The organism is Fusobacterium sp. DD2, from assembly GCF_018205345.1.
Taxonomy (GTDB): Bacteria; Fusobacteriota; Fusobacteriia; order Fusobacteriales; family Fusobacteriaceae; genus Fusobacterium_A.
Genome location: NZ_JADRHM010000012.1, coordinates 1 through 44,430 on the forward strand (window position 1 = coordinate 1; position 44,430 = coordinate 44,430).

At 35.3% G+C, this 44,430-nt stretch carries 59 protein-coding genes; 3 read left to right on the top strand and 56 right to left on the bottom strand.

Annotated elements, in window-relative coordinates; translation table 11 throughout:
• The 54 genes from IX290_RS03020 to IX290_RS03280 form a co-directional block, all read right to left on the bottom strand.
• Window positions 1-686: phage tail protein (locus IX290_RS03020; RefSeq protein ID WP_211491730.1), on the bottom strand; the 686-nt coding region annotated here is incomplete at its 3' end.
• Window positions 683-1,324 (bottom strand): phage tail protein, encoded by a 642-nt coding sequence (locus IX290_RS03025; RefSeq protein WP_211491731.1) that lies wholly within the window; start codon window positions 1,322-1,324, stop codon window positions 683-685. The genes IX290_RS03025 and IX290_RS03020, both read right to left, overlap by 4 nt.
• Window positions 1,321-2,433 carry a baseplate J/gp47 family protein gene (locus IX290_RS03030; protein WP_211491782.1) on the bottom strand — a complete coding sequence of 371 codons (1,113 nt, stop codon included), beginning with the start codon at window positions 2,431-2,433 and terminating at the stop codon, window positions 1,321-1,323. Before IX290_RS03030 ends, IX290_RS03025 begins: the two co-directional genes overlap by 4 nt.
• A gap of 302 nt (window positions 2,434-2,735) precedes the next feature.
• The gene (locus tag IX290_RS03035) at window positions 2,736-3,284 is read right to left on the bottom strand and encodes a phage tail protein (RefSeq protein WP_211491732.1); all 549 of its coding nucleotides are present in this window, start codon (window positions 3,282-3,284) and stop codon (window positions 2,736-2,738) included.
• Entirely contained in the window at window positions 3,281-3,667 is a 387-nt protein-coding gene (locus tag IX290_RS03040; protein WP_249168957.1) for a phage baseplate protein, read from the bottom strand. The genes IX290_RS03035 and IX290_RS03040 overlap by 4 nt, the downstream gene beginning before the upstream one ends.
• A gap of 25 nt (window positions 3,668-3,692) precedes the next feature.
• On the bottom strand, window positions 3,693-4,202 hold the full coding sequence (locus IX290_RS03045; protein WP_211491734.1) for a hypothetical protein: 510 nt from the start codon (window positions 4,200-4,202) through the stop codon (window positions 3,693-3,695).
• Window positions 4,199-4,921: a contractile injection system protein, VgrG/Pvc8 family gene (locus IX290_RS11610; protein WP_349290737.1), complete on the bottom strand. Its 723-nt coding sequence runs from the start codon at window positions 4,919-4,921 to the stop codon at window positions 4,199-4,201. The genes IX290_RS03045 and IX290_RS11610 overlap by 4 nt, the downstream gene beginning before the upstream one ends.
• A gap of 48 nt (window positions 4,922-4,969) precedes the next feature.
• Window positions 4,970-5,182: a tail protein X gene (locus IX290_RS03055; RefSeq protein ID WP_349290736.1), complete on the bottom strand. Its 213-nt coding sequence runs from the start codon at window positions 5,180-5,182 to the stop codon at window positions 4,970-4,972.
• A complete protein-coding gene (locus IX290_RS03060) occupies window positions 5,182-7,932 on the bottom strand; it encodes a phage tail tape measure protein (protein ID WP_211491736.1) in 2,751 nt (916 codons plus the stop codon). Before IX290_RS03060 ends, IX290_RS03055 begins: the two co-directional genes overlap by 1 nt.
• Before the next feature lie 176 nt (window positions 7,933-8,108).
• Complete coding sequence (locus IX290_RS03065; RefSeq protein ID WP_211491737.1) at window positions 8,109-8,441, bottom strand: hypothetical protein; 333 nt, start codon at window positions 8,439-8,441, stop codon at window positions 8,109-8,111.
• Between the two features lie 23 nt (window positions 8,442-8,464).
• Window positions 8,465-8,989 (bottom strand): phage major tail tube protein, encoded by a 525-nt coding sequence (locus IX290_RS03070; RefSeq protein WP_211491738.1) that lies wholly within the window; start codon window positions 8,987-8,989, stop codon window positions 8,465-8,467.
• A gap of 16 nt (window positions 8,990-9,005) precedes the next feature.
• On the bottom strand, window positions 9,006-10,445 hold the full coding sequence (locus tag IX290_RS03075; protein ID WP_211491739.1) for a phage tail sheath protein: 1,440 nt from the start codon (window positions 10,443-10,445) through the stop codon (window positions 9,006-9,008).
• On the bottom strand, window positions 10,438-10,614 hold the full coding sequence (locus tag IX290_RS03080; RefSeq protein WP_211491740.1) for a hypothetical protein: 177 nt from the start codon (window positions 10,612-10,614) through the stop codon (window positions 10,438-10,440). The genes IX290_RS03075 and IX290_RS03080 overlap by 8 nt, the downstream gene beginning before the upstream one ends.
• A 55-nt stretch (window positions 10,615-10,669) precedes the next feature.
• A complete protein-coding gene (locus tag IX290_RS03085) occupies window positions 10,670-11,143 on the bottom strand; it encodes a hypothetical protein (protein WP_211491741.1) in 474 nt (157 codons plus the stop codon).
• Window positions 11,140-11,706, bottom strand: coding sequence for a hypothetical protein (locus IX290_RS03090; RefSeq protein WP_211491742.1), 567 nt, complete (start codon window positions 11,704-11,706; stop codon window positions 11,140-11,142). Before IX290_RS03090 ends, IX290_RS03085 begins: the two co-directional genes overlap by 4 nt.
• Window positions 11,707-11,726: 20 nt before the next feature.
• Window positions 11,727-12,059, bottom strand: a complete 333-nt coding sequence (locus tag IX290_RS03095) for a hypothetical protein (RefSeq protein WP_211491743.1) — start codon at window positions 12,057-12,059, stop codon at window positions 11,727-11,729.
• Window positions 12,060-12,073: 14 nt separating this feature from the next.
• Entirely contained in the window at window positions 12,074-12,325 is a 252-nt protein-coding gene (locus tag IX290_RS03100; RefSeq protein ID WP_211491744.1) for a hypothetical protein, read from the bottom strand.
• Between the two features lie 11 nt (window positions 12,326-12,336).
• Window positions 12,337-13,350, bottom strand: coding sequence for a major capsid protein (locus IX290_RS03105; RefSeq protein WP_211491745.1), 1,014 nt, complete (start codon window positions 13,348-13,350; stop codon window positions 12,337-12,339).
• Window positions 13,350-13,685, bottom strand: coding sequence for a hypothetical protein (locus tag IX290_RS03110; protein WP_211491746.1), 336 nt, complete (start codon window positions 13,683-13,685; stop codon window positions 13,350-13,352). Before IX290_RS03110 ends, IX290_RS03105 begins: the two co-directional genes overlap by 1 nt.
• 1 nt (window position 13,686) lies before the next feature.
• Window positions 13,687-14,712 (bottom strand): head maturation protease, ClpP-related, encoded by a 1,026-nt coding sequence (locus IX290_RS03115; RefSeq protein ID WP_211491747.1) that lies wholly within the window; start codon window positions 14,710-14,712, stop codon window positions 13,687-13,689.
• Window positions 14,660-16,231, bottom strand: a complete 1,572-nt coding sequence (locus tag IX290_RS03120; protein WP_349290735.1) for a phage portal protein — start codon at window positions 16,229-16,231, stop codon at window positions 14,660-14,662. The genes IX290_RS03115 and IX290_RS03120 overlap by 53 nt, the downstream gene beginning before the upstream one ends.
• Window positions 16,232-16,276: 45 nt before the next feature.
• The gene (locus tag IX290_RS03125; RefSeq protein ID WP_211491749.1) at window positions 16,277-16,729 is read right to left on the bottom strand and encodes a hypothetical protein; all 453 of its coding nucleotides are present in this window, start codon (window positions 16,727-16,729) and stop codon (window positions 16,277-16,279) included.
• Entirely contained in the window at window positions 16,683-17,957 is a 1,275-nt protein-coding gene (locus IX290_RS03130) for an N-6 DNA methylase (protein ID WP_211491750.1), read from the bottom strand. The genes IX290_RS03125 and IX290_RS03130 overlap by 47 nt, the downstream gene beginning before the upstream one ends.
• A gap of 33 nt (window positions 17,958-17,990) precedes the next feature.
• Window positions 17,991-18,266: a DUF6275 family protein gene (locus tag IX290_RS03135; protein WP_249168825.1), complete on the bottom strand. Its 276-nt coding sequence runs from the start codon at window positions 18,264-18,266 to the stop codon at window positions 17,991-17,993.
• A 5-nt stretch (window positions 18,267-18,271) separates the two neighbouring features.
• Entirely contained in the window at window positions 18,272-18,496 is a 225-nt protein-coding gene (locus IX290_RS03140) for a DUF6148 family protein (protein ID WP_249168826.1), read from the bottom strand.
• A complete protein-coding gene (locus tag IX290_RS03145; RefSeq protein ID WP_211491751.1) occupies window positions 18,496-20,340 on the bottom strand; it encodes a phage terminase large subunit family protein in 1,845 nt (614 codons plus the stop codon). The genes IX290_RS03140 and IX290_RS03145 overlap by 1 nt, the downstream gene beginning before the upstream one ends.
• Window positions 20,273-20,848 carry a MerR family transcriptional regulator gene (locus tag IX290_RS03150; protein ID WP_211491752.1) on the bottom strand — a complete coding sequence of 192 codons (576 nt, stop codon included), beginning with the start codon at window positions 20,846-20,848 and terminating at the stop codon, window positions 20,273-20,275. Before IX290_RS03150 ends, IX290_RS03145 begins: the two co-directional genes overlap by 68 nt.
• A gap of 300 nt (window positions 20,849-21,148) precedes the next feature.
• A complete protein-coding gene (locus IX290_RS03155) occupies window positions 21,149-21,541 on the bottom strand; it encodes a sigma factor-like helix-turn-helix DNA-binding protein (RefSeq protein WP_211491753.1) in 393 nt (130 codons plus the stop codon).
• Window positions 21,541-22,923 carry a DEAD/DEAH box helicase gene (locus IX290_RS03160; RefSeq protein ID WP_211491754.1) on the bottom strand — a complete coding sequence of 461 codons (1,383 nt, stop codon included), beginning with the start codon at window positions 22,921-22,923 and terminating at the stop codon, window positions 21,541-21,543. The genes IX290_RS03155 and IX290_RS03160 overlap by 1 nt, the downstream gene beginning before the upstream one ends.
• Window positions 22,913-23,215 (bottom strand): VRR-NUC domain-containing protein, encoded by a 303-nt coding sequence (locus tag IX290_RS03165; RefSeq protein ID WP_211491755.1) that lies wholly within the window; start codon window positions 23,213-23,215, stop codon window positions 22,913-22,915. Before IX290_RS03165 ends, IX290_RS03160 begins: the two co-directional genes overlap by 11 nt.
• A gap of 246 nt (window positions 23,216-23,461) precedes the next feature.
• Window positions 23,462-25,915, bottom strand: a complete 2,454-nt coding sequence (locus tag IX290_RS03170) for a virulence-associated E family protein (protein WP_211491756.1) — start codon at window positions 25,913-25,915, stop codon at window positions 23,462-23,464.
• A 16-nt stretch (window positions 25,916-25,931) separates the two neighbouring features.
• Window positions 25,932-26,276, bottom strand: a complete 345-nt coding sequence (locus IX290_RS03175; protein ID WP_211491757.1) for a hypothetical protein — start codon at window positions 26,274-26,276, stop codon at window positions 25,932-25,934.
• Window positions 26,277-26,309: 33 nt separating this feature from the next.
• On the bottom strand, window positions 26,310-26,657 hold the full coding sequence (locus IX290_RS03180) for a hypothetical protein (protein WP_211491758.1): 348 nt from the start codon (window positions 26,655-26,657) through the stop codon (window positions 26,310-26,312).
• Complete coding sequence (locus IX290_RS03185) at window positions 26,635-27,228, bottom strand: dUTP diphosphatase (protein ID WP_211491759.1); 594 nt, start codon at window positions 27,226-27,228, stop codon at window positions 26,635-26,637. The genes IX290_RS03180 and IX290_RS03185 overlap by 23 nt, the downstream gene beginning before the upstream one ends.
• A gap of 16 nt (window positions 27,229-27,244) precedes the next feature.
• The gene (locus IX290_RS03190) at window positions 27,245-27,607 is read right to left on the bottom strand and encodes a single-stranded DNA-binding protein (protein ID WP_211491760.1); all 363 of its coding nucleotides are present in this window, start codon (window positions 27,605-27,607) and stop codon (window positions 27,245-27,247) included.
• The gene (locus tag IX290_RS03195; RefSeq protein ID WP_211491761.1) at window positions 27,600-28,136 is read right to left on the bottom strand and encodes a hypothetical protein; all 537 of its coding nucleotides are present in this window, start codon (window positions 28,134-28,136) and stop codon (window positions 27,600-27,602) included. Before IX290_RS03195 ends, IX290_RS03190 begins: the two co-directional genes overlap by 8 nt.
• A 117-nt stretch (window positions 28,137-28,253) precedes the next feature.
• Window positions 28,254-28,430, bottom strand: a complete 177-nt coding sequence (locus IX290_RS03200) for a hypothetical protein (protein ID WP_211491762.1) — start codon at window positions 28,428-28,430, stop codon at window positions 28,254-28,256.
• 1 nt (window position 28,431) lies between these two features.
• Window positions 28,432-28,755, bottom strand: coding sequence for a hypothetical protein (locus IX290_RS03205; RefSeq protein WP_211491763.1), 324 nt, complete (start codon window positions 28,753-28,755; stop codon window positions 28,432-28,434).
• A gap of 77 nt (window positions 28,756-28,832) precedes the next feature.
• Complete coding sequence (locus IX290_RS03210; RefSeq protein ID WP_211491764.1) at window positions 28,833-29,078, bottom strand: hypothetical protein; 246 nt, start codon at window positions 29,076-29,078, stop codon at window positions 28,833-28,835.
• Window positions 29,079-29,080: 2 nt separating this feature from the next.
• On the bottom strand, window positions 29,081-29,287 hold the full coding sequence (locus IX290_RS03215; RefSeq protein WP_211491765.1) for a hypothetical protein: 207 nt from the start codon (window positions 29,285-29,287) through the stop codon (window positions 29,081-29,083).
• Window positions 29,288-29,474: 187 nt separating this feature from the next.
• On the bottom strand, window positions 29,475-30,773 hold the full coding sequence (locus IX290_RS03220; protein WP_211491766.1) for a DUF3310 domain-containing protein: 1,299 nt from the start codon (window positions 30,771-30,773) through the stop codon (window positions 29,475-29,477).
• 9 nt (window positions 30,774-30,782) lie between these two features.
• A complete protein-coding gene (locus IX290_RS03225; protein WP_211491767.1) occupies window positions 30,783-32,753 on the bottom strand; it encodes a DNA polymerase in 1,971 nt (656 codons plus the stop codon).
• 52 nt (window positions 32,754-32,805) lie between these two features.
• On the bottom strand, window positions 32,806-33,384 hold the full coding sequence (locus tag IX290_RS03230; protein WP_211491768.1) for a DUF2815 family protein: 579 nt from the start codon (window positions 33,382-33,384) through the stop codon (window positions 32,806-32,808).
• Window positions 33,385-33,396: 12 nt separating this feature from the next.
• Entirely contained in the window at window positions 33,397-34,545 is a 1,149-nt protein-coding gene (locus IX290_RS03235; RefSeq protein WP_211491769.1) for a DUF2800 domain-containing protein, read from the bottom strand.
• Entirely contained in the window at window positions 34,545-34,961 is a 417-nt protein-coding gene (locus tag IX290_RS03240) for a hypothetical protein (protein ID WP_211491770.1), read from the bottom strand. The genes IX290_RS03235 and IX290_RS03240 overlap by 1 nt, the downstream gene beginning before the upstream one ends.
• Before the next feature lie 271 nt (window positions 34,962-35,232).
• Window positions 35,233-35,493: a hypothetical protein gene (locus IX290_RS03245; protein ID WP_211491771.1), complete on the bottom strand. Its 261-nt coding sequence runs from the start codon at window positions 35,491-35,493 to the stop codon at window positions 35,233-35,235.
• 72 nt (window positions 35,494-35,565) lie between these two features.
• Window positions 35,566-35,823 carry a hypothetical protein gene (locus IX290_RS03250; protein WP_211491772.1) on the bottom strand — a complete coding sequence of 86 codons (258 nt, stop codon included), beginning with the start codon at window positions 35,821-35,823 and terminating at the stop codon, window positions 35,566-35,568.
• The gene (locus IX290_RS03255) at window positions 35,816-36,058 is read right to left on the bottom strand and encodes a hypothetical protein (protein ID WP_211491773.1); all 243 of its coding nucleotides are present in this window, start codon (window positions 36,056-36,058) and stop codon (window positions 35,816-35,818) included. Before IX290_RS03255 ends, IX290_RS03250 begins: the two co-directional genes overlap by 8 nt.
• A gap of 2 nt (window positions 36,059-36,060) precedes the next feature.
• Window positions 36,061-36,648 carry a hypothetical protein gene (locus IX290_RS03260; protein WP_211491774.1) on the bottom strand — a complete coding sequence of 196 codons (588 nt, stop codon included), beginning with the start codon at window positions 36,646-36,648 and terminating at the stop codon, window positions 36,061-36,063.
• Window positions 36,649-36,667: 19 nt separating this feature from the next.
• Complete coding sequence (locus IX290_RS11740; protein WP_256436430.1) at window positions 36,668-36,790, bottom strand: hypothetical protein; 123 nt, start codon at window positions 36,788-36,790, stop codon at window positions 36,668-36,670.
• Between the two features lie 33 nt (window positions 36,791-36,823).
• Window positions 36,824-37,027 (bottom strand): hypothetical protein, encoded by a 204-nt coding sequence (locus IX290_RS03265; protein ID WP_211491775.1) that lies wholly within the window; start codon window positions 37,025-37,027, stop codon window positions 36,824-36,826.
• Between the two features lie 2 nt (window positions 37,028-37,029).
• Window positions 37,030-37,245 (bottom strand): hypothetical protein, encoded by a 216-nt coding sequence (locus tag IX290_RS03270; protein WP_211491776.1) that lies wholly within the window; start codon window positions 37,243-37,245, stop codon window positions 37,030-37,032.
• A 12-nt stretch (window positions 37,246-37,257) separates the two neighbouring features.
• Window positions 37,258-38,013: a phage antirepressor KilAC domain-containing protein gene (locus IX290_RS03275; RefSeq protein WP_211491777.1), complete on the bottom strand. Its 756-nt coding sequence runs from the start codon at window positions 38,011-38,013 to the stop codon at window positions 37,258-37,260.
• A 36-nt stretch (window positions 38,014-38,049) separates the two neighbouring features.
• Window positions 38,050-38,268, bottom strand: a complete 219-nt coding sequence (locus IX290_RS03280) for a helix-turn-helix transcriptional regulator (protein ID WP_211491778.1) — start codon at window positions 38,266-38,268, stop codon at window positions 38,050-38,052.
• A 189-nt stretch (window positions 38,269-38,457) separates the two neighbouring features.
• Here IX290_RS03280 and IX290_RS03285 point away from each other — a divergent pair, with 189 nt between their 5' ends.
• The 3 genes from IX290_RS03285 to IX290_RS03295 all read left to right on the top strand — a co-directional run bounded on the left by IX290_RS03285 (window position 38,458) and on the right by IX290_RS03295 (window position 40,827).
• Entirely contained in the window at window positions 38,458-38,988 is a 531-nt protein-coding gene (locus tag IX290_RS03285) for a helix-turn-helix transcriptional regulator (RefSeq protein ID WP_211491779.1), read from the top strand.
• Window positions 38,989-39,042: 54 nt separating this feature from the next.
• The gene (locus IX290_RS03290; protein WP_211491780.1) at window positions 39,043-39,675 is read left to right on the top strand and encodes an ImmA/IrrE family metallo-endopeptidase; all 633 of its coding nucleotides are present in this window, start codon (window positions 39,043-39,045) and stop codon (window positions 39,673-39,675) included.
• A 144-nt stretch (window positions 39,676-39,819) separates the two neighbouring features.
• A complete protein-coding gene (locus IX290_RS03295) occupies window positions 39,820-40,827 on the top strand; it encodes a tyrosine-type recombinase/integrase (RefSeq protein ID WP_211491781.1) in 1,008 nt (335 codons plus the stop codon).
• 292 nt (window positions 40,828-41,119) lie between these two features.
• On the opposite strand, the gene hslU is transcribed toward IX290_RS03295, so the two are convergent.
• Together hslU and brnQ are read right to left on the bottom strand one after the other, a co-directional pair.
• Window positions 41,120-42,439, bottom strand: a complete 1,320-nt coding sequence (gene hslU, locus IX290_RS03300; RefSeq protein WP_249168827.1) for an ATP-dependent protease ATPase subunit HslU — start codon at window positions 42,437-42,439, stop codon at window positions 41,120-41,122.
• Between the two features lie 196 nt (window positions 42,440-42,635).
• Complete coding sequence (gene brnQ / locus IX290_RS03305) at window positions 42,636-43,979, bottom strand: branched-chain amino acid transport system II carrier protein (RefSeq protein ID WP_211491787.1); 1,344 nt, start codon at window positions 43,977-43,979, stop codon at window positions 42,636-42,638.
• Between the last annotated feature and the right edge of the window lie 451 nt (window positions 43,980-44,430).

The following is a 44,430-nucleotide window of genomic DNA, read 5'->3' on the forward strand; positions in this document are numbered from 1 at the left end:
CGGTTGTCAAAAACATTTATTTCCGTAAAATTTGCATTTGGACTGGTCAATTGTGACCCACTGTATGCTTTTACGCATTTATAAAATTTCTCATTAGGTTGGCAATAATAAACTTTACCCTCTGCCGCTGATGAAAGAGGGAATGCCCCGTCAAATTTTCCTAATATGGCCTTATCAAAGTCTTTCATTTTCTTTTCAATGCTTGCAGTTGTTTCTTTAACCTGCAGATCCATATCGTTCTTTGTCAGATATAAGTCTTTACCGTCATTATGCACTATCACTGATTCTGAATTTGATACTATAAGATTGATTTTAACTTCAATCTTAAACGGTCCGTCTTTCTCAGGTGGAACCCATGAAGTTTCATCCCCATCATTTATATAGTAGTATAGTTTTTCTTGGCCACTGTCGTTTATATACACTCCTATTTCTCTAGGATAATACCCGGTCTCCAATTTTACGTTATCCAAATAAGTTGTCAGAGTGGCAGTCTCTCCCTTCTGTTCTTTTCTCAGAATTGTCTTTTCGACCTTTAAGTTTTGTAACTTAGTTAATTCAGCAGGGTTATCATAATCATCCAGCTTTCCATCTCCAAATTTAATCTTTGTAAATTCTACTGGTTTATTAGCTGCCAATTGCTTAGCTAGATATTCTTGTCCTACTTTAGTTATTCCATTAAATTTCATTTGCTAACCTCCTGTATAATTTGCTTATATGCTTTAATATTAATAGGTGCTTTAGTATCAATATCTCCGACCCTTTTTTCCTTAGTAGTCACTACATTAAATACTTTATAACCTCCAACGTATAATTTACTTCCACCATACTGGTGTAACTCCACCACATCCAGATGGCTTCGCACATTTTTATTTTTATTAATAATCTGAATAAGTCTTTTATACTCCTCTGGATCCACAACCCTCTTATCGGTTGTTATTCTGAAAGTTCCTCTTTTCTCTTTTCCTTCTGGATCATACTCAGGCCATTCTGACACTTTAAATCCCTTGTACAACATTGAGCACATATCTTCCAGCACTCCAATAGTTCCTTTAGTTGCTCTAAAAAGAACAGCTTTTCGAACTATTTCCCTCTTTTCTGCTGTGGATACTCCAAACCTGAAATCAGAAAATCCCCACAACATCAAGTTTAATTCTTCATCTGTCATGTTGTCTATTCTATCCCACACGCCTAGACGCTTACGCACTTTAGTATCTGAGTACTTAAGCATTTCGTCAATAGCCATGAACATCAATCTAGTTCTTTCATCAGAAAGAGTTGATTCTGCTGCGATATCAGTAAGCTTTAAATCCTTATTTTTTATCATAAGTCTTCAACTCCTGCATAATTCAGATTAATTGACTTTGCAACAGTATACTGGTTCTTAGCTATTTTTTTAAATGCTGGTTCTGATATTACAACTCTTTTAACTCCTACTGACTTTAATGCGTGAATTATGTCGTCCGGAACTATATCCAGGCCTAGCTTCTTACGTTGCTCAAGAACATACTTATCAATTATATCTTGTGCCTTCTTTTTTATTTGCCCAGCATTGAATCCACTCTCTGAAGCTATATAGTAATCTAGTTTTATATTGTACTGAACTTCCTCAGGATCCAACACGTTAACTTTATCAGTCAATGGCCTTATGTATCTTCCATTTACAACTTTTTCTATTTCTTTTTTTAACTCCTGGCTCGGTTTTCCCTTGGCTGTTAATGGATATATATCCACTTCACAAGGTTTATTACTTCCTACTTCTACGTCAGTAATTTCAGGAGATACTGTAAATGTCCAAAACTTATATGCGCCATCTGGTCCTGCAACTGAAAAACTATCAGGAACCATTCTGATACGTTCCCTATATGAGTCATCGGACTCCATATCAGTACCACCATTAGTGGCAGTTGTGTTTTTTACATCTTTATAATAAAGGTATAAATCCACCATAGTAGTTATTGCTCCTGGTTCTATTCCATTCGCGTCAGCTCCTGGAGTTGTACACTTTGCTATTCCTTCAACACTGGTAGCTCCTATTGGGACTCTATACTCTTCTATAGTACTGAAATATAAATTGTTATACTTTATAAGGCTGCCCTTTGGTATAATAATCTCCTTTTGTTTTTCTGATAATATACTGAACTCAAACGTTGCACTGGCATGATGTGGCATTACTCTATCTCCACGTTCTCCATAAACTTCCGCTTGCAGATCTAATCTTTCATCACGCGCAAACCTTAAATAATTCTGTTTTATTTTGTCATTATATTCCTCTTCTCTAAGTGCTAACGCATATGCCACACTTGAAAAAATAAGGAATTCAGGACTTGCTTCTGTCAGTTTTAGCCCGGTCTTTTTCTCATAGTAATCAATTGCTATTTGCCTATTCTTAATCGCATCGACTTCTATAGCTTGATAATCATCTCCTATTTTCATCACTGCATCACCTCCAGGTCTAGTATTATGTTAAAATTATTATCTTGCTCCAGCTCCACGTCTACATTCTTTAAAATAACTCTTGGTTCGTACTTCCGTACTGATGATAATAAGTCATTAAAAATTTTGTGCCTCACGACGTTGATATTTTTATCGATTACATCACTGTCAATTGAGAAGTTACGCATTAGAGGCTGCTCATATTTGTAAACTCTTAAAATCATGTGAACTTTCCTCAATATATCATCTATCTGATTCTTAGGATTGTAATTTATACAGTCATTCGATTTAATTCTATACACTTACTTCACCTTCTTTTGCTGTGCTATGATTTTATCCTTGTCTTCTTCTTTCAGTAAATTCTCGGCATACTCATTCTGACCTACTCTACTTAGTCTTTCTGCCTTATTTTTAAAGTACTCATCATACGACTGATAGTACTCAGGAATATCCACATACTCCTTCAAATTTACTTCCAGTTTTATATTATCAAAATCGCCAATAAGAGGATTATAATGTCTTGCTATTTTAGTAACCTCAGTAATTACAAATGGATACTGTCCCATTACCTGCATCCCTATAACTAACGGAGCATATTTCCCTGAATACATAAAATCTTCTAACTGTTTCAACTGGATGGAAGGAGTCAAAAGACTAAGGCTTGAAATTAATTCAATTTCAAATTTAATTTCTACTGGATCTCTTCCCTGGTGTCTGAGCTGGGTAATACCATATACTGGAGTATGCTCAGTTATCCGTGCTCTTACTGTTTTTTCTATTTCATTAGATATAGAAAAAACATCCATGGAACTGACTCTAAATATTATATTTCCTAGGCTTCCAATCATCATTGTAAACCACCGGTTCTGTCAGAACCTTTAGCAACTCCACCATGTGTATGACTGTCAATTAATTGTGATCCACTTGTAGTAGTTGTTCCCATGGTAAGTGTATTACCTCCAACTTTTAAATTTTTAGTTATTTCAACGTCTGCTGTTATAACTACCTTAGCTATTGGAGAAAGTGTAAGAGTACCATTGTCGTATTTGTATAGTCCTCCATCAGAAAATGTTCTTCTTACCTCACTATCTGATATATCAGACGCTCGCATTGGACAGCCTAAAATGTATCCTTCTTCCAACATATCTGGAAGCTGTAAAACCACTACTGTCTGTCCCACTTTCAATGCATAATTATCCTTGTGTGACTCTGAAAAAGGGACTAATATATTCAACCATCCTGATATTTTATAGTCCCTATCAGGAAATATCACTCTCGCCTTCCCCGCTTTCACGTCCACCGAGTTTATTTCGCCTTGCTTCAAGATATCCACCATTTCCTTTTACACCTCCAGTTTTTTCAGACTCTAATTTTTTATCAGTTTCTTTATTCTTAAGTTTTTCCTTTTCATCATTAATAACCCTTTGTTTTGCTCTTTCTAGGGCATTTAATCTGTAAGCCTCTATATCGCATACATAATCACCATCCACAGTGTGTACGACCCTGTTAATCTCGTATTTACCTGCAAATTTACCCCATGTGCTATCTAATTCTATTATGCAGCCAGCACAATATTTAGTATCTCCATCAACTGTTAGATTAATTGTATATTCCTGTTTTAAACTTTCTCTTAATGCTTTTGTAGCTACTTTTCTTGCGCTACTTTTTCCTTTTGTCTTTATTTTTTTAGTTCTATCTTTCTTAGTTCTGTCTTTCTTAGATTTTTCAGCATACTTTTTCTTATAATCTAGATATCCTCCATCACTCATTGTACAGTCACCTCATTCCGCTCCTGTAATTCTTCTTTGGTTATTACCTCAACAATATGCTGCTTTTTATCTGCATCATAATAGCTTACTTCAACACGATCATATATATCTCTATTCTTTTTTCTAAGTGTATAGTCCCTAATTCTGTAATCATTCATCGTAAATACAGCTGTAACTTCTTTTTCAGCGCCATTATTATATTGTTTCTCATCGTCAAATATTATCAATGAATCATTAGCTATTTTTAAATTAAGCCCATTTTCATCTAATATACGTTTTAAAAATCCTATATCTGTTTCTCTATCCTGGTCTAGTCGTTCAAAATATATATCATCAGCATAAAACTCCACATTCAATTGATGTTTTATCGCCAGTTGAGCAACTAATTCATTCAATGTTATTTTCTCCCAGGAAGAACTGTTTTCCTGTTGCCTGATGTTCTGGTCTAACGGTAGCGCTAAGCATTTTAAACTTAATTGATTAGGAGAAAATGTAGGTTCATCAACATAAAAAGTGCCTAAATCTAAAAACTTAGGCACTCCATTATCAATTTGTAATAATCCTACTAACAGCCTTGCATTTTCATCAGGATACCAAGGCCCCAACCATCTTCCGTCAAAATTCTCAAGCTCGAGAGTTAAATCATCAATTGCATTTCTGGAATTATCCGTATAGGAAAGAGATGATATTGAATTTTGAATTTCAGTAGTTATATCCACTCCAGCATAATAAACTATAATTCTTATATTCCTAGCTAGCCCATCAAATCACCTCTTCCATGGTGGCAATGTATCTGACTGATATGTTTCTAACGGGATATCTGGAACTATTATCGAAATTCCCGAGTCAAATATTGCTATTCCTATCAGTGCAGGATTAGCACGGATAAGATTAGTGAAATATTTTTCTGAGCCATACACCTTGTAACTGATTAAATCCCAGGTATCGCCGCTTATAGTTGTGTATACTTTAACTTTCATCAAATAATCGCCGTCCTTTTCTTTTTATTCTCCATTTCAGCTATTGCTTTTTTAACAGCATTAGCTATATCATTAGGATCTCCTCCGTTAGCAGTTATATTTATAGTGAACTGATTGTTATCCTTGGATACTATATTTGTTGGAGAAGATGCAACTTGAGTATTTAATTTAGCAGCTGTAACAGCCAGTTTTGTTCCTTTCATAGTGTCAGCTGGTCCCGGTAAAATATTTCTATTACTTCCAGCAATACTGATACTTCTTGAAGTAGCTAAATTTTTAAATTCTTCCGCTGGGACTGTAGTTTTTACATTCTCTGCGGCATTCTTTAACTGCTCCGTCTTTTCGTCAGTATCATCAAATAGTCCAGTTATTTTATTCCATACCCCTGTAACTATGTCTACTAAGCCGTCAAACATCTTCTTTATGCCACCTATTAAGTCCTCAAACCCTTTCTTTACAAGTTCAAAGTTTCCAGTAAATATTCCTATTACTATTTCCCAAAATCCTCTGAAGTAATCAAATAGGCCGCCAAAAATCTTCTTAATACTCTCCAGTAAAGACTGAATTCTTTCGGTTATACCTGGAAACATTGATTCTAAAAACCCAAGTATTCTATCCCAAACATTTGAGATTATATCAAATAGGCCACCAAATATATCACCATATCCATCCACCATATCTCCGAAGCCTTCTTTTATAAGTCCAAAATTTAAAGTAAATACTCCTTTGATTACTTTCCAGATTCCAGTGAAATACTGTTTAAGGCCATTAAATATCCGTATTACTCCAGCTCTAAACCAGTCTACTTTTTTATACAACACTACAAAAATAGCAATAGCAGCAACTACTGCTAGAATGATTAGTCCCACAGGATTACTTATAAATGCAGCTTTAAGGGCTAACCCAACTATTTTTATAATCTTTACAAACTTCATTAGTCCCACAGGATTACTTATAAATGCAGCTTTAAGGGCTAACCCAACTATTTTTATAATCTTTACAAACTTCATTAGTCCACCAAATAAGAACGAAAACGTTTTAGATAATAATGGAAACATAGTACGCAGGGCATTACTAATACCACCAAGTTTAAATGCTGCAATTCCTTTATTCAACCAACTGAACATTGGTATCACATTACCAATCATTTTATTGGTAGCTCCTACCGTAATACTAAATAGTGCAAATGCTCCAACTGCTTTCATTATGCCCATTGTTAATTTAGGGTTTTCCTTTACAAAATTTGCAATCTTAGAAAGTGTAACTGTAAAACTTTTCAAGCTTTCCTTTATCTCAGGAGCTAAGCTCTTACCCATATCTGCTAATATATTAGAGATTGAGTTAAATGCTTGCTTGAAAGTGTTTGTAAGGGTGTTCATTCTATTAGCATACTCAGTATCTACTGAGCCTTCTGTCATCTCTGATTTTGCAAGTTTAAGATTTTCCTTTACCTTGTCAACGTTTGTAGCTAATGTTGCTACAGAGTTGATTGCTTGCTCGCCAAATATATCATTAATCACTGCTGCTTTATCTTCCGCCTTTAGTTGATTAATTTTTTCAAGCACTCTTATTATTGTTCCTTCTGCGTCTTTTGCCATATCCTTATGTACCTGATCTGGATTTAATCCTAAGTACTCGAAAGCGATTGCTTTTTTCTGTGAATCGGCTCCCTTTCCAAGCTGTAAATACAATTGTTTTAATCCAGTACTTGCTACTTCTGCACTTGTACCCATTGACAGTAATGTAGCACCAAATGCCACGTTTGCTTCTTTAGATACATTTTGTGTCCTTGCTAGACCTCCTACCCGGTTAGATATTTCTACCAGCTGGTCAGCATGTGCAGCTGTATTATCTGCCATATAGTTAATTACATCAGCAAAAGCAAATGTTTGTTTTTGTGTAAGACCTAATTGATTTTTACTCTTCGCTATAAATTCTCCAGCAGCTTCAGTACTCATATCAAAAGCCACTTTTAATTTCATAGCTCTTTCAGTAAAGGCCACTATATCCTCCTTAGCCACACCGGATTGTGCTGCAGCTCCGGCTATCTCATAAACTTCTGTTTGCTTAAGAGGCGAATTCTCTGATAGCTTTCTGATTTGAGCAAAATAGGCTTCCTCTTCGGCCTTATCTTTAAAATCAATCATTTTTTTCAAGTCTGCTTGGGACTCTTCCAGATCCGCATAAAGTTTGACAGGTATAAGGAGAGTTGCTCCAATTTTAAGACCTCGGGCTATTTGCTTACCACCTTTATCTGAAAATTGTTTAGCCAAATCATTGTTTTTCTTTATTCTCGTCAATGTTTTTTCATATTCCTGTTGTTTTGCCAGTTGCTTATTTACATCAGCTAGTTTACTCTTGTAATTTTCAAGAGTATATCCTTCTTTCTCTAATGCTGAACGTGCAGCTTCAAACACGTGTCTTTGACGTTCTTTCTGTTTATTTAATCTATCAACATACTTTTCTGCGTCCTTTACATGCTTAGCAAATTGGGCGTTCTGTCCGCCTGTTCTTTCGTACTCAGTCTTTAACTTTTTCAGATTGCTACAAGCATTAAGATACTCCTTATTTAGCCCTTCATAATTCTTCTTTACTTTGTCTAAATTCTCAAGTTTTTTCTGCGTCTTTGATAAAACCTTATTTTGCTCAGCCATATCTTTAGTTGTACTACTTACTTTTTTAAAGCTATCTACTACCTCAGCAACTCCAGCAACTCCCATAATCCATTGCAAATCCATCTGTTTAGCCATCAACTCACCTCCCTATTTATTTTTTATTCGCTCCTGCTCTTCCTGAACTAAGGTTTGAGCTCTATCTACCCAATAATCAAGCTCGTACAGGCTGCATTCCTGTAAATCATTGCAGCCTATATTCAGCTTGAAGTGATTTAATACTTGTGTTAAATCAACTATCAAATCCTGGTATACTATGCTCCAGTAACTTCTGTTCCAGAATTTGTTTTCGGTTTCTGGTCTGCCCAACCTTTGCTCAAAAAAAGACGTGTTTTACCAACCACTTGTAAATAGTCTTCTGCTTTTAAAGTTAGTAAATCTCCATACTTTACACCTAATGCAAAGGCTGCAACTGTAACTGCCCAAGTATCTTCCAACTCTTTCACAGCAGCAGTTTCCCTGTTTCTAAGTTTAAACTCTTTTTCACACTGAACTAAATCCTTACCTGTAAGCTGATCCAGATCCAAATTAAATTCCTCGAATTCTTTTCCACCTAAATTATACTTTTGAGTCAATTTTATTATCATATTTTACTCCTCCTCTATAAATGCTATAATCCCATTAATCTTCTAAGTTCATCATTCTTTGTACCTAATGCCGTAGATTTATTATTTAGTACATCTATTTCAATTATTGTCTTATTTCCAATTGTTAATTTGTAGTAACTTACAGCCATTTCAATTGTTGTTTCTAGTTTTCCAGTAGGCTTTAGCTTTGGCCCTTCCATCTTTTTTATCAGTCCTTTAATAGTTGCGTCAATTCCGTATAATTTAGGACCTTGCGAAGCTTTATCCATTGCCTGAGCTCCACCCTTGCATTCTACTAGAATTGCTTTAGTAGTATCAATTGACTCCATTGAATCATCTATACTGTCCATTTTTATCTTAGCATCCAACTTTTTATAATGCCCCATGAGTGGCGCTTCTAATTCAGCAGTCATTCCCATCTGCTCAATATTTACAGTTACCATTTCCACAACGGGTAATTCCACTTCTGCTACTCCTGCTAGAGAATTTGACCCATTCAAATATACTTCAGCGTCAACTAATGCCGCTGGTATTTTATCTTTTGCCATTTACTATCCCTCCTTATTAAGCTGCTAAGCTGTTTGCAAAGGCCATAAGTGCTTCCACATCGTAAACCTTTTTAAATGTGATTGATTTAGCTCCTGGAATAATTCCTAATTGAATTGTCCAAGTTATATCGCCATTTATAATATCAATTAAACTATTATCATCTGCATAGAATGCAACTTTTCCTGATAATAAGTTATCAGATGCCACTAAGGCATTAAGTCTTAAGTTCATAGACTTCTCCATTGTTTCAGCTAATTTTAAAGTGAATTTTTTATCTACATTATTGAAGTAAGAAAGAACTAATTCATTTCCTATGTATTTAAACATTCTTCTTCCATAGATATACTTATCTTTTGGATCCGTAGCTAATGGATTTTTAGCTGTCTCTGAACCCCAGCATCTCCATCCCTTGAAATTAATCGCAGTTACGACTCCATTTTTATTTAAAAAGTTCGCCTGCTGCTCTTTATCAAGTCTAACTTCTTCATACTCTTTTCCTTTTTTCCATACAAATGCGTCCATTTTGTATGAATAATTTGAAGGCCCTTGACTAGGTACTCCATTATTTTCCCCGTCTACCTTCAATGATAAAGCCGCATAATGAATTGACTGGTGATATACTTCCCCAGCTAATTTAATTCCCCCGTATAGAATTATCTGGTCATTCCCTATGATATTATTAGTATCTTTCCACTCCGATAACTCATCGTATTTTTTAGTTATATCGGCATTAATAAGTGCCATTGATTCAAACATTCCACCATTAAGTGTTTTAGCTTTGGTTTCCATGATTGCTGCTACATCGCTTTCACCTGAGAAGTCAGGAATATCAATAAATGCTGGAAGCTCTGAATATTTTAAAAATACTTCATTAACTAGCTCAAGCCCTGTTCTCTTCATACTGTCGGCATCATATCCACCTATTGCGTCTGATTTCTTAACTTTTGATAAATCTACTTCGTAATATTCTATATCTACTGTCCCTTGTTCATCCAGTTTGACACTTAATTCAAGCCCTTCCGACGTGAATTGCATTTGAACATCTGACACTGTTTGTTTTCCTGATGTCTTTTGTACAACTACTGTTTCTGGAATAACTTTCTGAGATGGAATAACTATCTTACCTCTTACGAGATTCTGCGCTGATAATGTTTTCTTTTCTCCTTTATGTTTTTCTGGATCCAAAATATTTACAATATAAAGTGGAGCCACTGCATACAATTCAAAGAAACATTTTATCGCTTGAGATATCGAGAAATCCATATCATGTGTATTTCCAAAATACTCTAATGCTTCTTTATATGTCCCTACTCTAACTACATCATTAATCTTTCTATTTTCCTTTTTTACTTGATTAATTGGTGCCATCCCTACTATAAAGTGTCCGTAATCAAGTACAACAGGTAGCTGTAACGGAGTAGCGCCTTCAACTTGATATGTACCATGTTTATACATTTTTTATACCTCCTATTTCATTTACTATCTCATCATAAAATGCCTTATTTTCTGCTATGTCTGAGAATTTATACTCTTCTACTGGAATCAATATCCTTGTTAGTAACGGATACTTACTAATAAGATTATCTATTTTTATTCCTTTGTACACTACTCCTCTGACTAACATAAATTCGGGCAATATTAAATTCTTACCAACATAAATATATGCTTTCATTCATCTCTCACCGTCCTATTAATCTATTCAATTCTTTATTTATTATTTCTGACTGAGTAGCTGGGCACGATACTCTAAATCTAGCAGTCGAGAAATAAAAAGGCTCTTTATCATCTGCATAGAAGTCAACAGAAAAAGGTATCTCTTGCTTAACAGCATACTTTCCATCAATAGTACTTGTCTCCAGGAACTTACCCCTTAAGTAATCTCCCAGCTCTAAATGCTCTAAATAGTCTTGTTCTTTTGTACCAATCCAAAGTTCTATATCTGCAAAAGCATCGTATACGTCTATACCACTCCTAGACTGTTCAAAGTGTGATATTCTAATCAGGACAAAAGGAAAATACTCATTTGTTTTCTTTCCATTTTCTCTATCCAGATGATTATTATCTGGCAGTACTCCTCTATACACATTCACACCTTTATCAGTCAATATACCTTTTAAAAATTGAAATAGACTCTTTTCAACATCCGATATCATTTAATCACCCTATCCAATTCATGCTCCAGTCTCTCAGTGAATTTTTCATCTGCATACCCTTGTAAATAATTAATTATATTAGTATTTCCTAACATCTGAGGCTCTGAAGCTGAATATAATCTTCTAATTATCTCCCGTTGTATACTTCCTTTTTTTCCTGGAATTGTTTTAAACCTTCCAGTTCTTGAAAATGCACCCAGTTTGCCGTCTTTATAAGCTATAAAGCTATGGGGAAGTGATTTCAACTCCCCCTTTTTTACTTCAATCATTAGTGTTCTAGGCCTTTTAAGTCTTTTTTTTGGAGATAATTTGAAATGATCAAGACCTATCGGCCTCCCGGAACTGATTAACTTAGCTTTTAAATTATTGCTATTGGATGTAAATAGATTTATAGAATTCCGAAGCTTAGTGGCGCTAATGGTATAATTTTCTCTAGTTTGTCTAATCTGCTCCGCTCTGGTTGATGTTAATGTCCTATTTAACGCCCTTGAAATACACTTCCTAACTTCTTTAGTTGTTAAATCCATTGCTTCTGCGGTTTTTTCAAGTGTTGTAACATCCATCTCCAGCTTAACCATTACACTTACACCTCCGAATAATTAACTAAATCTATTTCAGCTATGCCCATATCTGATTTACAAGAAATTACAGTATATTTTTTATTATCCAGTAAAATAATTTCACCAGCATGCGGAAGACAATTAAAAAAGGAACTTGCTATAAACATAGTAAGTCCCTCCAGGTAAACACCTTCATCTGTTAATGAATTAATACGATTATTCTGTTTAGTCTGAAATCTCTCTTCATCCAATACGCACTTTGTAATTTTATCCCCTACAATATGATCATCAGCAAATTCTAATTCATTTATAAAGACAGCATCTATGTCACTTTGTAAAATTTTTTTAAAATCCATAGTGCACCCCTTAATTATCTTTTTCCACCTTTACCGTTACCGTTACTTTTTCCTTTGGTAGTCCCATCTTCAGTAATCTCCTCTTTCTTCTCCTCTGCAGGTGCTGCAATTTCATCTACTGTTGGAACTACTGGAATCTTTTCTATTTCTATAAGATTCTTGCCTATACTCTCTTCTGCTATTTTGCTCTCCAGGATTTCTACTTTCTCTCCTGGATTATATATCTTACCAGCATATAGTATTGGCTTAAGAACTTTATACTCCATTTATCTCCCTCCTATTTAACTTTTAATACTCTGATTGCGTCAATATCAAACGGAACAGGTAGCGGTCTTGATTCTGTTCTTACTTCAACTGTATTAGCTTTTGAATCAGTATCTTCAAATGGTACTCTTTCAGCTTGAATAATTCCTTTTGTAACGTCGACAGCTGCTCCGTAGTGCAGTACATTCTTTGATGGCGCAAATAATACTGAACCTTCTGGTATTTTTTTCTCAACTTTATATGTTTTTCCGTCTTCATTTAATATCTGTACTTGTGTTTGGTATGAGTATATTGGGATATTATGTGGAGCTAATGCACCAACATAAGTTGCTCCAGCTGGAAGGTCTTTTGGTGCTATTTTTCCAGCTTCAAAATTTCTAATATCTAATAGCTTTTGTATTTTTTCATTGTCTGCGAATAATCTAGCCGCCACCGGATCCATAACTATCAGTTCTACTTTTTGTCCTGTAGTTTCTCCTATTTCACTTATTGTTGATGAAATATCAGCTGCAATAGTAGCTTTATCAGTGTTCCATTTATTTGTAACTGACACTTCTTTAATTTTTCCATAATTGATTTCATCTTCTACGCCTTCACCTTTTACTACTACTTTTCCAGTATATAGCACGTCTATACACATCAGTTCTTCTCTTCTTGTAATTTGGTCTTCAAACTCAGCGTATGATTCTCCTAATAACTTTGCTTTTTTCTCTTCTGGAGAATATCCACCATAAATAGTTTCCCCTGGGATCTTATCAAAGAATAGTTCGTGTCCTGTAAATGTTCTTTTTGGTGCAACCTTTGGCGCCTTGTAGTATCTGCTTTCATAACTTCTTTTTATCATTTCAGTACCCGGAATAAGCTCAGATACGAATGGTGCAACTAATTGCCCACCTTTTTTGTATTCAATTTCAAATTTTTGTTTCTCGTGAGCCTTGTGTGTAGCGAAAAACATATCTTTTATAAAGCTCGTAGGTTTAATAACCTGTTGATCATAAACTCCTAAAAATTCAATTACTGCTGGCATTAATATCTACCTCCTAATTTTTTAACATAAATTCCAATTTTTCTAAGATTTTGTATCACTGTTGCGTCAATTGTGCCCCCTGTAACTTTTAGCCCCTCTGCTATAACTTCTCCAGCTACTACTACAGTAGTTTTTCCAGTTCCAGATGAAGCGTCAACAGTTTCTAAAACTACGCCAAATGCGTCAGATGCGTCAGTAGTCATAGAACCGTCTGCAGTAACTACCTGCCCTCTTTCAACTTTTTTGTTACTAATTGCTAATTCCATTACCTTATGACCAGTACCAGACAATAACTGGTCATACTCATATACATTCCCTTTTTCTACAAATGCCATACTATTTGACCTCCTTTAATTTTTTATTCATAAATGCCACAATTGCATTGACTTGCGAATTTTCATTCTTTGGGTCTTTCATTCCAAAGTTTAAATTATCGTCTCCTAACATTTTTGCTTTTTCTTCATTCTCTTTCTGTTGAAGTTTAACCAGCTCTACTGATAGCGATTCAATAGTTTGTATACTGTTGTATTTCGCGTCAAACACTAAGTCTGCATGATTTTTTATATTAATTTCATCGATAGCCTTTAATCTATTTCTTTCTGCTTGAACACCTTCATTCTTAACAGCTTCGTACACATCTTTATATTTATCTTTCAGCATATCTACTGTAATAGTATCTGTTTGTGATTGTGTTGGCGCCGGTGCCGGCTCCTCTGGTTTATAATTATCAAATTTACTCAAATCAAATGCCATATTATTTACAATTAAATAATTACTTACATTCTTTATATCCTCATCAGACTCAAGTATTTCATCCACAAATCCATTGTTTTTAGCTTCAACCGCTGTCATCCACGTTTCTTCATCCATCAGCTGTGATAACTCGTCCTTAGTTTTTCCTGTTTTCTTTGTGTAGGTTGCCACTATACACTCTTTCACTTTATCAAGCATGTCTGCTGCTTTTTGTAAGTCCTGAGAACTTCCAGCAGCAAAAATCCAAGGGTTGTGTATCATAAATAAAGCATTTTTAGGCATTTTTACATTATCACAAGCTGAAGTAATTATTGTTGCAGCACTTGCAGCTAGTCCATCAATATAAGCAGTAACATTCGCCTTATGTGATTTTAAAGTATTAGCTATTGCCACAGCTGCAAATGCATTTCCTCCTGGACTATTGATGTGCAGATTAATCTCTTCCACATCTCCAAGCCCCTCAATATCTGATTTAAACTTTTTGTCTGTAATATCATCCCAAAAGTCATCACTACCAATAGAACCATACAGTGTCATTTCAGCGGTTTTCCCGTCTTCATTCTTCACTAGGTTCCAGAACTTTTTCTTCTGATTCATCATTTTTGGCATTTCCTAACGTCACTCCTTTTTCTTTTAATATTTTTTGTTCCTTTGCTAATATTCTTACATTCTGCTCAAAATCTCCACCGTTCAATTCAACAGATTCCCGTGAACGTGTGGATAGTCCTTCCTGAATTTTCAACGCACTTGCTTTAGCTTCCTTGAGTGGATCTATTTGTCCTTGACTTGGGCCATTCCATTGGGCTGTACTCCAAGCCTTATCATATAAAGGATCAGTTCCAAAATTATATAATTCAATTCTACCCCTTAAAACTGCTTCTCTTAGCCACTCCTGGTATATCAATTGTGTAAAATTGGATGCAAACCAGTCACGGCGTTTCCTAAACATCTTCCATGCCTCCAGCAAGGCTGCTCGAGATGCTGAGTAACTTGCACTGAAATGTTTCACAAGAAGCTCATAAGGTACTTCCAATGCTGCCCCTATCTGGCGTAATATTGCAGTTACAAATGGGTCAAACTGAGCATTAGGTCTTCCTGGGTTATTTGGATTAGCTCTTTCTCCTGGTCTAAACCCTACTATCATTCCTGGAGTCATTTCTATATCCAGTGCTCCTGTATCATCGTCATCATATGATGATGAGACAACAGACTCTTCTGGACTAACTATAGATTGCTCTCCTATGTCTGCTGGTGTTACATTGTCTTTATCGGATTCTATAAATACCGCATACATTCCTGAAATAACTGCTGCCATTAACTCGGCATCTGTATATCTATCAAGTTGCTTAAGTGCCTCGATAACAGGTGAAAGCAGTGGAACTCCTCTAAGCTGCTCAGGTCGTTCCGGATTAATCAAATGTATAATATTACGTTGATTAGATTTTCCATAGACTGGTACATACACAGTATCAGTCGAGCCGCTATAAGTATCCAATGGATGTTCTTTAGCAACGTAGTATCCAGTTATCCAATTAGTTTTTTTATCAAGCTGAACTCCACAAATAACACTCTTGTCGTTAGTCTTATCATTTGGAGTTAAAACCCTATCAGGTTCTATCACTAGTAACTTCAAATGATATGGATTCCGAGGTGTTTCAAAATAATTAAGTTTAATAAAGCATTCTCCACTAAGTAACACAGTTAAAAATACAAGATCCTGCACTTGATAAAAATCTAGCAATCCATTTTGGTCAATTTTACTCTCTGACCATAGTCTAAATTCTCTTTCAATTTGTGTTTCTATCTCTTCTGCTGTGTTTTCGTCGAGCCCTAATAATTCATAATCAATAGCGGACTTAAGACGTAATCCACTCCCAACTGTATTTGATACAATCGTTTTAATTACTCCAGTTGCAGTTGGTGCTCCCATGTATAAGTCCCTGGAACGTTCCACAAGCCTATCTCTATTCTTGTATATGTCGTTTTTAACTCCACCACCACGGCTTAACCACCCGAGCATAGAACTTTTAGTTGTTGAAGCCCCATGGTTACTATACCCGGTGTTTAATACAGCTAAATGTTGTCGAGCAAGTTGCCTTTTTAAAGCCCAGCTGGGACTTATCTGCACGATTGCTTTTTCTAATAACTTCAATCTTATTTCTCACCTCCTCCTTTATGATACAAACATATCATTTAGTAAATGCTTTTTCACAATAGTTGTCCTCTCTATTAGTTTTTTTTCCTTCTCCAGTGCTGTATCTATTAAATTTATTCTGTAAGCTATATAATCTTGAGTTGGCTTATCATGGACTGGAATTATAAAATTTTTTAATGCGTCAAATTGCAGGTTTATCGTAGTCGCATATTTAGTTATAAATCTATTCCAATCACGTTCCATACTTGTAAATATGTATTTAGGATTATGATCCTCCGCAACAACTAATACTGCATACTTAGTTTCGACCTCTCCTGAATTTTCAAGTATTTCCATAGGTGTACTTATCATCGCTGATAGTGGTATAAGTATGCTCTTTGCGGGGTATGTCTTGCCTTTAATAGCTCTTTCCACATCGCCAATATCAAGTATTGATTTCCAACTGCATTTGTTCAAGTTTATCTTTTCCATTTTCCACTAATTCCTCCATCTGATTTGTTACTGTTTCTATTTCCCGTCTTTTTTCTACTGTTCCAGCTGTTAAATCTTTCATCATATTTACTAACTCTATTTCGGTATCAAGAATCTCTTTATCTAATACAGCCAGTCCTTCTATAGCTTCTTCAAGTGTATAAGGTAGAACTTCAGGCTCAAAAGTATCCACATATCGGGGAATATTTAAGTTATAATCATTTCTTTCAACTTCATTAATCAGGCATACAGCTGCATACTTATCAATAAACTTTCTTTGTTCCACTGATTCTATGAGTCTATTGATATGGATATCAGTCATAAAATTAGTAGCACCGTCTTTTTCATAGTCCTTAGAACAATCCACAAATAGTATGTCTTTCCTTGTTCGATTCTTTTTTAGAATCATTATTAAAACTGGTATTCCAGTGTTTAAAAATAACTTGTCCGGTAGTCCTATTATGGTGTCTATTAGATTATTTTGAATTAACCTAGTTCTGATTTTCTCTTCTGTTCCACCACGAAATAATACTCCGTGTGGTAATATTGCGACCAGTGTCCCGGTTTCTTCTAATCTATCCAACGAATCTAACAGAAATGCATAGTCAGCTTTACTCTTTGGAGCTAGTCCATAGTCTTTAAACCTATTTTCTTCCTGTCTTTCCTTAGCAGCATCCCATTTTAACGAATACGGTGGATTAGATATTATAGTATCCATCTTCATCTCTGGAACTTCTGTAAGAACTTCAATGTCACTATATTTATCAGTTTTAGTTAACTTATAGCAATTAAAAACCTCTCTTGTTAAGGCGTCCCCGTGTATTATAATTGCGTTGGTATTTCTTATACACATATTAAATAGGAGAATAGGAATTGCACGACCCGAATATTCAAGACAATAGAAATTATCAGCTCCTTTTTGCCATTGCTTCAACGTCAGACCTCCAGTACCAGCACAAATATCGCCAGTCAATCCCTGCTGATCCGTAAGCCTTGATACAATTTCACAGACACAATCTGGTGTAAAATCCTGTTTTAGTCGGTCTCTATCAGAATGCTCCGACTGATAGTATTCAGTAAACCAATCATGGTCAAGTGGTTCTCCCAACTCCATGAATTTATTAAGAAGTGTTTCCTTTTCCTCACTTAATAATTTACTTAACAGAGTATCCGGCATTTTATAAGAGTCCTTTATTCCTAATATCTCATTTACTTTTTCACTGGTCATGTTCTCACCTCCTATACTGGTATGGTTCCACTATTATATCTTTACGCACACATTTTCCCATTTTTTATAGGCATCTAAATAAAGTTCTTGTTTATCTCCATTCAGAGTCACTTCGTAGTACATCCCATCGCTTACTGTAGTAGATAGTAGTGCCTTGTTATTCTGCAGTACTTTGCAGCTCCATACCACGAAAACATCATCCATAGTTAATTTCTTATTATCTGTTTTCTCTACTCTGCTGTTAAAATAATCAACTATTTCTTTTTTACTTAACTCAATAAATTTTTTACTGTCCATACTAACCTCCATACTTTTTATAAATCTCTAGGTATTACCCTTCTTGCTCCTCTTCTTCTTTTGCCTCTTACTTTAAGTAGCTCATTTTCCCAATAAGCTCTCCCTTTTTGAATCTCAGCTAAATCTGCTCTTTCAAGTTCTCTAGTTCCAATTCTATATCTTTGGCCTGATAAGACTTTTATTTCTGCTTCTCTGTATAGTCCTATCATCTCAAGACATTGTTTTTCTGTATGATTAGCCATTATATTTTCACTCCTTTCGATATAACCCTTACTCGTGGTCTTTGCACTGGTTTTGCAGCATTCTCTATCTTCCCAACTGTATAAGTCTGTGTTAAGTCAGGATTTGCTATCTTTAATGCTGCGTATGCATAGTTTCTCAAGTCTAATGGTTCATTACGTTTAGTTCCTATAAGTTTCCATACAGTCTTTTTAACTCCTTTTTGCCAAACTGTAGTTTTTACTTCTGATGTCAATCCTTTAAAGTATGCATCATCATACCCACGTTCTGGATTTTTAGGGAAGTGCATATAAGCAGGATTATCTTCATTAAGCTTCAATCTTGATATGATTGTTTCCTTTCCAGTATTTACTCCAATTGTAAATAAAGGTATACGCATCCTATTGGTCCGTGATGGTCTTGAAATGAATGCCACTCCATCACCTCCACGACCCTTTATCCCAAATACTCTCCACAGCTCTCTTGGTTTTACAAACTGATAAGCTTCCTGAGTATAGTGCCCACCTGTATCTACACATGTGCACAGAATTTTTATTTTTTCACCATCTGCATACTTAAACTCAGTATCCAAATATCTAGCAAGTTGATTCCACACATCCTGCGAAGCTGGTGATCCAAAGAACTGTTTATAATAGACACCCCAGCTTTCTTCTCCTTCACCCCAACCGACTACTTCAATCTCCAGTCTGTCATCCTGTACGTCAACTCCTGCTGTAAGTACTTTAACTCCGTCTGGTATTTCAGCAGTATATTCTTCTCTTCTATTTGCAACATCAAGAAAGTTTATTTTCTCTGTACGTTCTTCCCAGGTTTCACCCAAAGATGTATTTGTAAATACCTTCATCAGTTGTACATTTCCTTTTGCTTCCTTGAATTTCTTTATTATTGAATCCCATGTAGTAAATGGGCTGTATAGCTCTGATATATGAAATCCTCTAATACTATAGTCCTGAAGATTCTCCAGTTCTGTCTGCCAAACTCCAAATCTTAAATTTTTCTTCCACTCATACTCATTAGATACTTCCATACATTCTTCGCATTTATGCCCTACTGGGTCAAATATGATATTTTTCCATTGTAGCTTTTGTAATGCGCCGCATTTTGGGCACGGAACATAATACTCCTCTTGAGTTGAATTTAAGTACTCCATCTCAATACGACTTTCGCCCTTAACTGTAGGCGTGCTCGTAACGACTATTTTTTTATTCCAGAAGGTTTTAGTTCTTTCCATTGCTAATTTCAACGGATCTCCTTCTCCCTGGACATCTCCTACAAATCTGTCAATTTCATCTGCAAGTAATATCCTGATTGGTCTACTTGATAACTCAGTTGCAGAATTTGAACCGGTCAACTTTATATATCCGCCCGGAAATTCTTTCTGAAGTACTGTATTTCTACCATCATCGCTTTGAATTTTATCGCGAAGTTGTGGAGTACTTTGAATCATATCATCCAGTCTTGTACTAGAAAAATCTTCTGCCATGCTTTGCGTTGGCAGTAAAAACATAATTGGCGCCGGGTCGTAATCAGTATAGTATCCAAAGGCATTCAACAGTATATCTGTTTTAGATAGCTGTGCTCCGTACATCATTACAACTTTTTCAGTTTTCTTGTCGGATATAGCTCTCATTACTTCCCTTTGGTATGGTACCCTATCAGTGCTCCAGCGTCCTGGCTCAGCAGAACTTTTTGAGCTAAGGATTCTATACTGATCCGCCCAGGTGTCAATTGTCAATTTTGGCGGTGGCTTGAGAACTTGAAAGATTTTAGCAAACAAATCAACGGTCTTTTTTTCTCCGCTTAGACTTAGCTGTCTTGTTACTTCGGCTTTTTTCTTTTCCGTCATCTTCATCATCCTCCAGTACCAAATTTGTATTCATAAACATTTCTTTAGAGTATGCGCTTAATTCCAGCAATGCATCCTCTATACTGTTCATAACTATACTTTGTATGTCTCCCAAGTTTTCACATCCAACAACCAGTGGAGCTACCTTATTTGGTATTGAAAGCAATTTTCCTTTCAGATTGAGCAGCATGCCAGTCATAACCTTTTCTACTATGGCCGCTTCATGAAGTTCATTTCTTAATTCTGCTATCTTTATGCTCTTAAGTTCAATGTCCTTATCAAGCTTTTCAGTTTCCTTCTTAAGCTTGAGTTCTTTCAGGTCTCCATTTCCGTTATTCGACAATTTTTGATACTCCACATAAGCTTGAACATTTTCCAGGAAATAATACTTGTTTCCTTTCTTTGTAAATGTTCCTTCCTGTGCTAACTGTCTGACATATCGGTCTGTTATGCCTAAAATTTTAGCCAACTCTACTCCCCTGATTAATACCCCTTCTTTAATCTCCATCTGGTCACCTCCTTTGGAACGGAACTCGGATTTTTTTGTTCTGAAATCGGTCGCTTGTTTGGGACTCGCAAGACCCGCAAGCTTTTTAGTTCCTCTCACAGTACCTTTTTCCCTCCAGGTATATAAAAAGAGTCAGCGACTACCCCTAGCAACTGACTCTTTTTATTATACCCTTCACATTCTTTAAACATAAAAGTGGAGGATTATTATGAATGGGTAGTACGTCTTCCCTCGCACTGCCCATACTATCATTATACTTATATGTAATGTAACAAACAATAACATTTTTCCCAAAACTTTTTATTCTGCTTTTTTTAGCTCCTTCACTGCTCTTTTAAACTTTCTATATACATCCATTCTACTGCATTGCATTTCTTCAGCTATCCTTTCATAAGTATAGCCTTTTACTAATCTGTATCTGCATATAGCTCTCCAAGTTGGCGAAGGTAATTTTTCTATTTTCTCCATCAGATTAATACGGGCATTTATCAGATTACTTATTTTCTCCTCCTGATCCATAATCCATTTAATCTTAGAAGTCAGTCCGTTGTCAGTAGATACAGGCCCTTCACCTGTCAGTCCTTTAGTATACCGAATAGCTTTAAGTCCATCCAGAGTACTCTTCACCTCCTCTACAGCTTCTATGAGACTGCTGATTTCAACGTCGTATTCATATACCGATTTAAAATGCATCAGCATCTTCCCCCTTTTTTATACTTATCTATTCTAACTTTTAAACTATTAAGCAGTGCTTCCTGGACATCTCCTTTACACTCCAGCGCCTCCATCACATCATCGTCCCTGGTATTCTTAGTTACCAAATGATGTATGATAACTTTCTCCTGCTGTCCTTGTCTGTGTAATCTCTTATTGGCTTGCTGATATAACTCAAGACTCCAGTTTAATCCAAACCAAACAACGTGATTTCCTCCAGCTTGGAGATTCAACCCATAAGCTGCACTGGCAGGATGTGCAAGTAGTACATCTATTTTTCTATTATTCCAATCCTGCTGGTCTTGAACCGACTCCAATAATCTGACTTTTAAGTCTGTCTTTTTCAAGGCCTTTTGTAATTTTATAAGGTCGTGTTTAAAATTATAGAAAACTAAAGCCGGCTTGCCATTAAGCTCCTCCATAAGTTCTAAAAATCTATCAATTTTACAGTTGTGTATATCAACAATATTTTTATTGTCATCGTACAACGCACCATTCGCTAATTGCTGTAATTTATTAGACAGTGCTGCAGCATTGGCCACATTTATTTCCTGATCTGCTACCTCCAACACCATCTCTTTTTCAAGTTCATCATATGCTTTTTGTGCTTTGGTGTCTAAAACTACTGGAATCTTCTCGTAAGTTATATCAGGAAGTTCCAAATAGTCTTGTGCGCTCATTGATATGCATACATCTGATATTTTTCTTCTGATAGCTTCATCTGCTCCTGTTTTTGGTTCATAATTAAAAATTACCATCTGGTTACGTCTTCCTGGAACAAAATATCTTTCCCGATACCTTGAAATAGTCTTTTCTAATCTCGCACCTTGGTCAAGTAGATACATCTGTGCCCATAAATCCATGAGTCCATTCGGCGTGGGAGTTCCTGTCAATCCCACTATTCTTTTTATTTTTGGTCGTACGACTTTCAATGCCCGAAAACGTTTAGCCCGTGGATTCTTGAAGCTGCTCCACTCGTCCATAATTACCATGTCAAAGGGCCATTCAGTCTTGTAGTGCTCCACTAACCACACTACATTCTCACGATTGATAATATAAACATCTGCATTGACTGATAAAGCTTCAAGCCTTTTCTTTTCGCTACCAAGAACTAATGAAGTTCTTAATAATTTTAGATGGTCCCATTTTTCTACTTCATCTGACCATGTTGCCTCTGCCACCTTTTTAGGTGCTATAACTAAAACTTTACTGACTTCAAAACGATTATAAATTAAATCCTGTACAGCTGTAAGTGTAATAATAGTTTTACCCAGCCCCATATCAAGTAGCAGCCCCAACTTATCGTCATGGATCATACGCTCAATGCAATATTTCTGATAGTTATGTGGTTTAAATTCCAATTACATCACCTGCCAAGGTTTCAATAAAGTTGTCTATCTCTTCATAAGTTGCCAAAATATACACATCCACTCCGCATTTTCTTATTTTATTAATAACAGCTTTCTGAAGTTTTGAAAGATTATTCCTCTTATCTGGTGCTTTCAACTCCACAAATCTGACTTTTTTATTTAAAATTACTATCCTATCAGGTACTCCAGCTGTTCCCGGACTGGTCCATTTTATGCACAGGCCTCCCGAGTCCTTTACCTTTTTTTTCAAGTAATCTTCTATCTGCTTTTCTGAAATTCTCATTAGGTCCTCCTTCGCCCTTGTAAATATAAACCCTCTCTATATATATCTATATACAGGCGTATTAGGCGTATAGGTATTACTATATATTCCCCTATTATATCTATATTTATACTCTATATACATATTAGTTTACATAGTATACAAATTAATTTAAGACTGCTATAATTGATACTTACATGTATAAACTAATTTATAAACTAGTGCGTAAACTGGAGAAAAGGGTTTACATTTGCTTGGTTTACAAATTTACACGTCCGGTTTGCACTTTTTAAATCCTTTTTGTATGCCATAACTTCCAAATCTAGCTGTGCTTTTTATGCGCTCCCAGTCCTTTAGGTTAGACATGATGGCAGTAATCTCACGACTGTCCATAGGTTTTATGAATCTCTTATCATTTTTTAAAGCTTCTTCCCATATCTCAGCTACGCATACCCTATCACGTTCCACCCAGGTATCCTGAACACGCTCGTCATATTCATCAAGTATTAGCCTCCTTGTATACAGGTCCAGCTTGTACCAATTCTCTGGAAGTTTCTTATCCAGATAATCCAGGATTAAACCTTTTTTCATATTACCTTCTTTATGTTCTTCCTGTTCTATTCTAGCTAATTCACTTGCCTCTTCTCCTAATAATAGACTTATATCATTATCCAATGCCTTATTATATGCCTCAGCCCACAACTGTTCTACTTCGTCATCCAGGTCATCAAATATAGATTTTTTAGTTTTACCAGTAAATGCATCAATCGGCCAAAAACGTCTTCCTCCAGATTCATCATTTAAAAATTCAGCATCGTTCGAAGTCCCGATGAATACACATCTTCTTGGATATATATTAGTACGTCTTCCGTAAGCTTCACGGAATATATCTTCCTGCCTACTTAAAAACTGTTTAGCCGCGTTCTTCTCTGACTTCCTCAATCCTGTTAGTTCTCCAACCTCTACGATCCAACTCCCTTGGATAATCTCACATGCTTCTTTACCCTCAAAGGTTACCAACGAATCATTGTACCAGTTTCCACCAAGTTTCCGTAAGAATGTTGATTTACCTTTACCCTGAGGTCCTATTACTACGGGCATGGTATCCCACTTGATACTCTTATTTGATACAGCTCTTTTTACAGCTGCAATCATTGTTTTCTCAGCAACTTCACGGGTATAAGCATTATCTGCACATCCTAAATAATCCACAAACATAGTTGGAAGTCTTTCAACTCCGTCCCACGCAAGTGATTTCAGATACTCCTCCACAGAGTTTCTTGCGTTGTTCTTAGCTGTAAGATTTACTGCGTCCTCGATTTTGCTTTTTCCTGTTATATCAAAAATCTTTTCAAGATACCAACGTATACCAGCATCATCAGTATCTGTCCATAATCTCTCTTCGGTGTTATTATCCCAAGGTAATGCACCTTCAACCATCATTCTATTGGAGAAGGTATCGGTGAATATTTTACCCTTTAATTCAGGAGAGTTTGCCAATATGATTAATAAATTAGGAAGTGTAGGAGCAACTGTTCCATCAGCTCCAGCATCTAACTGTTTCATCCATTCAGTATCGTGTACAACCTCTCCTTCTTGTACCACTTCAGCTGTATCAATCCCGCCGTTTATAAACTCCATACTCTCAGCAAATTCCTCTTGCGCTGTTTTTATATTCTCAACTAATAAGTCATCTGCCACATTTGTATTCTTTCTTATGAAGTCCATGGTAGCCTTCCAGCTTGGCAAACGATTAACTGGAGTATTCGGATCTGCTTCCTCATCAAGATGTCCAAATTTGTGCAGCCTTAATAAATCAAAAGAGTTAACTAACTTCTGTGAGCATGGATCCGTTGCGTGATGAGAGTATAAAAATAAACCGTCACCATAGATTACAGCTCCAGCTGATGTGGATCCACCTGAATAAGTTAGTCTGTCAGGTATATCAGTTTCTGTATACGCATCAGGTAGGAATTCAGCTATAGTCTCTCTTATGTCGTATCTTCGGCAAAATGCTCCAATCAATCCGGATTTTTCAGTTGGATTCTCTTGTTTTTTCAGCATATTCTCGTAAAGCTTTTCACATCCAGGAATTACTGACCAAGAAGTTATATCTTTCCAATCTGCGTACATTTTTAAAATACCCTTACCATCTACCATAGGCTTATCTTCGTAAGTAAAAACATAATCAGAGTCTTTGGAATGGCTCGGCCAATACATTAACCGATCCGCTTGGAAAGTAGTTGGGTCACAATACTTTATTCCTATTATTTCAGCAATTTTTCTTGCTATTGGCTCATACTCATCTGGAGTAACATCATAAGCCAATGGAAGTATTACTCTCAATCTTGGCTTAATTTTGCTGTGCTTTCTAGTACTATAGACTGCATATCCACAACCTAGTGCATTTAAAGTTTTCAGGACTGCAGTATCATCTCCCAGACACATATTATCCATATCTAAAGTTATTAAGCTTCTTGAGTGTACGGCTTCTTTAATTCTGTTAGGGCCTGATAAGTTACCCCCGACAAATCCGCCCACATCTTTCAGATTGTCCTGGTCTTTTTTAGAAAGACGCATATAAGTTGTAATTGTTTCTTCTGTAACTATAGGTTTGCTTATTCTATCCACAAAACTTGCCCAGCTCATTTCAATAGTTTTCCAGCTCTTGCTGAATCTGTTAGTAGCTAGTGCTAGTTTCAGCAGTCTATTATTTACCATATTTTTTATGTCCTCCTTAATCACATAATGGTGCTGCAGGCATTAGTACAAATTCATATATACCATCAGATTGATTTTCTTCTGCATATACAAATTGGCTCGATGTAGTGAAGTACAATCTTATATTTCTACATTTTTTTACTCGTTCCATGTACTTGAGTATATATTTATTTGTGAATGAAATCTTAAGTGGCCGTGTCGATGCACATAAGACTTCAACTGGTCCTTCAATTATTTTAGTGTTTTCATCATTCACAGCCTCCAGTGCTCCTCCTGATCTGTCTACACATAATCTAACTATGCCGGACACTTTTGAAAATTCTTTTAGTACCTTTATGAATCCGTCCGGTTGGATATCCATATAGTCTGTATAATTTGCTTTTGCTTTCTCCAGCTAATCCAACTTTAATACCGGGCAGTCTATAGATGTTTTTATAGTTGTAAAAATACTATTTTCTTTCATTAGTTCAATTGTTATATCTTTATCTACTGTAATCTTAATCCACTCAGGATTTATCACTTTAATTGCTTTTACTATTCTATAATGAATACTTATATCAGTATCGAAGTAAAAACCATGATACCATGCCAGTCTGTAACCATCACTTGTGTACATTCCTTTATATCCTAAAACTATATTTCCTGCTGCTCTGACAGTGTCTACGGCTTTTCTATTCTCAGCAATATCGACTAAAGTATATAATTTTTTCAGTTCTGATTTATTTAAGATTTTTGATTCCATTATTCTCTCCCTTCAAGCTCCAATCCCCATCAATTCGGCCTGTATTATTTCGCCAGTTCGATAGGTAAGTACTGACAATTAATTCACAACTAAATCCCCTATACTCAGCTATTAACATGTAAAGTCTTAATATCTCCATTAAATACTTAAATCTATCATTTATAGGAGCATACAATGTCTTCTTCAATTGGAAAACAAGTTCCATTATCAATTTGTATTTATCTTCTTTTTTTAAGTAATCGACTTCCTGATATAGTACTGCATCCTGGCGTCTCCATAATTCAAGTAAATCATTAACTGGTGTCATGTTAAATTTATTAAATAGCTGGAGTATAAAAAATAATATGTCAGCAAATTCTTTTACCTCATCATCATATGAATACTCTTTCTCCTTCCAATTCTTAAAATTTAAAGCCTCTGGAACTTCCTTAAGCCATTCCTGAAGTTCGTCATCAAGTCCTAAGATTATATCTTTAGTATCTCGTTTTCGTGGAGTAAATCCGTTATTCCGCTCTGATTCTATTATTATTTCTAAATCACTTTGTAATTTAAGTAATCCTATAAATGTCATTTTTTACCTCCTAACACTATAAAAATGGAAAGTCCTCATCGTCCCAGCTATCATTATTAGTTTGAGCTATTTCCTTATTTTTAGGGCTTAATAATTCTATCGCTTCAACTACAACACTGTAAGTTATTCTGGTTTCATCTTTGATTTTATATCTTCCCATCTGTAACCTTCCACTTACACCAACACGATCTCCTTTATGGACATATTTCTTTATAATATCCGCCTTAACTCCAAAAGCTACACACTTTATAAAATCAGCTTCGTCTGTTTTAAAAGGCCTATTTACAGCAATTGAAAATTTACAATAGTCAGATCCACTTTGTGACATATTAAACTCTGGATCCCAAGTAAGTCTCCCGATTAAATTTACATTATTCAATTTCATTCCTCCTCAGTAACTTATCTATTTCCTTTTTTTCTACGAAGCTACACACTAAATCAATTATTTTAGTGGTAGCATAGAAACAGCAAAAGAAATAATAAATTTCAATCTCATTCACACCTAATTTAAAACCTGTATAATAAATTAGGGCATTAACAAGCGCTCCAACGATAGCTGCTTGATTTGCTACTTTATCCAGTCTTGCATAAAACTCTGTTCTGTTATTTGCTTTTCTACCTGTAATTGCATCATCTACTAGAGTACTGTAAGCTACGAAGTATGCTCTGGTAATAGCGTTTAATGCATTACTTAGTAAGATAAGTACTAATCCAAATTCTAAATTCCAAAGTAATATTATATAGGCAAATACTGTTGTCACTGTTTCAATACATTGGATAGTCAAGTACTTATGATTTAAAAATTGAATCTTATGGTGTGCCAGTTGCTCCTGTAATTTACATCTATATAAATCAGATAAGTAATTAACTAACTTCAGTATGCTAGTCCATAGAGGTAAGGCAAACACACCGAGTAGCAAATATAACACGGCTCCAGAACATGCCGTATTAAAGCTAGTTATTGCGCAATTTGTTTTTATTATTGTGAATAGTTGCTTATATCTTTTATCCATTTAATCCTTCCATCATAATAAGATAGCCCCTAATACTCCACATGCAATAAGGGCTATTGCGAGTATTACTAGGCTTCCTAACCCATTGCGCCACATCTCCAAGAAAAAATCGAAAGCACAGACTAAAGCGTAACCAATTTCAAATACAACTACTCCTATAAATATTCCAATTAAGAATTTCATCACCATTCTACTGATCCCCCTCTTCAGGTTCAAACTTTGAAAAAATTAATCTATATGTTTTATCAGTAAGTTTACGTATTTTCTCATCCATAAACCAAAACATTTTTTCAAATAGATCATTTATCATTTCTGCAACTGCTGCAATCACAGCTATCTCGATTAGGAATATAATTAAATAAAAAGCATTAATTTTTCCAGTTGTTTTCTTGTAGTATTTCAGATACATTGTCATACCTTTATAGTTTTGTTTATTAATATCTTTGAAGCATATACAAATAAAAAAAATTCTTAAGATAATCATTATTAGTATAATAAGTTGCCATATTTTCATGCTTAATCCTCCCTATATGGTGGTAGTAATCTATTAGTTTACTACCACCTAACCATTTTATTTAGTAGTAAATCCTGCTATTTCAGTAACTTTGTAGGTCTTACCTGATATCCAGCATCGTGATAATAATTCAGTACTAACTCGAGTTCATCTATATCATCACATTCTTCAACAACATAGTAATCTCCATAACTTTTTACAAAACTAAGTACAACTTCATCAGTAAAGAAATGGTCCTGCTGCTTTATACATGTGTATCCTTTTTGAGTTTCTCTCTCAATTATTGATTCGGCATTACTTTTAACTGTTTTTATTTGCCTCATGCCTATTCAACTCCCTGGATTAGCTTTAAGATTTGGCTCTTCACTTCATCAAAGTTAAGCACATATCCAGACTTTAAAACTGAAGTTACACAATCTGAGCCTTTTAACATATCCAATTTTATTTCTTTTTCAGCTATAAATATTTCAGCGCATTGGTTCAGGTTGAAAATTCTCAAATTTCCATTCATAAAAATACATTTCAGTAACATTTTGCTCCTCCTATAATAGAAAATATTTCAGTGCAGCGGCTGCAAGAACAACCGCATACACTTGATAAAAATTTAAGTTTATATCATTCACATAGCATAAGTAACAAATCAGATATGTGAGTGCAATAATAAATATCAGGTATTCCATATACATCAATCTCCTAAACTTTCTTATATGGTTTCTGTCTTATTTGAATGATAAAACGTCCTGTATTCTCTTCTTAGCATCCTCTAATCTACCAGTCATTATGCATTCAAATACTTCGTTAAGGGCTAATGCTTGTCCACCTTGCATATCCTCGGCTATTCCATACATAACGCTAAACCAGCTCTTACCATATTCTTTTTCAAATTCTTCTCTGAAGTTTTCAGCCATGATGAGCTCTTCTCTCCAATAATCTGTATTTAAAATCATATTTATATATTCCTGTGCCTTCTGATAGTCTATAGCTCCTGCTTTCTTTTCTGCTCTGACTAAGTATTTTATTACAGTTCCTAGCTTCCAAGCAGTTCTACCTTTACAGTCTTTAATAGTGAATTCAATTACATCTCCAGCAGTCAACCCGTTAGCTAGTACATAATGGCTTGGTTTAACAGGATCATCGCAATTTTTAATTTTTTCAACAGATTTAACATCATTTTTAATAGTTTTAACGGTTTTTTCTTCGGATTTAACGTTTTTTATATCTTTTTCAACAGCTTTTTCTTCCATTTTAAGCTCCTCTACTTTTCTGTTTTTGTTTTGTTTTTCCAGATCATCAAGTTCCTTCATATCGTTTTTAAAAATCTTTTCCAAAAATTCTTCTCCCTTTGATTTTTTTGGTTTTGTTTTAACCATTTCAAAATCCTTGTCTAAGGTTCTTCCTTTCTCAAACTTTCTTCCCATATTTGCCTCCCAACTTTTAATCATTTCTTCTTTAAACATGATATCTCTTGCTAGATAGCACATATACTTGACTGATAGGTCTATTATCTTCGCAAGTTCTTCTTCTTTCTTTCTTTTAATAAAATAAGGATATAACCTATTATCACTTAGTAGGCTAATCAGTTTAGCCCACACGGATATACTTCCCATAAATCCAGCTGGTAATCTTTGTGCTCGGTCATCCTTACTTTCAGGAATAGGATTCCCAAAAGCTGGAGCACACACAGACACATAATTAACCATCAGTGCAGAGATATATGGAGTTACTTCAACATCGTCATCATCTGAATCCGGATATAACTCCTCGTATAATTTATCAGTCAGGTTTTTAACTCTGCCAATTAAGCCGCGATAGTAAGGATTTAAGTATCCATCGTGTTCTTTTATTTCTTTATCCCAGATAGCTTTGTGTTTTCCAGTCACTACACTTAAATTCATTAAATGAGTTCTTGCTTCTAGTTCCTGAACCTCTGCTTGTGATGGTATAGGTGCTGGTTTAACTTTTTTTGTTTCATTTATTTTTATTTCTCTAGGCTTACGGGGTTTGATTTTTCGCACCATAATCTCCTCCTAATCCTTCATATAATAGTTACCGGTAAATCCGGCAGCGTTTAATACTAATCCTGGAGCCCATTCAACAGGCTGACTCATGAGGTTAACAACATCATCCAGTTTTACAGTGTCAGGCACATCTAAAATAACTTCATCATGTACATGGAATACAATATCCCACTTTTTATCTTTTAACCTTTTTAAAGTAACAGCCAGACAGTCCCGAGCTATAGCTTGCACAACGTTCTCCACAAGCTTTCCACCATACATATCAATCTGTTCCCACTTTTTCGTATTTTGATTTACTCCATAATAACAAAACTGTTGTCCGAATTTTCCTTCGTGTAGGGAAGGCTTTGGATAATATAATTTCCGTCCTGATGGAAGCTCAACAGTTAAAAATATTTGACCAGTAGGAAGATTAACTTCTTTTTTTAAAACTAGGCACTTAAGATTTACAGTTGTACCATTCTCAACTACATCCAGCGCAGCATTTTCAAGGTCATACCACAGTTGCACTATATTAGGTGAACTCTTTCTCCAGAGATTAACAATGTCTTTAAGTTCTGAATCTGTTAGACCCATTTTATCGGCTCCCATTGCTTTTAATGCTCCAACAGATCCTTGATACCCTAATGCCAGTTCTGCTACTTTTCCTTTTGCCCTCAAAGCATAATTCTCATGCCCTTTTACAATTGTATTCAGTGGGACATTAAACATTTGGGCAGCTGATGCTTCATAGATTTTCCCGTGGGACTTGAAAACTTCCATCCGCCACTTTTCTCCAGCTAGCCAAGCTATTACACGGGCTTCAATTGCGCTGAAGTCAGATACAACAAACACATGCCCAGTGGATGGAATGAAAGCTGTACGAATTAGTTGTGACAAGGTGTCAGGAACATTCCCGTATATCATTTCAATTCCTTTATAGTCCGCTTTTTCTATAAGATGTCTTGCCATGTCCAGGGTCTCGATGTAATTTCTAGGTAGGTTCTGTACCTGTACCAGTCTTCCAGCCCATCTACCAGTCCGGTTAGCGCCGTAGAACTGCAGCAGCCCACGAATTCTATTATCTTCACAGATTGCATCCGCCATGGCTTGATATTTTTTTACGGATGTTTTGGCAAGCTCTTGTCTGATCTCCAGTGCTCTCCTTACATCTCCATCTAATTTATCTTGAAGTAGGGCTTTAACAGTTGCTTTCCTTAGGTTGTCCACCTCTTCTCCTTTTCCATTCAGCCAGTTAATCATTTGCTGTGTAGAATTTGGATTCTCTAGTCCAGTTAACCGTTTTGCCTCTTCCATCAACTCAGATTTACTCATGTCATCAATCATCAAAGCACCTCTTACAAGGTCTGTGTCTATTTTGACTCCTCTGGCATTCATTTCTGTGTTCATATGCCACTGTTCCCATTCGCTATCAGGAACTGGAAAAGGTGCAAGTGTCTTAGCTATTTCCATCTCCGTTACAACGTCCTGCACACAGTACTCTTTAAATAGATCCCACTTCTCTGGCTCGTGTTCGGGAAGATTTCTCGTTCTCTTTCCATTGCTCTTAGTAGGTTTACAAGGTATAGAAAAATATCTAATCAACGCAAGTCCTGTATTTAGCTTCTGTTTATCTTCTGCTAATCCTAGTGCCTTACCAGTTGCACCCAGTCCTGCACAATATCCGCAATACAGCCCGTGAATCATAGTACACTGCCATTGTTCTAATGGTGTTTCGTATCCTGCCTGATTCAGACACCACCATTCAAATGCAGCGTTATAAGCATGTTTTACATAGCTTTCATCTTTCAGGAAGTTAAGTACCTCCGTTGGAATCTTTTCTCCTTGTGCAAGATCTACTATCTGTACTTCGTTATTATCAATACTGTAGGCGAATAATAGGATTTCAAAATCATCAGATAACGCATATTTATATGCTCCTGCGCTTTTAATGTCAATGCTGCTGTAGGTTTCTATATCTATGTTTAAATGATGTAGCATTCATATTCCTCCTCTTAATAAAGAAAGGGCAGTATTTAAACTGCCCTTAAAGTTATGCTTTTATAATCTCTCCTGTGATAGGGTCAATCTCAACAGATGAGAATTCGTTTTCAGCTTTGATTCCTGCGCTTGATAATGGTTCTCCGTCGGCAAGCTTTTGTATGTTTCCAAGACCGCATCCTATCCCTTTTTTGCCGCCTACGGCATATGGGAAGAAGTTTATTGTTACTCTAGCATACATTCCACTGTATACTTCTGTTTGGTCGATTATTGGGTTGCATAGATTGTCTACTATGCCAGGTTTTCTATCAGCTTTTGAGCTTGCAGTTATAACCCAATGACCTTTACATTCCTCACCATATTCCATCCCATCACTTGGTCTTGTCCCGTCACCGTCATGTAGTGGGTTGGCAACCTTTGGTGGTCTCTTTCCGCCCCATTGCTTTTGTTCTCCCTGTTTAGTTGCTTCCTCTATTGCGCTTTGAATTTTACCCATGGTAACTGTGTCTGATTTAGGTATTAAAATAGTAGTGCTAAATTTAGCTTCCTGCCCTTCAGTAGGCGCGTAAGGTTCAAACAAATGTACATAACTTAAACGTACTTTCCCGGTCATAATTCTAGTATCTGCCATATTCAATTCCTCCTATTTATTTACAGCTGAGAATTCATCAACTGCATTAATCACATTACTAATAGCTTGTCTTTTATCTGACACAGCTACCAAAGTTGGTTTACCTGGATTCTTGATAATTAAATCACCAACTAAATCATTGAACGGTTTTTTCCCAATGACCTTCTCCATCTGAGCAAGTGTCAAAGTTGTTCTTTTATAAAGTAGTGCTTCATCAATTCCATTCGAAGTAAGCACTTTTATAGCATCATCTGTATTTTTAAATTCTCTTACTGATCTTCCATTAACTGCCTTCCATCCTGGAACCTCTTTTCCATTCAGGCACTCTTGTAATGCCCAGTCTTGTAGTCCCTTAATCCAGTCTTGAAGTTGTTTCCCTTGTTCAAGTATCGCCCCAACTTCTTCTGGTGTAAGCTCTGGTGGTTTTCTGAATTCAAATTTAGCTAGCTCCATATTCTTATCGGCTAGTGCCCTACATGTTGCTTTAGCTTTACAGAATTTACAGTGTTCGCCTGGATTAAATTCTCCTTCTCCTTTTACCGCTAGTGCTGCTTTTTTCTTAGCCTCTTCTGCAAATTGGAGTAAATATTCTAGGTCGCATTCCCAAGTTTCAATATTGCCAATACGAGGTTGCACAATGCTCATCTTTATGTGTTTTATATCGTAAAATAGATTTATAGACAGCCATGCTCCTAATGCATATAGAAGCATTTGCTTATTCTCCACAGGACTTACCTCAACACCTTTACCATATTTGAAATCAATTACTTGAAGTGTTTGACCTCCTACCAGAAGGCAGTCAGCAGTTCCAAAACCATCAGGAACGTAGTCGGCAAATTTAATCTTTTGCTCCACTGCCACAAATGGATTAGTGTAAGCATATACCTGTTCCATTACAAAATCAGTATAAGTTTCTGCGTGATCCAGCATTTCCTTGTCATAAAGACGGTGTTTTTTAAGTTTTTCAATTTCACTATTGCATTGCTTTTCTGTTATTTTGCCTAATAGAGATAGAAGTTTATTCTCACATACTGCGTGGGCAACAGTCCCTTCCAGTGCGAAATCACTAGTTTCATTAGGCATGTCCTTTGTCAGTAATACAGAAGGTGGACAGGCCATCCACCTTTCTGCACTTGAAGGACCTAGGAGCGCGTGAGCCATTACGCATCAGCTCCTAACGCTTTAAGTTCTTCCGCTACCTGACCCAACTGTTCTCCTTCTAGTTTAGTTAGTGCTGCAACATTGTACTTTACAAGAATCTCTTTCACGATTTCTCTTGTCTTATCTCCGCCTAATTTTGCCATAAGTTGTTGAGCCATCTTCTGTAAGTCCTCTACGCTATAAGCTTTGGATACTGTAGGTATTATAGGTGTTACCGGTTTAGATTCTACTGTTGGAGCCTTTAAATCTGCTTCTACTTTCTGTGCTGGTACTATAGTCTTGTGTTCTTCTGTATGTACTTCCAAGTCAGTAGGTTTAGATATTTCCGATACCTTTATCTTTTCAATATCTAATAAGGTTCTTAATTCAGCTTTTACTTCTCCAGCAGTGATTCCAGTTATTTCGATTTTAATCATTTATAAATCCTCCTTTTTAGTATTTTCTATTTTCAATTGATATGTATCTAACAACTCAATAAGTACTAACTTATAATGTTCCCAATCTTTTTCTTCTTTCGCAAATTCAGGGATTGCGGCTAAACTTGTTCCGACTCCTATGAATACCATCATGTTTTTACCTGATATTTCTTCGGTACAAATATTTCACATTATTTCAATTAAAGACTTAACAAAATTTACTGCTTCCTTAGAAGTTGTTACTTCAAATCCTCCAAATGTGAATTCCATACTAATTTTCCTCCTCTTTAAATATCAATTCATGATCTGATAACACTAAGACATTCAGCATCTTAACTACTAATTTAAGCACTTCATCACTGGCAAGTTCCTTTTCAGTGCCCCAGCTAAGACAGTTGCAAGGTGTGCCATTCAAATAAAGTGAATTGTTATATATTTCATCGCAGTTCAGAAATATTCCATTGTTATAAGTAAAACTATAAAATTCAGCCAGATCTTCCCGAGTTACTTCGATTACTTTTTTCGCTTTCATTTTTATCCTCCAAATGGTATAATTAAAGTGTGTTATTTGCTACGAGCCTGATTGCTTCCCCAAGCAGAAGGCTCATTTTTTTATTACTGATTTTGTGATTTTACAGTCCTCATCTAAGTACCCTATAAATTCATTCACGAAGGATTCACTGTACCCTAGTTTTTCTGATATGGCATGAAGCATAATATTCCTAAATTCTTTTGCTTGATTGTCAGTGGATTCTATGTCGCCACCCGCTCCAAAATTTACATTGAGAGTCCCGTCTTTAACTAGAATGGTAAGTTTTAATTCTGTTTTAAATTCCTTTTTCATTTCATGTGTCTTATTCACATATATCCTCCTCCAGTTGCATATTTTGTATTTCACCAATCATGTCCAGTAATGTATCTTCTGTAGTTTTTAGTAGGTCTCCAGTCATCAGATAGTATGCGTTTGGATCCGCCCCGATGCTAAAGTATCCCTTCCAGGTATTAGTCTTACGGTCTATGCTCCAGTCACTAATAATCCCAGAGTCTTCAAATGTTAAGATAGCATTTACTGTTCTCATAATTTTTAATCCTTCCATTTTTAATCCTCCTTTGATTTTATATCGCTTATAAGTTGACTCCATTCGATTGATGTGGATGGGCGTCTGATTAAGTCGAGAGTCGCAGTCTTAAACTCGTGGAGTATCTTATCACCTGCAGCTCCATCACAGCGTTCCATCCAGCTAAAAAATTCTTTTCTAGATATGGCCAGTTCATTAAATATCAAATATTCATATAAAAAACTAAATATGTGCTCTTTCAATCTGAAGATATTAACGCCATTTTCTAATAAATTTAGGTCAATCTCAGAGTAATTAAAATACCAATTCATGCCATCTTTTTGCACATTTTCGTGCCTGAATCCCAGTTTCAGCATTGCCCCTTTAAACGTCCCGTTAGTTATGTAGAATCCATCTCTAGATCTTTCGAATACGTGTTTTAAGCCATAAGAATGGTGCTGCCTATTCATATTATGCGTTTTGCCTAACTGACTACACCAATCTAGCAATATCGCCTTTTCCTCACAGTTTAAGTATTCAAAATCTTGAGGGTCATCATGATTAACCCCTTCTGGATATTCGGGTATAATATCATAGCCTTTTGAGGTATTAGAATTTTTATATCTCATTTTTTTTATTTCCCCCTTCCTATTTCAAGTCTTCAGCAATTTGCCAGGCAAGTGCCAAGGCTTCATTAAAGTCATCGGCACTGTAAGTAAATATTTCTCCTCTTATGTTTACTTGCCATCTTCCGTCTGATAATTGTTTCATTCAAGTCCCTCCTTCCTAAGTGATTTCAAGTTCTTAGACTTCAACTGCTTTTACAGCATATTTTTTTTCAATTTCATCTTTTAGGTCTTCCCACAATTCAATACTTTCTATTCTGAATTGCATGCCAGGGTGCTCATTTTTCAATTTAGTTAGATACTCTTCTGCTTTTTTTCCGTCCTGAAAACCCATTAAACAGTGTGTCACATATCCATAATCCGATAGAATTATATAGATCATTTTTAATCCTCCTTTTTAAGTTTCAAATGGTCTAGAAGTGCTTCCTTTAGCACATAATATGTATTCCGTTTTTCTCCCAACACACAAAGACTTATATCTGCTAACCAGCGATTTTCTGTGCTGCCCCGATGAGCTCGACACAGCATTTCTTTAAATGTGTCGGCAGGAATGTTAATTATTTCAGCGGCTTCTTTTATGCTTATTATTGTCGCTTTCATCTAGTCACCTTCCTATCTTTCAATCATTGGAACTATTCCTTGGCCTTTTAGAAATTCATATAAGAATAATCTTCCTTTTTGTGTCCAATACATGTGAGTTGCTACTCCCTGAGTTCCGTCAGGTCTGTTGTAGTTTTGAGTTTTGGTCTGTGTGTATCCATAGCTTGCATACTTTTGATATAAGAACCAAACTCCTGACTGCTTAAACTGCACTCCTAACTCATGTAGCTTTTTATTAAAGGTCATAGCGCTCATTCCATAGTCTTTAGCTATCTCAGTTACTGACAGCAAATCTTTACATTGTAATATCAAGTCATAATAAGTTGCCTTTGGTTTCAGCTCCTGGATCTGCTGGTCTTTTATTTTGTTGTCAAGTTTCAAAGTTTCAATTTCATTTTTATAAGAATCAAGCATTCTATTTGAAATTTGAGTAGCTCTCACTAAAATCATTTCAGGACTATTCCAAGCCTCTTCACATTTGATAAAATATTCTCTTGCCTGTTTGCCCTTTTCATTTCTTTGAATCATTGATATTTCTTTCGCCATTGCTATTTTCAAAAAGTGTTCAATGTAAGTAGTTTCGTTACCTTGAGCTGTTAGTCTTTTTTGACTAATAGCTATATAATCTATATTTTCAGAAAAACCATATTCACGCATTCTTTCAAACCATTTAGAATATTGTGTCCCAACTTCTAAAAATGCGTGTAATTCTCTACCGCTTACTAGCTGTTCTCCGTTTTTTTCCTCGATTTTAATTAATTGATTCATTCAATCACTCTCCTTAATTCTTTTTCTTGAGTTTCCTCAAGTTAGTTGGCAAAAAAAATATAAGTCAACCTCGTCATTTGATATATTAAGTATCTCCTTTAACTTACAAGCTTCTTCAACTGTCATATATTCACCTTTTACGTCATTAATTTTCTTATTGAATGTAGAAGGGTTGATACCTAATAATCTTGCAGTTGCCTCTTGTGTTAAATTTTGCTCCTTTAATTTAGCCTTCAATTTAAGCACATTAATCATGTCCTCACCTCGTTTTTATTCTTTCTTGAGTTTCCTCAAGTAAGTTAATCATAACATTTAAAAAATTCTTTGTCAACGGCTTTTTTGAAAATACTCAAAAAATATTATAAAATCGCATAAAAAAACTTGCATATTTGCAAGTTTTATAATATAATTATTATGAGGGAATGAGATCATAAAGGAGGAATTATGAAGGTCAACGAGTTGATTAGACACAGGCGAAAACAGCTAGGTTTAACACTAAAAGATGTGGCCAAGGAGTTGGGAGTTTCTGAGAGTTTAATTTCAAGATACGAATCCAATGACGTCAAAAATATGGGAATCGATAAAATAGTACCATTAGCAAAAGTACTAAAATGTTCCCCAAAATATCTGATGGGTTGGGATGCAGATCCTGAGGATGGACACTCAAAATTATTAAACAAAGCAATTGACAAGATTAAATCTTTAGGACTAGGAATCGAGGAAATTAATCAATCTGGAAACTACATAATCACAAAAGATGGTATGGAGGTGAGAACACTGCATGAGCAGGACATAATAGATCTTTACAATAAAAAAGGTGACACACTTGAATTGTTAGACTTTAAACCTGCTTCACAGCGTTTCAGATGGGTTGCAAGAAACGCAAGAAAGATGTCAGATGATGATTTACAACTATTACAGAATCTAATGAGAAGAGCTTTCAATGACATCGATTTTGACGATGACGACGATTAGGAGGAACTGATATTGATTTACTCATTCAATCCTGATTATCGAGGGGCCACACAGTTGGCCCACTTGATAATTACGATAATGCACAATGATACTTTACCAATTGACATTGATGGTATCATAAAAAAATTCTCTGATATTAAGACTATGAGTTTTAAAAAATTCAGTAAAAAAATGGGGATGACTTACCAACAAATAGCTGAGAATTTCGGTTCTGCTGAGGCATTTACTATTTATGATGATCTTTTGAAAAAATATCTGATAGTTTATAACGAAACATTAGATGAGAGATCTCAAAGATGGTGTAAAGGGCATGAATTAGGTCACATATTAATGATGCATCTTGAAAAGGAGGACTACGATATAATCCACTATAATAGTGGCCAACATCCGTATGAAAAGGAGGCCAATGCATTTGCGAAAAATTTATTATGCCCATTCCCTGTGATAACAGCATTAAAAGAAATAAAAGGAGATGATGTAATAAACCCTTTTAACATTTCAGAAATATTCAATATAAATTTAAAGCCGGCAACATATATCTATAATCATTACAGTAAACTATATTACGCACCAAAAGATAAATTTATAGAAGGCCAGTTTAAAGATTATATTGAAAATCACTATATTGGTGTTTTCGGTCTTTTAATGGAGAAGATAGACGAGAATCATCATGAATTGTATAATTAATTAACAATTAATAAAAAAGCCCTCCAGCACTGTTGCCGCAGTACTGGAAGGCAGGTGAGTGTGATACATAATATACCACGTTTTGCATATGTATATTTTACCACACTCTTTATTTTAACACAATAAAAAAGGAGTTGGTGAGCTATGAGAAATCCGAACGGATTTGGATGCGTTTATAAATTCAATCCTAAATTTAAAAAATTAAGAAAACCCTGGGTGGCAAAAGCAAGTGTAAATATTCAGGGTGAACGACAGAAACAAAAGACAATTGGCTATTATGCCACAAAAGCTGAGGCACTGGAAGCACTTATCGCATATCAGAAGGATCCTGCTATGCTGGACAACGCAAAGATTACAGTGGATGATGTTTATAAGCTATATATGAAAGAACAGGAAATGAAGGTATCAGAAAGCAGATATAAAAATATTGGATACCAGTACAACCATTTTGAACCTATCAAAAATCTTCCGATTACTTCTTTGACACCTATGCAGCTGCAAGCATTTATGGATGGGATAAAACGTAGTACAGCAACTAAGAGTATGTGTAAGAGTATTCTTAAAGGAATTTATAAACAGGCTATGAAAATGCAGATAGTAACAGAGGATCCAACCAATTTGCTGGAGATAGGAAAGCACGAAGATGTAATACAAAGAAAAGTATTTTCATACAAAGAAAGGGAGTATTTATGGAATAACTTAGACACTCCAATTGCTAAACACCTGATAGTGTTGATATACACAGGAATGAGAATACAGGAGTATCTGAAATTAAGACTGAAAGACTATGATCAGACTGAGAACACAATCAGGACCGGAAGTAAAACCGAAGCAGGAAAGAACAGACTAATCCCAGTCCATTCTAAAATAAGAACATTACTACTTAATATTCTGATTAATAGAGAGAATGAAGTATCGTATGCTATCTTCAGACGACGTTTAATAGCCTTTTGTAAGGATAACAATACAATTATGCAGGAACATACCATACATGATACCCGTCACACGTTTGCAAGCATGTTAAGTGCTGCCGGAGCAAATGAAGTGGCTGTGACTCGTATCATAGGTCATACAGATATTGCTACTACGAATAAAGTATATGTACATAAAGAACTGGAGGATTTAAAAAATGCTGTTGAATTGCTTAATTAAATAATCTCTTCGGTAATCTTATGGTAATCTTACGGAGAAGTATTTAAGGGCAATCTTACAAGTATCTAACAGATTTATCTAAAATAATACAGTAACAAAAAATGAAAAAAGCTAGTAGAATAGGGCATTTGCTCTATACCTACTAGCTTCTCTACTATATAAAACATCTTGGGGAAAGATTTTATGCTCTTATAGTAACATCTAAATGTGACGCCCATGTGATATTTTTCAGAAAAATATAATTTATTTAAATTTATTTTAGATTAGTGAAATTATTTTTCAAAAATACAATTTATAAAATAAATTTATCTATATTTTCTTCCTGAATTTCATCCTTAAATATCTTTCTTATATACTTAGGATCTATAACAATTTTCTTAGGCTCATCATATGGAGCTTCATACATAACCTCTCTCAATATTTCCTCAACAATAGTTGCGAGTCTTCTTGCTCCTATATTTTCTATCTTATCATTCATCTCAGCAGTAAGTTCAGCAATCTTTTCAATTCCTGCCTTTGTAAATGAAAGATCCACGTTATCAGTTGCAAGCATAGCTTTGTATTGATCTAAAAGACTATATTCTACATCTGTTAATATTTTTATAAAATCTTTTTTCTCAAGTTTTTTAAGTTTTACTCTAATTGGAAATCTTCCTTGAAGTTCTGGCATCAAATCAGATGGTGAACTTTGAGAAAATGCTCCTGCTGCAATAAAAAGAATATGCTCAGTTTTTACAGGGCCATATTTAGTCATTACAGTAGTTCCCTCTACTATTGGTAAAATATCTCTTTGTACACCTTGACGAGACACATCTCCCTTACTGTTTCCGTCAGACTCAGCTATCTTATCTATCTCATCTATAAATATAATTCCATTACTTTCAACATTTTCTATAGCATCTTGAACTAAAGTATCATAATCAAGCTTTTTCTCCATCTCTTCTTCTAAGAATATTGAGATTGCTTTTTTTACTGTTGTATAAAGTTTCTTATTTTTTCCAGCTAAGTTTGCCATCTGATCTAAGAAACTGTCAAAGGCGTTTTCATCGTCTCCACCAGACACTACCTCTACCATTGGAAAATCAAGGTCTTTTCTTACAGCTTCTATCTCTATTTCCATATCGTCGCATTTTCCACTTTTTATTTTTTCCTTAGCCTCTTCAAATTTCTTATCTGAAATCTTATCCAGTGGATTTATTATCTTTGCAACTTTTTCAATTACTGAATCATATACTGTCTCTTTTAGCTCTTCAAATTTTGCATCTTTCATCTTTGTAATAGTAACTGCTAGCAGATCCTTTATAATGCTTTCTACATCTTTTCCAACATACCCAACTTCAGTATATTTTGTAGCTTCCACTTTAATAAAAGGTGCATCTGCGATTTTTGCTATTCTTCTTGCTATCTCTGTCTTTCCCACTCCAGTTGATCCAATCAAAATGATATTTTTAGGAGTTATCTCCCTTCTCATATTTTCATCTTCTATCATTTTTCTTCTATCTCTGTTACGTAGAGATATAGCAACATTTTTCTTAGCCTCATCCTGAGATACAATGTATTTATCTAATTCTTCTACAATTTTTTTAGGTGTTAAATGTTTATTTATCTCCATAATTTTCTCCTTCTTGAATCTATTCATTCAAAACTATTATTTTCTTCTCTCTATTTTTCTCTACATATATTATACCATTATAAGATAATTTAAATTATTCATCAAACAATAGCATATTTTACATCAAAAATCAATATTTTACTACCCTATATAATAACACAAAAAAGGGATTCTTCATACAGAATCCCTTCTAAAATTATCTATCTACTTTACAAACTACCTGAACCTTTTTGAATCTGGCTCCTATTTTAAAAATAATTGCAAATAAAATACTTGGGAAAACCCATGCAAGTCCATAATCTTCTAAAGGAAGAACTGCATATATAGCTTCCATTGCAGCTATAATTTCAGCTACAAGATCACTATTTTGAAGTACTCCTATACTTGGAGCAAATCCCACTGTCATTTCAATAAATCCAACTATTCCTGCACCTATTACTCCACCAATAAACACTGCTCTTTCTTCTATATGCTTTCTAAAGAAGTTTAAGAAGATAAGCACAATAGCTATTGGATATAGGAATGTAAGAATTGGAGCTGCTATCTTAACAATACTGTCTACACCAAAAGTAGCAAAGGCAAAGCTCACTGCCACATTTACAATTACAACTTTTTTATAGCTTACTTTAAGCATGTTCTTGAAATAATCTCCGACTGTTGCTGTAAGTCCAATTGCTGTAGTCAGACATGCTCCAGCTACACAGATACCAAGAATTGCATTTCCTTTTACTCCTAAAAGCTGTCTTACTATTGCATTTAGAAGCTGTGTAGTTCCATGATTTTCAAGTACTCCTGTCGCAGTAGCACCAATATATAATATTCCACAATACACTATTGCAAGTCCACATACTGCTATTCCACTTGCCTTTAATAAAAATGTAAACTGTTCTTTTCTACTAAGTTTGTTTTTTGAATTGATACTCTTTAAAATGATACTTGCAAATATTATTGCAGCTAAAGTATCCATAGTCTGATATCCGCTGTAAAATCCAAATCTGAAATTGTTAACTGTATTTAGATCTGCTATCTCTCCCATTGGAGTCATAACTCCCTTACAGATTATTATAGCAAGAACTATTAGCAGAATAGGTGTCAGTATCTTTCCTATTCTTTCAATTACACTACTTTCCTTTAAGCAGAAAAGCAGAACAAATCCAAAATATATAATTAAAAATAGATATTTTATCCAATGATTGTCAGCAACTACATGTGGTGTTACCATGATTTCAAAGGCAGTTGCTCCTGTTCTCGGTATAGCAAGACAAGGACCTATAGCCAAAATCAAAACTGTATTAAATATTTTACTGAACATTGGTGATACCTTATCTGAAAAGTGATCCAGTTTGGTTCCAGCAAATCCAGAAGCGATTATTCCCATGAGCGGAAAACCAATCCCTGTAATGCAAAATCCTAAAGCTGCCAGCTTCCAACTGTCTCCCACTGCATAACCAACTGATGGTGGAAATATTAAGTTTCCAGCTCCAAATAGCATTGCAAATAGGGCAAATCCCGTCAATACAACATCTTTTGTCTTATAAATTGTTCTCACTTCCTTTTTTCCTTTGATTTACTTATCTCCTCTATGCACTATACCAATTTTTTATACATATAAGATTGATAAATTATACCACCTTTTACTGACCCAGTCAATCCCAAAATCATATAAATTGATATTTTATGGCCGTTTTCAATATCTTTCATACATAATTAACACTTCATATAAAATAGTCCTAAATTTTTGTACTGAAATTTAATATTTTTTTGTCTTTTTCAATTTATATACACCAATAAATTTTTTTATTTCATTTTTCTCTTGAAAAGCCTTTCATATTTAAAGGTTATTTCTCTCTCTTATAGTGAACTACTCACCACCTAAAGAGGTGAGAGCTTCGTAATTACTCATCAGAGTAATTCTAAAGAAGTTTGATAGTTAAGCTATCCTTATTCTTGCAGGTGTGTCCACTACACCCCTACTGTATAGGACTTCTAAA

What these genes read in the sequence shown, in the direction of transcription:
- IX290_RS03130 (WP_211491750.1), bottom strand. Translation starts at nt 17,957, where the DNA reads ATGACCAGTGAAAAAGTAAATGAGATATTAGGAATAAAGGACTCTTAT.
- IX290_RS03225 (WP_211491767.1), bottom strand. Translation starts at nt 32,753, where the DNA reads ATGCTACATCATTTAAACATAGATATAGAAACCTACAGCAGCATTGAC.
- IX290_RS03090 (WP_211491742.1), bottom strand. Translation starts at nt 11,706, where the DNA reads ATGGATGTTACAACACTTGAAAAAACCGCAGAAGCAATGGATTTAACA.
- IX290_RS11740 (WP_256436430.1), bottom strand. Translation starts at nt 36,790, where the DNA reads ATGAAACAATTATCAGACGGAAGATGGCAAGTAAACATAAGAGGAGAA.
- IX290_RS03100 (WP_211491744.1), bottom strand. Translation starts at nt 12,325, where the DNA reads ATGGAGTATAAAGTTCTTAAGCCAATACTATATGCTGGTAAGATATAT.
- IX290_RS03180 (WP_211491758.1), bottom strand. Translation starts at nt 26,657, where the DNA reads ATGGAATCAAAAATCTTAAATAAATCAGAACTGAAAAAATTATATACT.
- IX290_RS03110 (WP_211491746.1), bottom strand. Translation starts at nt 13,685, where the DNA reads ATGGCATTTGTAGAAAAAGGGAATGTATATGAGTATGACCAGTTATTG.
- IX290_RS03155 (WP_211491753.1), bottom strand. Translation starts at nt 21,541, where the DNA reads ATGCATTTTAAATCGGTATATGAATACGACGTTGAAATCAGCAGTCTC.
- IX290_RS03075 (WP_211491739.1), bottom strand. Translation starts at nt 10,445, where the DNA reads ATGTATAAACATGGTACATATCAAGTTGAAGGCGCTACTCCGTTACAG.
- IX290_RS03030 (WP_211491782.1), bottom strand. Translation starts at nt 2,433, where the DNA reads ATGAAAATAGGAGATGATTATCAAGCTATAGAAGTCGATGCGATTAAG.
- IX290_RS03240 (WP_211491770.1), bottom strand. Translation starts at nt 34,961, where the DNA reads ATGATTAAAATCGAAATAACTGGAATCACTGCTGGAGAAGTAAAAGCT.
- IX290_RS03200 (WP_211491762.1), bottom strand. Translation starts at nt 28,430, where the DNA reads ATGGTGATGAAATTCTTAATTGGAATATTTATAGGAGTAGTTGTATTT.
- IX290_RS03060 (WP_211491736.1), bottom strand. Translation starts at nt 7,932, where the DNA reads ATGGCTAAACAGATGGATTTGCAATGGATTATGGGAGTTGCTGGAGTT.
- IX290_RS03170 (WP_211491756.1), bottom strand. Translation starts at nt 25,915, where the DNA reads ATGGTAAATAATAGACTGCTGAAACTAGCACTAGCTACTAACAGATTC.
- IX290_RS03220 (WP_211491766.1), bottom strand. Translation starts at nt 30,773, where the DNA reads ATGGTGCGAAAAATCAAACCCCGTAAGCCTAGAGAAATAAAAATAAAT.
- IX290_RS03235 (WP_211491769.1), bottom strand. Translation starts at nt 34,545, where the DNA reads ATGGCTCACGCGCTCCTAGGTCCTTCAAGTGCAGAAAGGTGGATGGCC.
- IX290_RS03065 (WP_211491737.1), bottom strand. Translation starts at nt 8,441, where the DNA reads ATGATAATAAAATTGACTCAAAAGTATAATTTAGGTGGAAAAGAATTC.
- hslU (WP_249168827.1), bottom strand. Translation starts at nt 42,439, where the DNA reads ATGGAGATAAATAAACATTTAACACCTAAAAAAATTGTAGAAGAATTA.
- IX290_RS03055 (WP_349290736.1), bottom strand. Translation starts at nt 5,182, where the DNA reads ATGAAAGTTAAAGTATACACAACTATAAGCGGCGATACCTGGGATTTA.
- IX290_RS03115 (WP_211491747.1), bottom strand. Translation starts at nt 14,712, where the DNA reads ATGCCAAAAATGATGAATCAGAAGAAAAAGTTCTGGAACCTAGTGAAG.
- IX290_RS03295 (WP_211491781.1), top strand. Translation starts at nt 39,820, where the DNA reads ATGAGAAATCCGAACGGATTTGGATGCGTTTATAAATTCAATCCTAAA.
- IX290_RS03215 (WP_211491765.1), bottom strand. Translation starts at nt 29,287, where the DNA reads ATGTTACTGAAATGTATTTTTATGAATGGAAATTTGAGAATTTTCAAC.
- IX290_RS03070 (WP_211491738.1), bottom strand. Translation starts at nt 8,989, where the DNA reads ATGGCAAAAGATAAAATACCAGCGGCATTAGTTGACGCTGAAGTATAT.
- IX290_RS03260 (WP_211491774.1), bottom strand. Translation starts at nt 36,648, where the DNA reads ATGAGATATAAAAATTCTAATACCTCAAAAGGCTATGATATTATACCC.
- IX290_RS03080 (WP_211491740.1), bottom strand. Translation starts at nt 10,614, where the DNA reads ATGTTAGTCAGAGGAGTAGTGTACAAAGGAATAAAAATAGATAATCTT.
- IX290_RS03205 (WP_211491763.1), bottom strand. Translation starts at nt 28,755, where the DNA reads ATGAAAATATGGCAACTTATTATACTAATAATGATTATCTTAAGAATT.
- IX290_RS03255 (WP_211491773.1), bottom strand. Translation starts at nt 36,058, where the DNA reads ATGGAAGGATTAAAAATTATGAGAACAGTAAATGCTATCTTAACATTT.
- IX290_RS03270 (WP_211491776.1), bottom strand. Translation starts at nt 37,245, where the DNA reads ATGAAAGCGACAATAATAAGCATAAAAGAAGCCGCTGAAATAATTAAC.
- IX290_RS03105 (WP_211491745.1), bottom strand. Translation starts at nt 13,350, where the DNA reads ATGCCAGCAGTAATTGAATTTTTAGGAGTTTATGATCAACAGGTTATT.
- IX290_RS03025 (WP_211491731.1), bottom strand. Translation starts at nt 1,324, where the DNA reads ATGATAAAAAATAAGGATTTAAAGCTTACTGATATCGCAGCAGAATCA.
- IX290_RS03135 (WP_249168825.1), bottom strand. Translation starts at nt 18,266, where the DNA reads ATGGAGGTTAGTATGGACAGTAAAAAATTTATTGAGTTAAGTAAAAAA.
- IX290_RS03095 (WP_211491743.1), bottom strand. Translation starts at nt 12,059, where the DNA reads ATGGATTTTAAAAAAATTTTACAAAGTGACATAGATGCTGTCTTTATA.
- IX290_RS03165 (WP_211491755.1), bottom strand. Translation starts at nt 23,215, where the DNA reads ATGAGAATTTCAGAAAAGCAGATAGAAGATTACTTGAAAAAAAAGGTA.
- IX290_RS03210 (WP_211491764.1), bottom strand. Translation starts at nt 29,078, where the DNA reads ATGAGGCAAATAAAAACAGTTAAAAGTAATGCCGAATCAATAATTGAG.
- IX290_RS03125 (WP_211491749.1), bottom strand. Translation starts at nt 16,729, where the DNA reads ATGGAAAAGATAAACTTGAACAAATGCAGTTGGAAATCAATACTTGAT.
- IX290_RS03045 (WP_211491734.1), bottom strand. Translation starts at nt 4,202, where the DNA reads ATGAGTGATGGAGGATATCTAGATTATAAGAAAAAGTATGCTGAAAAA.
- IX290_RS03145 (WP_211491751.1), bottom strand. Translation starts at nt 20,340, where the DNA reads ATGACGGAAAAGAAAAAAGCCGAAGTAACAAGACAGCTAAGTCTAAGC.
- IX290_RS03285 (WP_211491779.1), top strand. Translation starts at nt 38,458, where the DNA reads ATGAAGGTCAACGAGTTGATTAGACACAGGCGAAAACAGCTAGGTTTA.
- IX290_RS03085 (WP_211491741.1), bottom strand. Translation starts at nt 11,143, where the DNA reads ATGATATCGGATGTTGAAAAGAGTCTATTTCAATTTTTAAAAGGTATA.
- IX290_RS03185 (WP_211491759.1), bottom strand. Translation starts at nt 27,228, where the DNA reads ATGACATTTATAGGATTACTTAAATTACAAAGTGATTTAGAAATAATA.
- IX290_RS03175 (WP_211491757.1), bottom strand. Translation starts at nt 26,276, where the DNA reads ATGGATATCCAACCGGACGGATTCATAAAGGTACTAAAAGAATTTTCA.
- IX290_RS03265 (WP_211491775.1), bottom strand. Translation starts at nt 37,027, where the DNA reads ATGATCTATATAATTCTATCGGATTATGGATATGTGACACACTGTTTA.
- IX290_RS03280 (WP_211491778.1), bottom strand. Translation starts at nt 38,268, where the DNA reads ATGATTAATGTGCTTAAATTGAAGGCTAAATTAAAGGAGCAAAATTTA.
- IX290_RS03275 (WP_211491777.1), bottom strand. Translation starts at nt 38,013, where the DNA reads ATGAATCAATTAATTAAAATCGAGGAAAAAAACGGAGAACAGCTAGTA.
- IX290_RS03230 (WP_211491768.1), bottom strand. Translation starts at nt 33,384, where the DNA reads ATGGCAGATACTAGAATTATGACCGGGAAAGTACGTTTAAGTTATGTA.
- IX290_RS03140 (WP_249168826.1), bottom strand. Translation starts at nt 18,496, where the DNA reads ATGGCTAATCATACAGAAAAACAATGTCTTGAGATGATAGGACTATAC.
- IX290_RS03035 (WP_211491732.1), bottom strand. Translation starts at nt 3,284, where the DNA reads ATGATGATTGGAAGCCTAGGAAATATAATATTTAGAGTCAGTTCCATG.
- IX290_RS03150 (WP_211491752.1), bottom strand. Translation starts at nt 20,848, where the DNA reads ATGGAGATTAAAGAAGGGGTATTAATCAGGGGAGTAGAGTTGGCTAAA.
- IX290_RS03245 (WP_211491771.1), bottom strand. Translation starts at nt 35,493, where the DNA reads ATGAAAGCGAAAAAAGTAATCGAAGTAACTCGGGAAGATCTGGCTGAA.